Genomic DNA, 57671 nt, shown 5'->3' with positions numbered 1-57671 from the left:
TCGCGGCCAGGTCCTTGGCAACCTTCCACTCGTCGGCAAGCACGGCGAAGATGACTTCGGTGGCCCGCTCACCCTTGTAGTGCCACTTGTCGATCTGCCGCGCTTCCTCGCGCATGCCCAGTCTGGTGCAGATGGCCGCGGACGCCGTGTTCCGGGCATCCAGGGTGGCGCTGATCCGGTGGAAGTCCAGCTCTTCAAAGCCCAGCCGCAGCACGGCGTCGGCAGCCTCCGTGGCGTAGCCCTTGCCGCGGGCTTCCGGGGACAAACTCCAGCCCACCTCGCCCTGCCCGCTGCCGGGAAGCCACTTGAGCACTACCTCGCCGAGGATTCCCGGGGAGCTGGCCGACTCGATGGCCAGCACCACCCAGTCGCCCGGCTTTTCGAAGCTGAAATTGGCGTAGCCGCCCACCCGCTCCATGCACTCCGTGTAACTCTTGGCTTCCCCGGGCAGGAACCGGGCGGTCTCGCGGAGGGAGTGGTAAGCGAAGTAGGCGTCAAGATCTGCCGCGTCGAAGCGGCGGAGGACCAGGCGCTCGGTGCGCAGCGGCAGGGAAATTTCTGGCATGGCCAGAGCTTATCCGCATTGGGCAGGCAGGGTTCACGCGACGCCCAGGAAGTCCTCCAGGAGCACCACATCCAGTCCGGCCGCCAATTGCGCCGCCCTGAAGGCTGCCAGGTCTGCGGCAAACTCGTGCCGGAAGTGCATCAGCACAATGTCACCGGGTCTGAGCGAGTTGCCCACCTGGTAGATCAGGTGACCGGAATTCACTTCGACTTCCCAGTGAATAATCGCGTCCATCCCTGCCGCCGCAACCGCTTCGCGCATGACGCCTGAATAGGAGCCTCCCGGGGGTCGGAACAGCCTCGGCCTGCGCCCGTACTCTTGGACACAGTAATCCTGCATGCCGGTCAGGTCGTTGAGCTGTTGCTGGTAGCCCCATTCATGCACCATAAAGACGTTATGGGAGACCGTGTGATTCTCCACCAGGCTTCCCTGTGCCTCGAACGCCTTGAAATATGCAGGGTCGTCCGCAATGGAATTGCGGGTCAGGAAAAGGGACGCCGGGTAGTCATATTCGGCCATAAGGCTGACCGTCTCGGGCGTCTTGACGTTGCCATCGTCGATGGTCAGAAAAACCACCGGATGTGCTGTCTCGATTTTGCTGATCACCGGCGCAAGACCATCAACGATCGGCGGCAAATGATAATCCGGGACAAAAGTCATCCGGGGCGGACGGGCTCTGGCTGACACACCGGGCTTTCGGGACGGGGTCAGAGGCGGGTCTGCGTTGGCGCTTCTCGGAGCCGCGCAGCCCGGCAGGACGCCCAGAGCGAATAGCCCGAGTACGCCCAGAATCGCTCGCCTGCTCGGATTGGATTTGTATCCTGCGCCGTGGTCTTCACACATGGCCGTCCTCATCTTCGAGGGATGACTTGGCAGCAGGCTAACAGGCAAGGAACCGGCACCTGCCGAAGCTGCCCGGCGTGGTGCATTTTCCGCCTGTTGATGCGCCGGGAAAGGTGGGGCTATTGTCAACTGGAACAGCGATGGCGGCCGAGGCCGGAAGGAGCCTGCGAATGGATTTCCGGCATGTGATTGAGGTCCTTGGCGAGTATATGGACTTCGCGGGGGTGGCGGTCATGGTCGTCGGTGCCGTCATTTCCGTTCCAATGGCTCTGGGGCGCCAGAAGGCGTCCGAGCGTCAGGGCGGGCAGGGGCGAATGTCGGTTTACCGGCAGTATCGGCAGTTGCTGGGCCGGTCGATACTTTTGGGCCTTGAGCTGCTCGTTGCGGCGGACATTATCCGCACCGTGGCCGTAACACCTACCTTCGACAGCGTTGGGGTGTTGGCCATCATCGTGTTGATCCGAACCTTTCTGAGCTTCTCCCTGGAACTGGAGATCACCGGACGGTGGCCCTGGCAGAAAGAGAAAACCGGCCAGGGAGGTCAGGGGCTCGAAGACACAGACCAGACACAACCCGCAGCCTGACTGCCGAACCCGGCTCGGCTGCCAGGGGTTACGGAAGCCGTGACGGACGCAGCACCACAGTCTCCCCCGCCAGCCCCGCGTCGAGCGGGACCGGACTCACCAGCACGGCCGGCCCGCGGAGCAGCTCACCTCCGGCCACCACCTGGCAGCGGATGCCGCCACGGCCCCGCATGGCCGCGTGGGCACCGGGCGCGAGCATCCGATCCATCCAGACGCACGGATGCGCCGGCCGTCCACCCCGCAGGACCACGGAACCGGAGCCGGTTTCCAGTGCGAATTCCTGGCCCAGCAGCGGCGCCAGCTGGGCACCACGAATCACCACATTGCGGCGCGTAAGGAGGGGGTCAAAAGCCGGAACCCCCAGCTCCACAGCAATGGCTTCCAAAGCTTCGGCGGCGATCAGGGTCACCGCAGCGTCCATGTGAGCCGCCTTGCCGAAGAACCTGTCCCCCACGATGCCCTTCCCCGCCACGAGCGTCGCCTTTTCGGCATCAACAGTAGCGACGTCCGCGGCACCATCCCGCGCACGGCCAAAGTAGGCATGCCCCGGCGAGATGAGCAGGTGCTCGATGCCGACGTCGTACCTGTGGTTTGCCGTCATCCTCCCACGCTAACCGTGGTTCCCAACGCCCGCCAGCGATGGCAGGATGGCGGCATGGCAATCGAAGTCCGGCAGGCCACCCACTTTCCTGATGTCCAGGCGGTCCTGGGGCCCAAGAACCCCGGCTCCAACGTCTGCTGGTGCCTGAGTTACCGAATCCCGTCCAAAGAAAACCTGTCCTTGCGCGGGCCGGAGCGGGGTGAGCGGGTGAAGGAACTGGTCTCCCAGGATCCTCCTCCAGGGGTTTTAGCGTACGACGGCGGCACGCCTGTGGGGTGGGCAGCAGTCCACCCGCGGGCGGACACCAGCTTTGCCCGGAACCGGAAGATCCCGCACGTGGACGAGGTGGATACCTGGTCCGTCTGGTGCTTCCGGGTGCGGCCAGGACACCGCGGGAAAGGCATCGCGCACCACCTGCTGGCCGGCGCCGTGGAGATGGCCAGCAGCTACAACGCACCCGTAATCGAGGGCTACCCGGTGGACAACCAGGGCAGCAAAGTGGATCTGACCATGGCTTATGTAGGGACCCGGAAGCTCTTTGAGCAGGGCGGCTTCACCAAGGCCGCGGACACGGAATCCGTGCTCAATGGCTTCCCGCGGGTGTTGATGCGCCTAAACTTGCGCTGAGCCGTTGGCCCGTTCCGGCCGGAAATCCCCCTCTTGTGGAGAAGACCCCGGCGCGTACACGGATGAATTCTCTAAAGAAGGGTGATTTGTGCCCGGGCCCGAACTTCGGGATCGTTGCCAGCCCATACGGCGCGGGAGTACCGTAACGCCCACGCACAAACTCGCCTACCGACTCGGGAGTGACTATGCCCAGGATCATCGCCAGCAAAAAGAAGGTAATTCGTCGATTGACTGCCGCAACGGCGGTCCTGGCATTGGGCGGGGCGAGTGGCGCCGTCGTCAGTCCTGCCTTCGCGGACCCCCGCGCGACGGAAAAGACGGCGACGGCCACCGGCTATGGCGGGGCAGTGAGTACCGTGGATCCGGAAGCGTCGGCAGCCGCGATCGAGGTGCTACGCAAAGGCGGGAATGCCGCTGATGCAGCGGTGGCCGCGGCGGCCACCCTGGGCGTGACCGAACCGTACAGCGCGGGGATCGGTGGCGGTGGCTACTTCGTGTTCTACGACGCCGCCAACGGTGAGGTCAGCACCATCGATGGCCGTGAAACCGCCCCGGCGGCGATGCCCAACGATGCCTTTGTCAACCCGGAGACCGGCACAACCTATCCTTTCAGCGACCTGGTCAGCAGCGGCGTCTCAGTCGGCGTGCCCGGAACGCCGGCCACCTGGGAACGGGCCTTGGAACGCTGGGGAACGCTGGACCTTGGCCAGGCCCTGAAGCCGGCCATCAAGGTGGCGGACCGCGGCTTTGTGGTGGATGAGACCTTCCGCCAGCAGACCCTGGACAACAAGGGCCGCTTCGAAGCCTTCACCTCCACCACCGAGCTGTTCCTTCCCGGTGGCGACGCTCCCGCCGTCGGAAGTGTCTTCAAGAACCACGGGCTCGCGGCCACGTACCGGCTCCTGGCCAAGCAGGGCACCGACGGTTTCTACTCCGGCCCGCTGGCTGAGGAAATCGCGGCAACGGTGCAGGCTCCGCCCACCACCGACGCCACCACCCTCCCGGTCCCGCCCGGGTACATGACCACCGAAGACCTGGCCAACTACACCGCGGTGGACCAGGACCCCACCCACGTGGAGTACCGCGGTTACGACGTCTACGGCATGGCGCCCTCCAGCAGCGGCGGCACCACGGTGGGCGAGGCGCTGAACATCCTGGAGCCCTTCAACCTTGGCGAAATGTCCACCGGTTCCGCCCTGCACCATTACCTTGAGGCAAGCGCTTTGGCCTTCGCAGACCGCGGCAGGTACGTGGGTGATCCGGCCTTTGTGGACGTTCCCACCGCCGAACTCACGGACCCGCTGTTCGGCAAGGAGCGCGCGTGCGAGATTGATCCGCTGCAGGCGGCACCCAAGCCCGTCGCCCCGGGTGACGTGGAAGCGTACGACGGCGCGTGCCCGGCCGGGGTGGCACCGTTCGCCGAGGAAACGGATACAGAAAACATCTCGACAACGAACCTGACTGTTGCGGACAAGTGGGGCAACGTGGTGGAGTACACGCTCACCATCGAGCAGACCGGCGGATCGGGCATTGTGGTCCCGGGCCGCGGCTTCCTGCTGAACAACGAGCTGACGGACTTCTCCACGGTGTACAACGAGTCGGACCCCAACCGGATCCAGCCCGGGAAGCGGCCGCGTTCTTCAATGTCGCCGACGATTGTCCTCAAGGACGGCGAGCCCGCCTTCGCACTCGGCTCGCCCGGCGGTTCCACGATCATCACCACCGTGCTGCAGACCATCCTGAACCGGGTGGACCTGGGAATGAGCATCTCGGAGGCCCTCGCGGCTCCGCGGGCATCGCAGCGGAACACAGCGGCGGTCACAGCCGAGCCCGGCTTCATTGACGCCTACGCGGACGATCTGGCGCCGTTCGGGCACACCCTGAGGCCTGCGGGCGACGCCTTCACCTCCGCTGCGGAAATCGGAGCGGCAACGGCCATTGAGTTTATGCCGGACGGCAGCATGGTGGCCGCGGCTGAGCCGTTCCGCCGTGGTGGCGGCTCTGCCATGGTGGTGAAAGCGGCGCCGTAGGCCCCTACTTGAGCCGCCTTCAGGAGGCGGTTGGGCTTACCTGAGCCGATTCCGTCACTGTCTGCTCCGGTGACGGCGACTGGGTCGGCGACGGAGACTCGGTGGGTGACTCCGTGCTGCTACGGGTACCGGTCGTCGACGGTGACGTGGGGCTGGATGTGGCGGTGCCGCCGTCGTCGGTCTTCGCCAGAACTTCGTTGACCAGGTCTTCGAGCTCCTTCTGGTCCTTATCGCCCAGATTGGCACCGCTCTTCGTGGCCACCACCAGGAGCCGGCCTTCTGCGCCGGAAACCTGCATAAGCATCTCGTGCTCGGCGCCGGCGCGGGTGCTGACGGTCCCGAAGGTTTCCTCGGCGTCAGTATCGGCCTGCACTTCCTCGGTGCTGACTTCGTAGGTTTGTCCCAGTACTTCGACTGTGAAGGTGGCGCACTGGTCCAGCTTGCCGCTCACCTCGTTGAGGAGTTCGACCGCGTCAGGTCCGTCACTGCCCGACTGGGCGGACAGGGTGCGGGGCTGGTCACTCTCCGACACCGCAACCGCCACCGCACCGTTGTCCACAGTGTCCTGGAGTCCGGCCGTGGCGATTTCCTTGCACTCCTCCGGCTCCACCGTGGCATTGCCCATGATGATATCGGCCACGTTCTGGCCCTGGTCCACCTGGTCCTTGGAATAAAGCTTGAGCTCGTTGCCGTCCCCGTCCTCCATACCGGCAATGAGGTCGCGGAGTTCATCCTCGGTGTACACCTTGTGACCGCTGGTTTCGGTGGCCGTTTCCGTGGGGCTCGTTGTGGATCCTCCCCCACCACCTCCTGTGCATCCGGCCAAGGCCATCATGGTTGCCGTCGCCACCCCGAGGGCTGAAATTTTGCGCATGGGAAACACTCCTCAAATTAGCAAGCATGCTTAGTGTTTTCAGTTTAAGGCTCCATCAAAGGGGCGGAAATACCCTGCAGGTAACCATTCGGCATCGCGGTTAATCCAATCGAAGTAGTATTTGGGAAATGAGCCACGCCGTTCCCCATCAGACCCGTCCCGGGCGGGACGCCTTCCGGGCCGTACTCCTCGGGATTTCCGCCGGACTGCTTGGCCTGGCGCCATGGCTGGTCACGGGCGCCCAGCTTCCATTGCAGAACCTCTGGGCCACCGAAACCATGCCGGACCAGATGCCACTGTCCCTCCTGCCCCTCAGTCAGTACGAACTGACGACGCTGGTAGGGCTGCTCACCATGGGTGGCGCAGTCGCCGGATTCGCGGTGCGCCTGTGGGCACCAGCACGACGGCGGCTGGCCACCTGGTGTGCTGCGGCCGGGGTTCTGGTGGTGCAGGTTACGGCCGTGGTGCAGTCGTTCTCGGTGGTGGGCTCCGGCCTGGCGTTGGGGACTGAGTCGAGGATTTATGTGGTGGGTTTGCTGGCCGGCGTTATTGCCTCCGTTGCCGCCAGCCTGGTGGCACTGCTGCTCCTGGCTTCCAGATCCCCCACCCGAGTGGCCCTTGGCATTGGCTTGATGGCCGTGCCATTTGCGGGGTGGATGGGGGACTGGCTGTTCAGCATGCTCGGCGGTGCCGCCAACGCGCCCCCCGTGGTGCCACTGCTGCTGCGCTGGCTGCCGGGCGTCGTCGTGGGCGTGGCACTGGCCTGGTGCGGCTTCCGCCCCGTCTTCCGCAGCTGGGTATGGGCCGTGGACCTGCTGTTGCTGTGGGTGGTTCCTGCGCTGTTCATCTCGGTCCGGTATGTCTTCGGCACCAGGGTGACGCTGGGCGATTTCCAGGAGATGCTCGCGATGGGCCGGGACATCCTGGCGGCCACTCTGGGGCCAGACGGCGGTGCCGGCCCCCTCGCGCTTGTGGCGCTGTCGATCGGACTTGCAGGAGCGGGCACGCTGATGGTGATGCGTCGCCGTCGAACGTTCACCAATGCCTGACCTGGTTCCTCCAACATGTTCCGGCCCGGAATTACGTCAATGTTTTGGGTCTTTTTGATCCGTCCCCGGAGGACTACCGTGTGAACACGGAGCGGCTGATCCTGCCGCCGATTGAAAGGACCGCACAATGACCTCGCACGTCGCAGATTGCAGCGTCACCAACTGTTCCTTCAACGACCACACGAACTGCAACGCAGCCGCGATCACCGTCAGCGGCGCCGAAAACCACGCACATTGTGCAACCTTCATTGACACCGGTAGCCATGGCGGCTTGCCCAAGGTGCTGGCTGACGTCGGAGCCTGCCAACGCACCGAGTGCGTTCACAATGACCACCTGATGTGCCAGGCCGCAGAAGTGCATGTGGGCCCCGGCAAGGACAATGCGGACTGCCTGACCTACGACCACCGCTAAGACCTGCCAAAGAGCTTTCCGCTGATGATGCGGCGTGCTTTCTTTCCACAGTAAAGATCACCATACTGGGACTGGTAAGCATGCTTATCTTCAGAGGGAGCTTTGATTCATGAAGGCACTTACCTGGCAGGGAAAGCGATCAGTGAGCGTTGAAGAGGTGCCGGATCCTGTCATCCAGGAGCCCACGGACGCGATCATCAAAATCACCTCTTCCGCCATCTGCGGCTCGGACCTGCACCTTTACGAGGTACTGGGCCCTTACATGCACAAGGGCGATGTCCTGGGGCATGAACCCATGGGAATCGTCCAGGAGGTGGGCAGCGCGGTGCGAAACCTCTCGGTGGGTGACCGGGTGGTCATTCCTTTCAACATCGCCTGCGGAAAGTGCCTCATGTGCAGCATGAACCTGCAGTCCCAGTGTGAAACCACCCAGGTGCGGGAGAAGGGAACCGGGGCCAGCATCTACGGGTACTCGGAGCTCTACGGGTCCGTCCCTGGCGGACAGGCAGAATACCTGCGGGTGCCCTTCGCGGACTATGGCCCCATCAAGGCCGGTTCCGACATGCCAGACGTGCGTTATCTGTACCTCTCAGACATCTTGCCCACGGCCTGGCAGGGAGTGAAATACGCAGACGTTCCCGACGGCGGTACGCTGGCCGTTTTTGGGCTGGGTCCGGTAGGACAGTTCGCGGCCCGCGCAGGCATCCACCTCGGGTATCGCGTCATCGGGATCGAGCCCGTTCCGGAACGGCGTGCCATGGCGGCGCGGTACGGCGTCGAAACCATGGACTACAGCGACACCGTTGGCGATGAGCTCCGCGAAATGACCGGTGGCCGAGGACCTGACTCCGTCCTGGACGCCGTCGGCATGGAAGCACACGGATCACCCGTAGGTTCTTTCGCCCAGCAGGCGGCGGGGCTCCTGCCTGATTCCCTCGCGCAAAAGGTTATTGAGAAGGCGGGCGTGGACCGCCTGAACGTTCTGCATTCCAGCATCGACGCTGTCCGCCGCGGCGGCACTGTTTCGATCAGCGGCGTCTACGGCGGGATGGCCGATCCGATGCCGATGCTGACCCTGTTCGACAAGCAGATCCAGATGCGCATGGGCCAGTGCAACGTCAAGCGATGGATCGATGATCTACTGCCACTGGTGGAGGATCCTTCTGACCCGCTTGGCGTCACCGACCTGGCTACCCACGAGATCCCACTGGATGATGCGCCCGCCGCCTACGAGGTATTCCAAAAGAAGCAGGACAACTGCATCAAGGTGATACTCAAACCTTGATGACGCCGGCTACACGCCGCTTAAGGACAAGTGCGATGCAAGATCCCTCGAAAGCCGGGCAGTTTTCCGACGGAGCCGTCGTCGTGATTACCGGGGCCTCCAGCGGCATCGGCCGCGCCACCGCCCACGCTTTTGCCAAGGACGGCGCGCGGCTGGTCCTGGCTGCCCGAAGCACTGAAACGCTGGACGAAGTTGCCGCCGAGTGCGCGGGCCACGGCGCCGAGGTAATCACGGTGCCAACGGACATCGGCCGGGAGCCTGAAGTGATGGCCCTGATGGATGCGGCAGTCCAGGCCTTCGGGCGGATCGACGTTTGCCTGGCCAATGCCTCGGTCTTCAGTTACGGAACTTTCGAATCAACGCCGTCGGAAGTGTTCCGCCAGGTCATCGAGGTAACCCTGTTTGGCACGATCAACACCGCCCGGGCAGCCCTGCCGCACTTCCGCAAGCAGGGCCGGGGGACGCTGATAGTCATCGGTTCCGTGTACTCAAAGGCTACCTCGCCCTACGTTTCGCCCTACATAACCAGCAAGTTTGGCCTGCGCGGCTTCACTGAAGTGCTGCGTCAGGAACTGCACCAGGCCAGGGATATCCATGTCTGCCTGGTGCTGCCTGCTACCATCGACACTCCCATTTACCAGCATGCCGCAAATTACACCGGCAAGCCTGTGCGTCCGGTACCGCCCGTGGTGTCCCCGGAACGGGTGGCCAGGGCAATATTGCAAAACGCGAAGCGGCCGCGGCGGGTGACGGTGGTGGGGCAGGTCCAGCGGACCCTCATCCCCTTCCACAGTCTCTTTCCGAAACTCTACGACCGATGCATCACTGCGGTCATGGACCGGGTGGCCCTACGTCCGGGTGCTGAGACCCCGTCAACGGGGACCATATTCGCCCCGAATCCATCCAGTAACCAGGTGGCGGGCGGCTGGCGGGCCGGCAGCAGTAGCCCCACCACCGGCCGCCGCGTTCCTGCACTCCGGTCGATTGCCCGGAACCTTCTTCCCAAGCGGGCTTCGTGACGCTTTCCGGTTCACGGCAGCCCCAGGCCTGATTACGCCAGCCGGCTGCGGACGATCTCGCTGACGGCTTTGCCATCAAAACGGCCGGCTACCTTGACGGTGACCGGCTTCATCACCGCGCCGATGGATCGCATGGAGAGCTCGTGGCCTTCGGCTTTCAGTGCCGCGACTTCAGCGTCCACGATTGCCTCCACCTCTTCACGTGTGAGTGCCTTGGGCAGGTAGGCCTCGATGATCTCGGCCTCCTCGATTTCCGCGCCGGCCCGGTCCGGCTCCCCGGCTTCGGTATAGATGCGCGCGGTGTCGCGCCGCTTGGCCGCTTCTTTCTGCAGCAGGGACGTTACCTGGGCGTCGTCCAGCTCTACCGGGGTTTTCCCGGACTTCTCGCGGGTGCTGATCTCGCCCAGGACGTTCCGGACCGTGTTCAACGCGGTTTTGTTTCCCGCCTTCATGTGGGCGACAACGTCTTCTTTGAGGCGTTCCTTGAGGCTCATGGGTTTTCTCGTTTCCTTATGGGTTCCTGTAACCCATTCTGCCCTCCCCTAGGGGCAGGAGGCTGTGTGCAGCTGGGAATGCAGGGCGTGCCCCGATGGCAAGGTGGCCAACCGGACGACGCCATCCAGTGGTCCGCCCATTGGCGGGAGGATCCGGGCGTTGGGCCACGCTTTTATCAGCTTCCGGTGCAGGGGCGCCGTCATTCGGGGGCTGGACAGGATTTTTCCTACCCAGCTGATGGCGGGGCTGGATGAACTCGTCCAGCCCGTGCTGCGCAGGCTCGCTCCGACCGATAGGGCAAGTTCGTCCGTCGCATGGTCCACGATCCGTGCCGAGACGCTGTCATATTCGGAAAGGTCAATGATCTTGCGGGCGTAGGAGGCCACGAACGAGATGCGCTCGGGGTCGGACTGGATTTCAATATAGGCTGCTTCGACATCCGGAAAGTCCTGTTGAAGGACATCCAGGATCGCTGTCTGCGCCCCTCGTCCGTCGTAGGCGCGCATAGCCGCATCGAGGCCCGCGCGACCGATCCAGTAACCGCTCCCTGCATCCCCCATGATGTTCCCCCAGCCGTCCACCCGCGAAGATCCTCCTGGACCGGTTGCGAGAGTGACCACTCCCGTTCCTGCGGCTATTGCTGACCCCGCATGGTCACCGAGGCACCCCAAATACCCTGAAACCGAGTCGTGTGCGATCCGAATGGACCGGGCACCAAGACCCCGGCAGGCAGCCAAGACTCCCTCGGCGTCAACATTGGGTGACGTGAGGCCCGACAGTGCCGCCGCCACCCGAACCTGTTCCACAGGCCGCTCCGCCAGGACTGCCCTGATTACCGCTGCCAGCTGCGGCATAAGTGGAACATTTGTCAGGAGTGCCGGGAATTCCCGTTCGAACGGGGTTCCCGTTCTGGGCACCAGCCTGGTTCGGATTGACGACTGACCGCCGTCAATGGCGAGAACGGGCACATGGGAAATCACAGTGGGGGCTTTCTGCAGGAGTAATCGGGGCCGGTTGGGTGTATCAGGCGTTCAGGACCGGCACCTCCCCATGGAGCTGAGTTGGCACGGAACGCAGATCGTTGGCTGTCCTCAAGACGGCAGGAGACAGGAGTTCAGCCGGATCAAACCTGCTCCCCGTGATGGCCACCGAGAAGGTCCACTCCATGCCAGCGGGCAGCGTCACCAGGCCATGGTCCACCCGTGCATCTGCCTCCACTTTGTCGACGTGCAGCGTGATGTCGCGGGCCAGGGACTTAGCCCGGACCGTAACTTCGTAGCCGCCGCTGACCTGCTTTGCCGATGCTTCCAGCGGGTTCGGGTCCAGGTTCAGGTCGATATCCTCCACAAAAGTGTGGACGGCAACTTCCCTGCCAAACCGGGCCACCAGGGCCTCGTCTGCAGCATCCACCGGAACCGACAGCTCCGCCGGTACCGGGAGGATCACAACGGACCGGGCGGCAACGTCAGCGTTTTCTTCACGTTCGCCAAGCACCACGCCGTCCAGGGTCTGCAGGCTCAACGCGAACGCGCCGCGCCAGGACTCGGCTGTGTCGTTGACCAGGGACACAACCAGCTTCCCTTCGCGGTGGCCAAACGAGATGATCCGGGGTGCGTTGGCCTGGCGCAGGCCGTGCCATAGCGGCTTGGGCCGTTCCTGTGAATCCACGGCCGCCCAGGACGTGACGGGCCAGCAGTCATTCAGCTGCCACACAATGGCACCGGCGGTACGGGGCCACCAGGACCGGTAGTGCTCAATCGCGTAGCGTACCGCCCTCGCCTGATTGAGCTGCGTGGCCCAATGCCAGTCCTCGAAGCCGGCCGGAATGCCCAGGTGCGGTGCCAGGCCGCGGTCCAGCTTGCCGTTTCCGTCGTCCGCCTTCTGGTGGATGAGGAACGCTGGATCCTCCTTGGGGTTCTCCGCGTCGGCCAGCGGGCCTCCGCTGCTGGCATGGACAAAGTCAGTCAGGGTACGCCAGGCCGGCGGGCCCTGGAAACCAAACTCGGAGCAGAACCGCGGGATGTCGTTCCGGTAGGCGGAGTAGTCGATCCGGTTCCAGACCTCCCACTGGTGGTGGGTTCCGTGGTTCGGGTCGTTCGGATGGATGTCCTCGGGGTTCGCGCCGGGTGTGTACGGGCTGTTGTCGCAGTACGGCCGAGTGGGATCAAGCTCCGCCACTATTCCGCCCAGGAGTTCGTGGGCGTAGCGCCCGCCCCAGCTGCGGCCTTCGAGCTCTTCCTTCCAGCCCCAGTCCTCGAAGCCCCAGACGTTCTCGTTGCCGCCGTTCCAGATGACAAGCGAGGCATGCGGAGCCAGCCGGACCACGTTCTCCCGGGCTTCGGCTTCCAGTTCATCCCAGATCGGAGCCTCTTCCGGGTAGGCGGCGCAGGCCAGCAGGAAGTCCTGCCATACCAGGATTCCGCGCTCGTCGCAGGCGGTGTAGAAGTCCTCGGATTCGTAGACGCCGCCGCCCCAGATGCGCAGGAGGTTAAGGTTGGCCCCCAGCGCCTGATCCAGCCGGCGGTCTATCCGAGCCCGGGTGATCCTGGTCAGCAGGTGATCATCCGGGATCCAGTTGGCCCCCTTGACGAACACGGGCTGCCCGTTGATCTTGAGCTTAAAGGCCGTTCCAAACTCGTCCCGGGAGGTATCAACCTCAACCGTCCGGAAGCCGATTCTGCGTTCCCAGGTATCAAGCTCGGCGCCCGCAGAATCCACCAGGGACAGCTGGAGCGCTGACAGCGGCTGCTCACCGTATCCGACAGGCCACCACAGGGCTGCGTTGGGAACGTCAAGATTTACGACGGCGGCAGTTGACGAAGCGTCCACGGAAACCGTCGCTTCGATCCCGTCTACACCGGCTTTGATCGTCAGTTCAGCAGCTTCTTCCAGACCGGAGCGCTCCAGCGTCACGTGCAGTTCGACCTTGCCCGTGCCGTCGGCGTCCACGGTGACCAGTGGCCGCACCTGCGCCAGCCGCGCTGTGCTCCAGCGTTCGATTCGCACTTCTTTCCACAGGCCCGCGGTGCGCAGGTCCGGTCCCCAGTCCCAGCCGAAGCTGCAGGCCATCTTCCGCACAAAGTTGAACGGAACAGGGTGGTAGGCGCTGGGCCGGTCCCCCAGTCGCGCCCGGAGCTCCTCCGCGTAAGCAGTGGCAGAGCGCAGATCAACTTCCAGGGAGCGTTCCTGCCCGTCCGCTTCGGCCCGGACATCAAACCTGTAGGAACGGTGCATGTTGGCCGTGGATCCCAGCTCCCGCCCGCCAAGCCGAATGGCACCCACTGTATCGACGCCGTCGAACACCAGGTCGACGCGTTCCCTGAAACTGGCGGCACCCAAGGTGAGGGGAGCTTCATAGCGCCAGTCGACGTCGTGCATCCACCGCAGTTCCGCCTCGTTCGAGTCCAGGTACGGGTCCCGGATCAGACCCGAATCCATGAGGTCGGTATGCACCGTTCCCGGAACCCGGGCCGGGACCTTCGCGGGAATGGTCGACGGCGTGTGGCCGGCGATGGCCGTTACGGTCCATCCGTCGTTCAATGGGGAGGCAATCATGTTCACGTCCTAGTGGTTTTTGTGGCTCAGGGCGGGGGTGTTCATCTTGTCGATGTGCTCCCACTCCCTGGTGTTGTGGTTGTAGCAGACGGAGTTATCAATGGCGTTCCGGTCCACCGGCTTATCGCTGAGCGCCACCCTGCCGATCCGTTCCGGGTCCGGAGCAGCCTCGGCCAGCAGCCGGGTGTAGGGATGCTGCGGGTTGAGGATGACGTCGTCCGAAGGACCGCGTTCCACCACCCTGCCCCGGTAGAGGACCAGGATCTCGTCAGAGAAGTGCCGGGCCGTTGCCAGGTCGTGGGTGATGTAAAGGACTGCGAGGTTGTCCTCCCGCTGTAGCCGGCCCAGGAGGTTCAGGACACCCAGCCGGATGGAGACATCCAGCATGGAGACGGGCTCGTCCGCGATCAGCACCTGCGCCCCCGGCGCCAAGGCACGGGCAATCGCCACGCGCTGGCGCTGACCGCCGGACAATTCGTGCGGACGCTTGGCGGCGACCACATCGGACGGGGTCAGGTTGACGCGGTCCAGCATCTCCAGCACCCGGTTGTGGGTTTCCGAGGCGGTGCGGGTCCGGCCGTGGATCTTCAGCGGACGCGCAATGTGGTGTTCGATCGAGTGGAACGGGTTGAGCGAGGCAAAAGGATCCTGGAACACCATCTGCACGTGGCGCCGGTAGATCGAACCCACTACCGGGGTTTTGTCATCCAGCTCCACGGAAATTTTGCCCGACGTCGGTTTTTCCATCCGGGTCAACAGCTTGGCAATGGTGGATTTACCCGAGCCGGACTCCCCCACCAGCGCGACGGTCCTGCCCGGAAGCAGGTCGAAACTGACACGGTCAACGGCCGTCAGCTTGCTCCGGTGCAGGCCGTTCCTAAGGGAATATTCCTTGGTCAGGTTGGTAACGGAAACGGAGGTCATGGCTGCTCCTTGAAGTCTTCAGTTTCCCCGGACCGGATAAAGGCCCCCCGGTCACCGCTCAGGCTGGGGAAGGAGGCAAGCAGTTTCCGGGTGTAGGGGTGGGAAGCGGAGCTGTACAGCTTGTCGGCGCTGTCCAGCTCCACAATTTCGCCGCGGAGCATTACCGCGATCCGGTCGCTTATTTCCAGCAGCAGCGGAAGATCGTGGGTGATGAAAATGACGGCGAAGTTAAGTTCTTCCTTCAACCGCACGATTTCGCGCAGGATGTCCCGCTGCACCACAACGTCCAACGCGGTGGTGGGCTCATCCATGATCATGACCTGCGGCTCCAGGAGCATGGCCATGGCGATCATCACGCGCTGGCGCATACCGCCGGACAACTCGTGGGGATAGGAACGCAGCCTGCCCGGATCAACACCCACCCGCGTCAGTACATCGGCACACCTGGCCGCCCGCTCAGCCTTGGACAGGGCCGGCCTGTGGGCCCGGAGCGTGTCATCAAGCTGGCTGCCGATGTTACGGACCGGGTTCAGCGCGTTCATGGCCCCTTGAAACACCATGGACAGTTTGGTCCATCGGAAGCGCCGGAGAGCCTCATCTTCCAGGTCAAGCAGCTCGATGTCCGCGCCATCCTGGTCGTGAAAGACCACCTGGCCGGAGGCGATGCGCGCCGGGGCTTGGTGGAGGCGGTTGATCGCGTAAGCCAGGGTGGTTTTGCCACAGCCTGATTCGCCTGCCAGGCCAAGAATTTCTCCCCTGCCCAGCTCAAACGACGCATTCTTCACGGCCTCCACAGCGTGGTGTTCGGTTTCGTAGACCACGCTAAGGTCCCGCACGGTGAGAACCGGTCCGGAACGCCGGAGGTCCTGTTCGCGGGTGGTTGCCAGATCTGCGCTCATGACACCGCTGCTTTCTTTGACACTGCTGCTTTCTTCTCCGCCTGGGCCGTCCGCCGTGCACGGCGTCGCACCATGCGGGCGTTCTTAAGCTTGGGGTTGATGATCTCGTCAATGGAGAAGTTGATCAGTGACAGGCCCATGCCGAACAGGGCGATGATCAGGCCCGGCGGGAGGAACCACCACCAGGCGCCCAGCGGCAGTGCGAAGCCGTTCTGCGCGTAGAACAGCATGGTGCCCAGGGTGGAGGAATTGGAGGCGCCCAGGCCCAGGAAGGAGAGCCCGGCCTCGCCCAGGATCGCGGCGATGACCGAGAAGACGAACTGGGAGGCCAGAACAGGAAGCAGGTTGGGCAGGATTTCTACGGCGATCACGCGCCACGGCTTTTCACCGGACACCCTCGATGCCGCGACGTAGTCCCGGTTCCGCACGGACAGCGTCTGGGCACGAAGTACCCGGGCCGAGGCTGCCCAGCTGGTCAGGGCCAGCACCAGGGCAATGGTCCACAACCCGCGGCTTTCCCGGGGAACAAATCCGGAGATGACAATCACCAGCGGAAGGCCGGGAATCACCAGGAACACGTTGGAGAGCAGCGAGAAAACCTCATCAGCGAAGCCGCCCAGGTAGGCACCGTAAATGCCGAAGAAAGCGGAGAGGATGGTGGCCAGGATGCCCACCAGGAAGCCGATCTGCAGCGAACCAAGGGTGGCGTGGGCCAGCTGGGCCAGGACGTCCTGGCCGGTCTGGGTGGTACCCAGCAGGTGGTCCCCGCTTGGACCACTCAGGCCGATGTTGCTGATGGCCGAAGGGTCTCCCACCAGCAGCGGGCCAAGGATCCCGAAGGCAGTGATGCCGCCGATCAGGCTCAGCCCGGTGATCAGCCAGGGAGTGGGGGTGGGAAGCATCAGCCGCCAGGCAGCCTTGGGACGCTTTCCGCTTTCCTTGGCGAGGGTGGCCAGTTCCTCCGTTGGGCTGGCGGGTGCCTGTTCTGACAGGGGTTGGATGTTAGTCATGAGTGAATCCGTCCTTAGCCTCTGGCCCGGGTCCTGGGGTCAACCAGGCTGTACAGGAGGTCCACCAGGAGGTTTGCTGCCAGCACTGCGATGGTGATGTACAGGAAGACGCCCTGCATCAGTGCGTAGTCGTTGTTGGTGACGGCGGCCAGCAGCCTGGAGCCGATGCCCGGGTAGGAGAAGACCTGTTCGGTCACCACGGAACCGGAGACAACAAAACCCAAGGAGATTGCGAAGCCCGCCACGGAGGGCAGGACTGCGTTGCGGGCCGCGTAGTTCAGCATGATCCAGCGTTCCGGAAGACCCTTGGCACGCGCGGTCAGGACGTAGTCCTCGGACAGCGTGGACACCATCATGTTCCGCATTCCCAGCAGCCATCCACCCACGGACGCAATGACAATCGTCAGCGCCGGAAGGACCGCATATTCAATCGCCGAGAAGATAAACGGCATGTTCCAGCCGGGATCAAGCACGACGTCGTAACCTCCTTGGGCGGGGAACCAGCCGAGTCCACGGGACAGGAGGTAGACCAGGACCAGTGCAAGCCAGAAATAGGGAACGGCAGCAAGCAGTGTGGTGGCGGGCACCAGGGAGTCCATCCAGGTTCCGGGCCGCCAGCCCACCAGTGCACCGAGGATGATTCCCAGAAGCGCCGCCAGGATGGTGGAGACGCCCACCAGGATGACCGTCCACGGCATCGAGGCACCAATGACGTCCGTGACCTTGGCCGGGAAGTAGCTGATCGAAACCCCCAAATCGCCGCGCGCAATGTTGGCCAGGTAGGTCCAGTACTGCGACAGTATGGGCTCGGTGTCATCTCCTCCGAGGAGAATGGAATACGCCTTTCGGGTCTCCGGAGTGATGCTGCCGCCACGCTGCTGGAGTTTTGCCAGCAGGATGTCTACCGGATTGCCCGGAAGCATTCGGGGAATGATGAAGTTCAGGGTCAGCGCTGCCCAGAGGGCCGCGGCATAAAAACCGAGCTTTCGGATTACGTAATTCACTGTTGCACCTGTCGCACCTGGTCTTGGTTGGGGGAATGGGTGTGCCGGACGGTTGCCCGCCCGGCACACCGCGGATTACCCGTTTGCGGGCTTGAGCGTCTTGAAGATCTGGGCAGCGTCGAGGCGGGACCACACGGCCGGGAAGGCGTACACGTCCTCCTCGGTGGGCCAACCGGTGAACTTTGCCTTGTTCCAGGTGCTGGTGGTGCCGCCGGTCAGGACCGGAATGTAGGGCATCTCCTCAACCAGGGCTTGCTGGATTACGTTGAAGTGTTCCTGCCGCGCGGCTTTGTCCTCGAAACCGACGTTCTTCAGGCCCTCCACAGCGGCGTCCACAGCGGGGTTGGAGTACCGGGCGTAGTTGTTGCCGGCGCTCTCACCCACGGGCTTGGTGGTGGCAGAGGAAAAGAAGTAGTTGTACACGTAGTAAGGATCCGAGGCCGGTCCCTGCCACAGCGAGTCAATGGCAAGCTGGAAGTTGCCCTTGGTGCGTTTGTCGGTCCACTCGTTCCAGGAGGACTGGGAGGCCTGGATGTCGATGCCGGCTGCCTTGGCCTGCTCTGCGATGGTCTGGATGGCCGTAATGTAATCGGTCCAGCCGGAGACCACCTCGATGGTCAGGGTCAACTTTTGGCCGTCCTTGGCGTAGATGCCGTCGGTGCCCTTGGCCCAGCCTGCGGATTCGAGGGTCTGCTGTGCACCGGCGACATCCGGGCCAGCAGGTGCCGTAACGGGTTTGACGGACGGCGAAATCCATTCTGCCTGCGTGTCCACCAGGGCAAACGACGGCGAAATCGGCGCCGCGGTGTCCTCATAGGCGAGTTTGTTCAGCTGGGTCCGGTCGAGGGCCAGGTAGAGGGCCTTGCGGACAGCGGCATCGGTCTGCGGGCCGGTGCAGCCAAGCTGCACACTGGCACAGGAAGCAAGTACCTGCTGACTCTGGGCAACAGTGAGCTTCTCATAGTTGGGGAAGTTCTTGGATACGTTCTGGATATCCGGAACAGGGCCCGTCTGCCAATCGATAGTCCCTGCTGCAATAGCGTCGGCGCCGGCGGTGTTGCCGGACAGAGCGATGTAGCGGACGTTCTTTACTGCAGGCTCGCCGCCCCAGTAGGTGGGGTTGGCCTTGAGGGTAAACGCCTGTGGTTTGAAGTCGGCCAGCTGGTATGCGCCGGTCCCCACGGGCTTTTCCACCACATCGGTCTCCGGGTCCATGGAGGACCACAGATGTTCCGGGACAATGACTGCCTGGGTGAGGATGTCCGGCCCGGAAACGAACGCCGGAGCATCCCAGGCAAAGGTGACATGGGTGGCATCCGTGGCCGAGACCGATCCCGTGAACCCGATGCTGTTCAGCGCGGGGTGCTCCTTGAGCAGGTTGAACGTGAAGGCAACATCGTTGGCCGTGAATTCTTTGCCGTCGCTCCATTTGACGCCATCACGCAGAGTCACGGAGAGCTCGGTTCCGGCCTCGTTCCACGTGTACTCCGTCCCCAGAAGGGGTTCCGGCTTGGAGTCCCCGACGGCCTTGTTCAGGTAGAAGAGCGGTTCGAAGATGGCTCCGGGGCCGGCGATCTGGGACGGGGAGAAGGGGTTGAAGTTGATCTGGTAATCGCCGGCTTGGCCGGTGTAGGCAACCAGAGTCTCGTTGGCGTTCCCGGCATTGCCGCCAGCACCGCCGGAGCAACCGCTCAGCAACAGGCCCAAGGCTGTTGCGCCAGCAGCAACGGCCAGAACGGCTCGACGCGGGCGGGTACCGCGGGTTCGGGTAGGGAGGAGCATCTCTGGTCCTTTCAGTCAGCCGGTCCGCAGTGTCCGGCTTGCTTTGATGTGCCGTACATCACGGCCTATGAAAAAGTTAGGTGATTAAATTAAGTCAGTCAAGTTATTATGGATAAGAATTTGGTTCACACCGCCCGGCAGTACCCGGCACCACCGGGCAATGAGACGCGGTATCTAAAGAACGGAGGCATGGGTTGGCATCTGCGGTACTGACCCCGCCAGTTCTGCCTTCGACGCGGTCGCGGCTTCTGGACATCATGCGCACGCGCGGCACGATCAGCCGTGTCGAGCTGGTGGGTGCCACCGGCCTGACGCCAGGGACAATCACCAACGTGGTCCGTGAACTCCTGGATGAGGAGCTGGTCCGGGAGGTGGGGCAGGCCCGCTCCAGGGGCGGCCAGCCCCGCAGGCTCCTGCAGCTGCAGTCGGACGCGCATTTTGCGATCGGCGTGCAGATGGACAGGTGTACCAGTTCGGTAGTGCTCACCGACTTCGCAGGGCGGCTCGCTGCCCGGCGGACCCTTCAGGGGTCCGGGAGCAACAGCCCCGAGGACATGCTGGCGTTGCTGGCCGCAAACATCCTGGATCTCCTGGAAACTGAACAGGTGCAGCTGAACCGCGTCCTGGGCATCAGCCTGGTGACGCATGGCCCGCAGGACCGACTGACGGGAAAGCTGTTGGCGCCGCGCCCCACTCCGGCCTGGTACGGGCACCCCCTTGCCCCTGCACTCTCCCGGCTCACCGGCCTTCCGGTGCTCCTGGAAAACGACGCAACTGCTGCTGCACTGGGCGAGCAGTGGTTGGGTGACGTCGCCGCGGACACGTTCGGGGTCATTTACATGGCCAGCGGCCTGGGAGGCGGCGTGATTGTGGACCGGGAGGTTTACCGGGGAGGCAGCTCAAACAGCGTGGAAATCGGCCATATCTCGCTGGATTCCTCAGGTCCGCTGTGCGAGTGCGGCAACAGGGGCTGCGTGGAGGCAAGCTATGGCAGTGCAGCCGTGGTTGCCCGGGCCCTGGCAGACGCCGGCCTCAGTAACAGCCTGGGACTCATTGGCAGCCCCGGCGACACCCTGGTCAATTTCGACCGGATCGCGCAGGCCGCCGTCACCGGAAACGCACGGGCCCACATCCTGCTTGCCGAGGCAGCGCAGGGGCTGGGGCAGGCCGCCGTCACCCTGGTTAACCTCTTTGACCTGGGCACCGTGGTCCTGGCGGGACCTGCCTTCTCGATCGCCGGCCCAATGATGCGTCAAGGCATCTCCGACGTCCTGGAGACAACGGCCTTCAACCGCGAACTGAGGCCAATCGACGTCGTCCTTTCCGCCCATGGTTCCCTGGCTGCGGCAGTAGGCGGCTCCCTGCAGGTGCTCCGGATGCCCTACGCCGCCAACGCAAGGAGGCAGCCCACCTTGTGAACCTCAGCAATACATCCCGTCAGCTTCACCCATCTCACTCATTGGAGACCAGATGCCACAGTCCGCACCCCGCTTCACCGTACTGCGCCGCGATGGTGCCAGCCTTGCCCTGCAACATTTCCCCGGTGGCTTGCCGTCCGTGCTGCACTGGGGCGCCGATCTTGGCGACCTCCAGGACGCGGACCTTGAGCAGCTTGTTGCCGCAAGCGGCCGCCAGACTGCGCCGGGAACGCTCGACGCCGCGTGGCAGCTGAGCATCCTGCCCCAGGAAGGCGATGGCTGGGCCGGCCGCCCCGCACTGCTGGCCACCCGGGACACGTTGCCGCTGTTTCCCCGGTGGACGGTCCAATCCGTGGAGGAGGGCACCGACAGTGCCCAGGTCCGGGCTTCCGACGACGCCTCCGGGCTGGAGCTGCTCAGCACCTTTTCCATGGAGACCGGCGGCGTGGTCACCGTGGTGCACCAACTCACCAACCGCGGCGGCGGCTCCGTTGAGGTTCAGTGGCTGGAAAGTGTCCTGCCCGTGCCAAAGACTGCCGATCACCTGACCATGTTCACCGGCAGGTGGACCCGCGAGAAAGCCCCCTACACCACTGAGATGCCGCAGGGCGCGGTCAACCGCCAGACCCGGCGCGGCCGCGGCGGGCATGACTCTCCGCACCTGGAGATCGCCAGCATCGACAGGCCGCGTGACCGCCGCGGGGAAATGTGGGCGGTCCACCTTGGCTGGAGCGCCGACGTCACCTACCGCACAGACCGGATGACGGACGCCCCGATCCTCCTGGGCGCCGGGGAACTGGTGCGTCCGGGAGAGATCAACCTTCAGCACGGCGAAAGCTACAGCACCCCGAAGGCCTGGTTCAGTTGGTCCGACGCCGGCCTCGACGGACTCTCGGCGCGTTTCCACGGCGCCCTGCGTGCCCGCCCGCACCACCCCTCCGGACCCCGTCCGTTGGTGCTGAACACCTGGGAAGCCGTCTACTTCGACCACAACCCCGCCACCGTCCTGCGGCTTGCCGAGCGCGCTGCCGAGGTCGGCGTCGAACGTTTTGTCCTGGACGACGGCTGGTTCATGTCCCGGCGCGATGACACCACCGGCCTTGGCGACTGGGTGGTGGACAAGGCCGTGTGGCCGGATGGCCTACAGCCCCTGGCCGACAGGGTGCGCCAGCTCGGGATGGAGTTCGGGCTGTGGTTTGAACCTGAGATGGTGAACCTGGATTCGGACCTGGCCAGAGCGCATCCTGACTGGCTGTTGCACAACCCCGGCCACCTTACGGCCGCTGAAGAGGGCCTGTCCTGGCGCACGCAGTACGTGCTGGACCTTGCCAACCCTGGCGCCTTCGAACACGTCCGTGGCCAAATCTCAGCACTGGTCAAAGACCTCGGCATCGACTTCATCAAGTGGGACCATAACCGGGACCTGATTGAGCCGATGCACTCCGGGCGCCCCGGCACCCATGAGCACATGCTGGCCGTCTACCGTCTCCTGCGCGAGCTGAAGACCACACATCCGGGCCTGGAAATCGAGTCCTGCTCCAGCGGCGGGGCCAGGACGGATCTTGGCATCCTGGAGTTCACGGACCGCGTCTGGGCCTCAGATTCCAACGATGCGATCGAGCGCCAGGACATCCAGCGCTGGACCCAGCTGCTGTTGCCGCCCGAGAAGGTGGGCGGCCATGTTGGCCCTACGAATTCGCACAGTTCCGGGCGCGTCCTGGACTTTTCCTACCGTGCGGCAACGAGCCTGATGGGATCTGCCGGGTTCGAGTGGAACCTGCTGGAGTGCACCGAGGAAGAGCTGGTGACCGTCCGGGCCTTCGCTGCGCTGTACAAGGAACTGCGGCACATCCTGCACACGGGCACCGCGGTACATGCCGACGTCGCCGATCCTGCACTCAGGGTGACCGGCGCAGTCCTGCCGAACCTCAGCGAAGGCGTATGGACTGTCGCTTCCGTGGCCACACTGAGGGATGCGCTGCCGGAAAAGGTACGGCTCTACGGCCTGGATCCGGGCAAAAGATACCGCGTCCGGGTCCGCAATGAACTGGGCACTGCCCGGCATGGCTGGATCACACCGCCCTGGTTCTCAGCGGGTGAAGTGATCCTTCCTGGCAGGGTCCTGGCCACTGAAGGCCTGCAGATTCCAGTGCTGTGGCCAGCACAGGCCATGGTCCTGCATGCAGTGGAGGCTTAAAAAAGTCCTGCTGGTGCGGGCCCGTACCCCCGCGGATCAGGGCCCGCACCGTCTAGCGGCGCCGTGCTGCCGCGAACAACCACGCGGCCGGTAGGCACATGGACAACCGTCTGGATCGAGCCGGAGAAGGTTCCCATCAGCAGTCCGGCCGTGATCCTGCCCAGCTCATAGACGTCCAGACTAACCACCGACAAGGGAGGATCCGCCAGCCTGCAATGCGGTCCATCGTCCCAGGCCAGCAGGGATACATCTCCCGGAACCGTCAGGCCGAGTTCCTTGACAGCGTCCAGGGCGGCTGCCGCCATCACGCCGTTGTCGTAGACGATGGCAGTGGGCCGTTCGGCTCCTGCCAGAAGCTCTTTGGTTCTGGCGACCCCTGAGACGTCGGTGTAATCCCCTTCCACGGAAATGCCCCGCAGACTCTTCCGTGCCAACGCCCCGTCAAAGGCCGCGCTCCTGGCCTTGGTGTGGTGCAGGTATGTGGGTCCGGACACTCGGCCCACGAAGTTGTGCCCCAGGTCCGCCAGGAAATCCACCGCCATTTCCATTGCCCCGGAGTTGTCCACGTCCACCAATGACACCCCGGGTGTTTGCGGACCGCCCAGGACCACCACTGGCAATCCGGCCGTCCAACAGACCTCCGCCCGCTTGTCCGCGTCAGTGGAATCCGCGAGCACGACGGCGTCCACAGCACCTGACTTCGCCCATAGCGGGTAGGCACGCAGTTCGTCGTCAAAAGAGGTGAATTGTCTCAAGAACACTGTGGCGCCGTGCCGGTCCAGCTCCTCTTCCATACCCGCCAGCAGTTCCTCGAAGAACGGATCTGAGGCGTGCGGCCCGTTCCTGCTTTGCACGGCGATGCCGAATCGCGGCGGGCGGTCAGTTGTCGACGCGTCGATCTCCATGTGCTAAGTATGGCGCCCACCGGCCATACTTAGCACATGAGCCGAGCCGCAATCCGCCCATGACCATCGTCCACACGCCTACTTCAGCAGCACCTAACAGCAGGGCACTGGTCCTTGACCGGGTCCGCGCCGAGGGGCCTGTCAGCCGCGTGGCGCTGGCTGAGCGCACAGGACTGACGCAGGCATCCATCTCCAATTTGGTCCGTGGATTGCTGGACGAAGGTCTCCTGGTGGAAACCGGCGAAAAGACCTTCACCGGAAGCAAGGGCAAGCCGCGCGTCCTGCTTGACCTGAACCCGCTGGCCCGGTGCAGTGTGGGCGTCCAGATCGGCGCGGACTGGATCGTGGTGGTGCTCACCGATGCCGTCGGGTCCGTCCTGGCCAGGACCCGGATCCGGGGAGCCCGGTTGAGGCCGCCGGAGGACGTGTTGGGTCAGTTGGCCGAAGAAGTGGGCATCCTGCTGGAGCTTGCCGACGTCCGGCCGGAAGTGGTTGCCGGCATTGGCGTTGTGGCGCCCGGAGTACTGGATGTGGAGGCCGGTTCCATCCTCGCTTCCCCCACCATGGCGCTGTGGGAGGACTTTCCGGTCCGGGACACATTGCAGGAAGCGTCCGGGCTGCCCGCACTCCTGGACAATGTAGCGACCGCCGCGGCCATGGGCGATTTCTGGAGCGGTGCGATTCCCGAGGCGACCGCTCATTGCACCATTTATATGGGAGCGAGCATCAGCGCCGGGTTGCTCTTTTCCGGGTCCATCTACCGGGGTGCCAGCTCCAACACCGGCTCCTTGGGAAGTGTGAGATTCCAGGCCGACCGCAACAGCCCCGGGAAGACGCTGGTGGAGGTCGCCGGACCGCGAGCGGTGGCGGAACGTGCCAGGGCCGCCGTCGGGTCCGGCAGGAGAACTTCCGCCGTCCTGTCCAGTGATTTCGACACCTTTGGTGACTTCGCAGCGATTGCCACCGCCGCCGTCCACGGCGACCGTCTCTCCGTGGAGCTCATTGAAGAGTCAGCGGATTTCATCGCAGATGCGGTCATAGCACTGGTCAATATCCTGGACCTGGACTCCGTGACCCTGGCAGGTCCCTCGTTCGCCACTGCCGGATCGATCTACTTGTCTCTCATCCGGGAACGACTCCGCGATGAAGCCTTGGCTGCAGCCAAGCACGGCGTCTCAGTGAGGCTGTCCGCGCAGGTATCAGATGCGGCATCCGTGGGAGCGGCGGCGCTGATGTTGCAGCACAGCCTGTCGCATCCTTCCTGACCACAGCAGCCCTCGTGAGACGCCGCCCTTCTTAGCTGGCCCTCAGGTCATCCAGGTAAATGGTTCCGGTGGTTGAGCTCCCGCCGGGCACCTGGTTGATGAAGATGTTGAACTGCGAGAGGTCTTTCAGGTCCTCTGCTGTGATGCGCCGGTCGGCGTTTGCGGTGTCCCAGGGAGCGGGCCGGAAGTCAGCGAACGGGATGGTGACGTTCTGAGCAGAAGTTCCGCTGAGGGAAGGGTAGGCCTCGTAAGCCACTCCGCCGCAGACCAGCTGAAGTACCAGCTTCTGCCTCGATCCATCCGGCTGGAGCCACAGCGAAAAGTTACTGAAGGCGGACCAGTCGCCGTCCACGCGCCGGGTGATCCCGGTGTAGTTCTGCAGGGTGAAATCGTAGTCGAACCGGAGGGCACTTGCCCCGCTGCCAACCGGATCCGCGGACAGGGAGATCTTGTTGGCGCCGACCGCGCTATAGGCGCCCCCGAGCTCGGCGTCATTAGCGTAGTCTTCAAAATCATCCACTACCCCCGCTACCGGGGCCGGCTTCTCGCCCAACACCACATGCTGTACGGACGTCAGGCTGGCCTTGCTGGCCAGTTCGGCGGTGACGCTGATGGTGGTCCGGACATTGGCCAGCGCCTCGGGGAGAAGCGACAAGGTCCCCGTGTAGTAGCCGGAGGCGGTGTCCAGGGCCAAGGCATGCCGCGCCGGGTCCTCCCCTACCGTAAACCATGCTTTCTTGGCCTTGGCGTCGGTCACGCGAACCCGGACGGTCGTTTCCGTTTCGGTGATCCGGGATCCGTCCACCGGGGCCAACACATGCATAGCCGGCTGGTGCTGGACGGTCTTCACCTTGCGCTGCCACACATCGGCCTGGGACAGGTCAGAGCGGAACACCGTAAAATCATCCGCTGCGAAGGCGCGGAAATCCGGCAGCATTTCGTGATCCGGCAGGTCCCCGGTGGCCGGGTAGGGCACAAAAAACTGTCCGGTCCCGTAGTTGGTCCAGGTCAGCATCCAGGCCATGCGGCGGGGTTCGGATCTGCCTTCAGGGCCCCGAGTACTTTGGTGTACCAGTCCAGTGTGGGATTTTGGCCATTTTCCTTCAGGGCTCCGGTGATGCCGAACTCGGTCAGCGCCGCTACTTTGCCACGTTCCTCCGCCAGGCGGGAAAGCATGGCCAGATCGGCAACCAACCCATCCAGCCACTGCTGTGACCCGTTGGAGCTGTCGTAGTTGTCGTAACCCAGGACATCAACAAAATCGTCGCCGGGGTACGTGCGAAGGAAGACATCGCTGATTCCGCTGAATCCGCCGCCGGGTGAGTATGAGTACAGGAAGTTGTGGACGTCCTTTACGTCACGGAGGTACTCCACGGTGTAGCGGAAAAGCTCGATGTACTCTGCGGCGGACGCGTGGGCTGCGCCCCACCAGAACCACGATCCTGCGTTTTCATGGAAAGGCCGGAAAACCATGGGGATTGGAGCGCCGTTGTCATCCACGGCGGCATGCGCAATACGCGCCACCCTGTCCAGGTAGTCCGTGAACTGCTGGTTGTGATCGCCCCCGGGCATGATCCTGCCTACAACCGCGCCGTCAGTGTCATTGAACGGACCACCGGTGACGAAGTTGTCCATATGGGCGGAGAAGGTCTGTATGGTGCCCAGCCTGTCCGCGGCCTTGACCAGGCCTACCGTGTGCTCAAAGTTCTCCTCCGGAGTGGGGCTGCCCGGCGCCGAACCGTAACCGTGGTGGCCAAAATCCCAACCCACGACGGCGGGATGGTCGCCGATGCCGGCCTGCACGTCCGAGAGCATACCGTCCGCGTTCTCCGCAGCGAAGGTGACACCGAATTCCGTGTCCTGCTGGTGTCCGAACAGAATCCCCTTCCCCTGCTGCGAGCGCAGGTATGAGAAGAGCGAGGCGGTCCGGGGCGTCGCTTCGGGATCCACCAGGGAGACACTTTCCGCCTTGCCCGAACCCTGCGGGAACGTTGGTGGAGCCGCCACAGCCGTGGCGGAAGTGGACGCTGCCAGCGCAGCGACAAGCAGGGTTACACCGCTTTTTCGAAAACGGCGAAGAAGTTCAGCTGAAGGTTTCATTGTGGTCCTGTCTTCTTCCGGACCACGCCGCGTTGCCTGGTCCGGGCATCAGCGTAGGCAATTAACTTAATTTAGTAAAGTAATTGCCTCAGCCTGCTCGTAGCCAGCACGCCCACCACGTCTAACGCAGGGGCGAGCCCAGCACCCGGAACTGGGAGCCACCCATTTCGCCGGTCAGCAGCGGCATTGCTTCTGCGATGGACGCCCGGACACTGTCCAGCTGAAGCGATGCCAGGTGCGCTTCGGGTGACTCCCACAGTTCCGAAACGAACACGGTGTCCGGAGACTCGTCATTGACGCCCACCTCATACAGCAGGCAACCGGCGTCTTTCAGCCCCGGCATAGGGCGGAGCAGGATGGACACCACGGCATCGCGCTGCCCTGGTTTGGCTACTAGGCTTCCCACGTTTGCAAAGGTCATAGGGATAGTGTGCCGCACCGCACTGACAACGGCTGGGGTGCAGCCAAGTATTCGCGAAGTGGACACTGTGGCGTCACCAGCGCTCTGCGATACTTGGCGCCATGGGTGGAAACGGTGGCACAGTAAACAATCGGCAGGACCTACGCTTCTACGGTGATCAGGCTGCGCAAGACGCACTCTTGACGTGCCTGCAGCGTTCCACGCCGTGGTCAAAGCCTGGCGCCTCGGCCTTCGCGAGGGTGCAGGACGGGATATTGACGACGGCGAGCGTCAACGCTCCGCTAGGCTCCGACTACGAAATCGGCTCCATTTCAAAGGGCTTGACCGGACTGCTCTACGCGGATGCACTCGAACGGGGTGAGCTGCAAGCCAGCACCACTTTGGGTGAGCTCTTGCCGTTGGCGGACTCCCCCGTTGCTGGGGTCACCGTGGAATCCGTCAGCAGGCATTCGTCCGGCCTGCCTCGGCTGGCCGAGTCCGGCAGCACCCTCAAGCGGACGGTGGCGCTGTTGCTGCGGGGCGAGAACCCGTATGGCGAGTCCCTTGATGAGTTGCTGGCCCAGGCGAGAAACACAAAGTTGTCATCGCCAACAGCCCGCTACTCCAACCTGGGATTCGAGCTGTTGGGCCATGGCATTGCCGCCAAAGCTGGCACCGGCTACCGGGACCTCGTGGCCCGGCGCCTCACCGAACGCCTCGGCCTGACCTCCTTTTACGCCGCGTACTCTCCCGATGATCTGGGGGTCAACGCGCTGACGGGTACCAGCAGATCCGGAAGGCCCATGCAACCCTGGACCGGCGAAGCCCTAGCTCCGGCGGGCGGGTGGCGGAGCAACATCGCGGATATGGGCGAACTACTCCTCGCGCTGCTGAATGGCTCGGCTCCAGGGATGGCGGCGTTGGATCCTGCGACTAACTTTGCAGGCCCGGCCGCCCGTATCGGCGCCGCCTGGATGACCCTCGACGTCAAGGGACGGGCCATCACCTGGCACAACGGAGCAACCGGTGGCTTCCGTTCGTGGATGGGCATGGACCGGGAGGCCGGGACCGGCGTCGTGCTTCTATCCGCGGCGTCCGCATCGGTAGACCGGCACGGATTTAGGCTGCTGCAGGACCTGCGACCATAGGCAATTTTGATGTGTGATCCAGTACAAAAACCTGTAGGGCGTCAACTCCTCAATTCCGGTTGCGTGGTGCTTTGCACGGCCCGAACTGGAACGGGCACAAAGGATTTGAGTGCTCAGGCTGCGAGTGCTCGAAGAGTAAGCGGCAGTGGTTGCCTCATAAAGGCAGAAAGGACCTTTGCCACGGCAGCCGATAACCATCGTCTCTAGAGGGAAGGAAGTCGCCCGGGCGAGACAAGTTGGCAATCGCACTCGAGGTGTAAGCCTTGCAAGTAGGTGCGGGATACCTCCACGACTACCTCTTGGTTGAGGTCCGTGCACACACTCCGACCGGCGAGGATCCTGCTGACCAGTTCAGCACACCGATCGAATATGCCGAGCAACACTCAGCAGCACGCCCGACGAGGAAACACCGGACAGATCCCGTTTTGCGCCGGGGAACGCAGCTCCCTGCACCGGCCTTAGAGGGGCCACCGTCACCCTGAACGCTGAGGTGACTGGAAGGCTAAACGGGGTGTCATCGACTAACTGCGCACGGCTCCGTCGATTGCCCGATGGACACCGTAGACGCCGAGTTCCAGCAACCGATCGAGAATATCGAGCAGGGCCTTGATGCGGGCGCGGTCGCGAGTCTGCGCCAACCCACGAACCACCAGATCGGAGATGTAGTGAGCATCTCCGGCAACACCGGTCCTCATATCGGACACGTCGTTGCCATTGATGTCTAGGAAGCGGTGTGCAGCGAGGTCAACAAGATCGTCGACCTTGTCCGGCGCTTCTTGCAGTGTGATGAGCAGTTGCGGGGTCGCGTGTACGTAACTCGGTGATTCGATCAAGTCAGCCAAGAATCCGGCGTAGGGGCGCAGGTCGTCCCCGCGGAGATGACCGGCCAGGCTTCCAACTTCCTTCCGAACCTCATCGTCCTCGTCATGCATTAGCCGGCGCAGAGTCGTTAGCACGAGTGCTGAATCAGCGGACCGATCAACCCTAGCGGCGCAGAGTCCAGCCAAGCCACGTCGAACTTCTACATCACCAGCGAGGGCTCGATCCATGATCGCCGGACGCTCCCATTGCAACGCGCCGAACGCAGCCACGACGCCGCCTACCCTCCGGACTTCTGCAGCTGTCGAGCTGAGCATGCGATCGATTACCGGATCGATGACTTGCGGGTCGGCGTTGCCGATGTAGATCATCAGGTCGTCCAACATGTCCGAGGCAAGGAGGAGATCGTCGGCCTCGATGAGGCGTTCAAACGCCTCGTACGCCGTTGCCCGTGCATACCGTAGGCATGCAGCGATTGTGTGCGCAACACAGGCTCGGACACTCAAAACTGGGTCGTTTGCAAGCTCCAGGAGATGGGGGGCTACAAGTTCCGTGCGCGTGCCATCCGGATCATGGACCAGGAGGTCTCCGAGCGATTCAGCCAGACTCCCGCGCGACGTGTTGAAGCCGTTTTGGAACAGGTCACGTCCAGCGTGTTCATCGTCTTCACGTACGAAGGCAGGCGAGTTGTCGACAGGGTCAGGAGCATGCAGCGCCCGGTCGAGGACCATCGCCACGATATCTAGGGGTGTCTCGTTAAGGACGTGACGGACGGCCCAGCCAAGCCAGCGGTCGCTATCATCGAGGCCGAGGCTCATGACGTGCCGTATCGCGTCGAAGACAGCGCGCTGCGCGTCCTCCGAAATGGATGCTTCTCCGAAGCCCCTCAGGATGGCACCGGGGTAAGCCTCGTTGGTCGCGGAGGTCAACTGCATGGCTAATCCAGCGAATCGATGTGGATCCTCTGCCGTTCGCGCCTTCAGTTGCTCGGCCAGCTCGCGGGCGCCGCCGACCTCGCTGCCGAAGTCCCGATCATCGCTGTCGTGCTTTGACATGGCCTTCAACCACTGCGCGTTGCTCATTCTCTGTGTGGCTGCCGCGGCGATGGGTGACCCGACCGTGTAAGTGATGATGCCGGTTGGGGACTCGGGCACATCCGAGGCGAACTTGCGCTGGTACTCCTGCAGTCTTCGAAGTCCTACTGAAGTTAACCGCTCGCGGTCGAGCGCGGACAGGAACTTGAATGCGGTGTGGCCAAACGATCGAAGCCTGCGACGGGGGTCGGGAGATTTATATGTGGCGGGAAGGTCGCGGAGCTGTAGTTCAAGCTGCAGGTGGACCTCGTCGCTGACGATCGGCGCGATGGCCTCAACAACTTCACGTGAGAGCCAATGCACATCGGAAAGGTATCCCGCTTCGAGGCGGGTGCCTCCTTGGAGAATCAGCTCAGCTGCCCATGAGGCGAAGGTGTCGGCCCCAGCAATCAGAGCGCGATATAACAAGGCCTGCGCCGCGTCGTGTTCGTTGGCGGCCAGGGATTGCAGCATCGACTCGATGGTCTCCGGCGACGTCTGTGCCCATTGTCCGAGCGCGTCCGCCGCGCCGTTATACAACGCGTCATCGACATTGCCGTAGCTCCGCTCCGTCCGGAACCTCAGGCTGAAGCGCCGGTCGCGAACCAGATCTCGCTCGTAGCGGTCGTAGTGGGTGGCCTCCATGACTGCCAGCAGATGCGGCACGAATGCCTCCGCGAACGCTTGCGGCTCGGCTTTGCATGCTGCTTTGATCATTTGAGTGGCGCCATACTCATGTACGCCAAGGAGGGCTACTTTGCCGTCGCTACCAAGGGCCAGCGCAGACGGACTCTCTACAAAGCAGGCTTTGAGCATCTCGACTGCCCAGAGTGGCTTGTGTTCCGCAAGTTCGTGTGCCGAAAGCCAGAGGTTGTGGTCGGCCGCGTTGATCTCGCCGGCACTGACTGCGTCCAGCAGCAGTTCGAACAGCCGCCGGTGTTGGTGCAGGTTAGCGCGCTGTGTCACCGAACGGAGCCATTTCACGTAGTCGGGTGACGGGTACCGCGTCTTCAAGAGGTCAACCACCTCGGCTTCATATTCGGCGCAGGCGTTGCCCATCCAGTCGATGCTCCTTTCTCGCAGTGTGCTGTCGCCACTGTCGAGCCACTCTTCGATGTGGCCGAGGGTGTAGAACCGTTCGAACCAGCTAGGACGTGCGAGCTGCCGCCAAAGCTGTCTTATGAGCGTGGATTCCTTCTCGGCAAGGCGAAGCACAAGTTCGACATCCTCGAACGTCGGAGCGCTCACGTTCGCGAAGACGGCGACCACCGTCTCCTTGATGTGGAAGCGAACATCTGCGCTGTTAAGGACTGCCTCGACCTCGGTCCGGAACCGATCCGGATCTCGCTCACTGAGGAGCTCAAGAATCTGCCGTACCTGAGCGCGCCGGAACAGCTCTTGCTCCTGGGCGCAAAGGAAATCGACCATCGTCTGTTGCCGGGATAGCCATTGGCGGGCGAACGTGAAGTCAAAAAAGGTCTCGTGAAAGAAGGACACGCGGTCGTCCTCAATCGCGATGACCTGCTCGGAGGCGAGGACCCGCGCATGTCTGATGAAGTCACCAGGACGGAGGATCTCGACCGAGACGGACAACGTCTGCTGGTCGCTCGCGGTGTTGGCGATCCGGGTCAGGACGTCGTTGAACAGCGTTCCAGGACGCCGCTGCTCAGAGGTTTGTTCCTTGCGCTGCCAGAAGGCTTCGAAGAGCGAGCCTCGGGAGGTGAAGTTAAGGGCGACTGGCTGGTCGGCAAGCGTTTCCAGTAGGACGAGGTTGAGCGGTGACCTGAGGAGTGCACGTTGCGAAGCCGTCAGCAAGGCTGGATTGAGACCCATGGCCGAGACACTGTCCATCACCGCTTCGTCGGACAACGACTCAATGGTCAGGCGTTCGACATCGTTCCGAGCATCTAGTTTGCGGATGCGATGATCGTTCTCGACGTCGAATAGTCGGCAGGCCAAGATGACGCGCACGCCGTCGACCGCCGCAGCTTCTTGGATGAGATCGGCAATGACGTCGTAGCGCTCCGAGAGGCGCCCGGAAGCTAGCGACACGGCGTCAAGTTGGTCGATGATCAAAATGGCATCTCGGCCGTCTGCCGCCGTTCGCAGCGCCGTGACCGGCGATGTCGAGAGACCCAACTGAGTGCCCAATTCGGTGGTCGAACCGAAAGCGCCGCGGCGGTCAAGCCGGAACGCCAGTACCTCGGCATTCTGCGCCTCGAACTCGCCCGCCGCCTGATAAAGAACAGAGCTCTTTCCGCAACCGCCAGCGCCGACGACAAGAGCGAGGCGCTTTGTAACCATAAGGTCGACAAGAGTTGCAGCTTCCTGCCTCTCAATCGGCGGCGAGAGCAGTTCGCGCTCAATCGTGCCGCGCCAGCTCTGGGTCGTCGCCACTACTCGCTCGTGGGACGTTCGACGTGCGTCGGAGCCGCGTGGTGTGATGCCATCGCGAGCAAGTGCGTTAAGCAGTTCACGGCGTGTCATCCGCTTGCGCAGGTTGTCTAGCAGCACCGCACCTATGGCAACTGCCATGAGGTTGCCGGTCGCCCCCTCCAAGCTCACCTGAGCGAGCATGGCATTGGTCGTGACCAGCTGCTCTTCGACTTCAACCTCAATCCACATTCCTCGGAGGATCTCCCATGCCGCCTCAGTAGTTCCGAAGACATTCGCCGCGGTCAACTCATCAAAGGTTGGTCTCAAGCCCGTTGTGAGCTGATGCGCTACGAACTGCTGTGCGTCCGCCGATTGCCGCGCCAGGCCAGCCATTACGCGAAGCGCCCCGCTCGGAGTCATAGAACTGAAGTGGAACTCACGCCCCGCCGCAACGTGACGAGCAGCTGCTGCCAAGACCCCGCGACCTCTGAGCGCTGCAATCGTCCAGTGATCGGTAATGTTGTTTTGGCGCTTCACCTGGGTCGCCGAGACGTCACCGTGCTCGTTGATGTAGGTGAACTCCGAACCATCTGCAAGCTCAGGGTCGATCTCTTCGAGTGTGAGACTGCGGCGCTCGTCCATGATGCAGAGCAGAGCGTGACGAATGGCCCAGGCCAGCTCGTACTTGTTGCCCAGTTTGTCAGCGACCCCACCGCCGGCACCGGCCATTCGGGACGCCGGATCTCGTGGCATGGGATTTGTCGCGCTGTTCGGACGTTCGGCTTTCTCGCTCTCTCCTTCAACTGGATAGGAAGGAGGGACGCCGGTCACAAGTAACATACTACTTCCGCCGGGCGACAAACACCGCCATGAACGGGTAACGTCGCGGCACTTTGGTCGTGACAAAGCTCGACCGGCCGGCACGCTCAGCAATCGATGCCCGTGACATCGCCGATAAGCTCACTCGTAAAGGTGTCACGCTGAGTCTGGGCAGCAGTATTTATGATCCGACAGACCCGATTGGCCGGCTCTTGTTCAACATTCTAGGCATCGTGGCCGAGTTCGATTCCGACCTGATTCGCGCCTGAACCCGCAGGGGCATGTCTGTCGCCAAAGCCAAAGGTCGGCTCCGCAGCAAGCAGCCTAAGCTCTCGGAGCACCAGCGCAAGCCTCTGCTTGGCCTCGTCGACGCCGGCGAATACACGCGAGGCGAGATCGCCGAACGCATGGGCGTCTCCCGGACCACCGTGTACCGGGAAATCCAACGAACAGCCGGACCTACGACTTCATGACCGCTTTAGCGGTGCCTCGTAAACCTAAAGGTTCTAAGACATGCGATCGGGTCGAGTACCGCGCCGCCACTCCCCCGAAATCACGGCCCTCAGTTTGTCTTGATAAGTTGTGTTGCCGAGTTTCGTCTCAAAACTGCTTGCGTTCGAGGTTTCTGATTCAGGATGGCTGGATGAGGCATCTCGGACCCACCCGGTCTGTTAATCCTCGTCGTGGTCTGGGCCTGCTCCGGGAACCTCGTTGAACACCGTGCGTAGATCCTTCTCCGTGAGATGCCACCGCGTTCCGCTCTTCACGGTTTGGCTCCAGATCGGCTTGAAGACGCTGAGCATCGACCGGTATGTGGGGATCATCTGCCTATGCGAGTTCCCCCTTTCACGGCCTTTCAGGAAGTCTGCCTGCTCTTCCCACCGGCCGTTCTTGACCAGGAACCTGGTGTAGCTCAGCAACCTGTGCTCCACCGCATGGTTGGCGTCGAATCCGCGGAAGGACCCGTACCGTTGGTGAACGCCGAGCTTCCGCCATCCATCTCCCTCTTCCCCGCTGCCAAGGGCGTCAACGCTTGCATTGAGGATGCGGAACATGTCGAGAATGTCCCACACCAACTCGCACTGTGCACGGGACATAGGCGGATTGATGCCGGCGAACTCATCGGAGTAGTCCCCCTCGAACCCATGCTCAAGGATCTGGATCTGTCGACCCTCCTCCTCACGGTCGTACTCATCTGAAAGATGTCCCTGAGCGGCCATAACTGCCCTGTGCAGCTGGACCAACACTCTGCGCTGGAATGGCGAGAGATCGATGCCATCAGCATCAGGAGGACGTGGGCTCTCGAGCTCGGCCGTTTGAGCGAACATCAGATGGTTCTCCAATGCACCCCGGACATAGGTGCTGACAGTAATCCCCTTCTTATCCGCTTCTTCAGAAATACGATCCCGAAGATTCTCATCCAACCGAATAGTTACCGTAGCCATTCATGCACCTCTTCAATCGACCGTCTGCGTGTACGTGTAAGACAGTATGCGCTTGCGCGACTACATATGCAAGCCCTAGAGTGGGACAGCATCATGCGGGGTGCTCGAAGACTTACGGAGATAGGGGTGGTTGGGATGCGGGTTGGGGTCTACGTCGATGCGTTCAATCTGTACTACGGCGGCAAGGGCCACTGTGGTGCTTCCACTCAGGGGTGGAGGTGGCTGGACGTTCGGGCGTTCTCACAGGCTGTCATCAACACCTACCTACACCAGGCCACTGCCAAGGGCTGGAACGGCGCATCTACTTGGAGCAACGCCACCATCGACCGCCTGGTGTACTGCACCGCACCTATCAGCGCTGCGTCTGATCCGATCGGCTTCCAGCACCAAGATGCATACATCAGAGCCCTACTGAACAGCGGCTCGGCAGACAGGGTGGAACGCGGTTACTACCAGCAGAAGGTCAAGTACGCCCCCCTGGCCACTCGTGGCAAGAACAACACACCTCAACTCGTCAGCTCGGCCTGGCCCCTAATGGTCAAGGACGCGACCGGCGCCGACGTACCAGACGCCAACTTCCTGGTGTCCTACCTACACACCGAGGAAAAGGGCAGCGACGTCAACGTGGCATCGCACCTACTCATCGACGCCCTCACCACACAGGTCGACGCAGTCATGGTCATCTCCAACGATAGTGACCTCCGCTTCCCTGTCGAACACGTCCGAACACTCATGCCCACGGCAGTCATCAACCCAAGCACTGGCTTCACAGCAGGAGCACTCAAGATTCCGAAGCAGGACATCCCCACCTCAACCCACTGGAACTGGCAGGTGGTACCTACCCACTTCACCTCCAACCAACTGCCGGCCACCATCGGAACCATCACCCGCCCCAACGGTTGGTAGATCCTTCGGTAGACCACTGAGTAAGCCGCCGTTCATGCGCCTGTACTACAGCTTCAACTTGCAGCGTCTTACAGTATGCAATAAGCTAAGTGCATAACTCACCCGGTCCCTCGTTGGGCCGGGTTTTTTTCTGCCTAGACCTTCGCCTGTAAGATAGCTAGAGCTGCAATCGCCCCTCTCTCAGTCCAAAACGCCATCATTTCCTGCGAGGTTGAGGTAGCGGTACACCGTCGCCCGGCTGGCACCGATGATTTTCCCGATGTCGGCAGGAGCGAGACCTTGCGCCTTGAGGTCCCTGACGCGCCTGACCCTTCACATGATCGGCAGTCACTTCCCGCCGGCCGGCCTTCCGCCCATGCTCTGCAGCCGCGGCCATGCCAGCCTTGGTCCTCTCCGCAAGCCGGTCACGCTCCAGCTGAGCGAATGCGGACATCACGGTGAGCATCGCTCGCCCCATGGGGCCTGTCATCTGAAAATTTTTTTTATTCGGTCAAACCTTTGAGGCTTTGCCGGACGGCTATCGTCGCCCTGAGTTTCATTGCCGGTGGGGCGGCAGCATGGGCTTTCGGCTTCAACTGGAATTTTGTGATCGCTGAGAACCCAGCCGCAGAAAGCGCGGAAGATTCGTATGCGGAGGGCGCATGTCTTGCGCTTGGGTTGTTTCTCGTGCCCTTCATTGCCATGGCATGGGTGTACTTCAAACCGTGGGGGAGCATCAAAACATTCATCGCCGGTTCATTTGGTCGTTGAGAAGATCAGCGCCGGCAAAGCCTTTCGAGGGTGGTGATGAGGACGCACAAAGGGCCGGCACGTATAGAACCGCTAGCTGACTCTTACTCTTTCCCCGGATTCGTCCAGCTGCTCCCAGCTGCGTGGGCACGGATAAACGTACGACAGCCACCCCCTTGACTCGCATCCCCGCGTTCCCTAAACTTTTCATAAAGCAGAATCTAAATTCCACACAGCGGAAATGGCGAAGAGGCCAGGAAGCTAGGAATCTAGATCAAAGCCCCTCCCCGGAAGGACCTACGATGACGTACACAGTGAACTGCTCCATCCTCTTGACGGAGTTGCCCCTGCTCGAGCGGCCCGCAGCCGCAAAGGCCGCCGGGTTTGACGCCGTCGAGTTCTGGTGGCCCTTCGACACCTCCGTCCCCACCGACACCCAGGTAGACGAATTTGAAACCGCCATCAAGGACGCCGGCGTTCAGCTCACCGGCCTGAACTTCAACGCCGGCAACATGCCCGGCGGCGACCGCGGCCTGGTTTCCTGGCCGGAACGCTCCAGCGAATTCAAGGACAACATCGACGTCGTCACAGGCATCGGCGAACGCCTGGGGTGCAAGGCCTTCAACGCCCTCTACGGCAACCGCATCGAAGGCGAGTCCGCCGAAAAGCAGGACGAGATCGGTGCCCGGAACCTCGCCGCAGCCGCGGCAGGAGTAGCCCGCATCGGCGGCACCGTCCTCCTCGAACCGGTCAGTGGCGCACCCAAGTACCCGCTGCTCACCGCTGAAGACGCACTCAAGGTCATCGCCCGCGTCAAAGCTGAATCCGGCGCCACCAACGTCAAATTACTCGCGGACTTCTATCACCTGGCAGTCAACGGCGACGACGTCGAATCCGTCATCCAGAACCACGCCAAGGACTTCGGCCACATCCAGATCGCCGACAACCCCGGCCGCGGCGCCCCCGGCACCGGCACCCTCCCCCTCGGCGAATGGATCGCCCGCAGCCGCGAGCTCGGCTACGACGGCTACATCGGCCTCGAATACAAGGAACCTCAGGAAACAGCCTTCAGCTGGGCCATCCGCCAGCCCGTTTCCCAGTAGTCCCCACCCGCGCCCCAACCTCGCAAGCTCGGCCGGGGACCCCGGCGGGCGTGGGCCCATCACAAACTTCCGCCACCACAGACTTTAGAGAAACGAGAACCACCATGAGCAACGTCGCAGTGATCGGACTCGGAATCATGGGCCTGCCCATGGCCGTCAACCTGGTCAAGGCCGGCCACACCGTCACCGGCTTCAACCGCAGCCAGGACAAGATCGACAAGCTCGTCAGCGAAGGCGGCAAGGGTGCCACCAGCATCGCCGACGCCGTCAAAGACGCCGACGTCGTCATCACCATGGTGCCGGACTCCCCCGACGTTGAGGGCGTCGTCAGCGGCGAAGACGGCGTCTTCGCCAACGCAAAGAAGGGCACCTTGTGGATTGATGCATCCAGCATCCGCCCCGACGTCGCCAAGCGGCTTTCGGAGGACGCAGTGCAGGCTGGCATCCGCCCCTTGGACGCCCCGGTTTCCGGTGGCGAGACGGGTGCCATCGACGCCGCCCTTTCCATCATGGTCGGCGGCGAGACGGCTGACTTCGACGCCGCACAGGACGTCCTGAACGCAGTGGGCAAGACCATCGTCCACGTCGGCCCCTCCGGCTCCGGCCAGACCGTCAAGGCTGCCAACCAGCTGATCGTCGCCGTCAACATTCAGGTCCTCGGCGAGGCCATCGCCTTCCTCGAGGCCTACGGCGTAGACACCGACGCCGCCCTCAAGGTCCTTGGCGGCGGGCTCGCCGGCTCCAAGGTCCTGGAGCAGAAGGGCCAGAAAATGCTGGACCGCAACTTCGACCCCGGCTTCCGCCTGGCCCTGCACCACAAGGACCTTGGCATCGTCACCTCCGCAGCCCGCGAAGCCAACGTCGCCGTCCCCCTCGGCGCCGTCGTCGCACAGCTCGTCGCCGCCACCGTCAACCAGGGCGACGGCGCACTGGACCACTCAGGACTCTTCAAGCAGATCCTCCAGCTCAGCGGCCGCGAGTAACCGGTGATTGAGCTTGTCGAAATCCCGGTTTCGACAAGCTCAACCGCCAGGCCACCACCAGGTCTCGACAGGCTCGACCACCAAAACTTTTTAGGAGTACACCATGAGTAAGATGCGCACCGTTGACGCGGCAGTTGCCATCCTGGAAAAGGAAGGCGCCACCGAGGCGTTCGGCCTGCCCGGCGCCGCCATCAACCCCTTCTACTCCGCCATGCGCAAGCACGGCGGCATCCGCCACACGCTGGCCCGCCACGTTGAAGGCGCCAGCCACATGGCTGACGGCTACAGCCGCGCCAAGGACGGCAACATCGGCATCTGCATCGGCACGTCCGGCCCCGCCGGAACCGACATGATCACCGGTCTGTACGCAGCCTGGGCAGATTCCATCCCGATGCTCTGCATCACCGGCCAGGCTCCGGTTGCCAAGCTGCACAAGGAAGATTTTCAGGCAGTGGACATCGAATCCATCGCCAAGCCGGTCACCAAGATGGCCATGACCATCCGCGAACCCGGCCAGATGCCGGGCGCCTTCCAGAAGGCCTTCGCGCTGATGCGCTCCGGCCGTCCAGGCCCGGTGCTGCTGGACCTGCCGTTTGACGTGCAGATGGCGGAAATCGAATTCGACATCGACGCCTACGAGCCGCTGGTTGTGGAAAAGCCCAAGGCCAGCCGCAAGCAGCTGGAGAAGGCACTGGACATGCTGACTGCCGCCAGCAAGCCGCTGATCGTGGCAGGCGGCGGCATCATCAACGCCGGCGCCTCCGCGCAGCTGGTTGAACTGGCCGAACTGCTCAACGTCCCGGTCATCCCCACCCTGATGGGCTGGGGCGCCATCCCGGACGACCACCAGCTGATGGCCGGCATGGTTGGCTTGCAGACCAGCCACCGCTACGGCAACGAGACGCTCCTGCAGAGTGATTTTGTGATCGGCATCGGCAACCGCTGGGCAAACCGCCACACCGGCGGCCTGGACACCTACACGGCCGGTCGCAAGTTCGTGCACGTCGACATTGAGCCCACCCAGATCGGCCGCGTGTTCTCGCCGGACCTGGGCATCACCTCCGACGCCGGTGCAGCCCTGGACGGCCTGATCGAACTGGCCCGCGAGCGCAAAGAGAGTCTGCCGGACTACTCGGGGTGGGTTGCCGAGTGCAGCAACCGCAAGGGCTCACTGCAGCGCAAGACCCACTTCGACAACGTGCCGATCAAGCCGCAGCGCGTGTACGAAGAGATGAACAAGGCGTTCGGGCCGGAGACCACCTACGTTTCCACGATCGGCCTGTCCCAGATCGCCGGCGCGCAGCTGCTGCACGTTTTCGGTCCCCGCAAGTGGATCAACGCCGGCCAGGCCGGTCCCTTGGGCTGGACCGCTCCGGCCGCCCTGGGCGTAGTTCGCGGCAAGCCGGACGAGACCGTTGTTGCCCTGTCCGGTGATTACGACTTCCAGTTCATGATTGAGGAACTGGCCGTGGGCGCACAGTTCAACCTGCCCTACATCCACGTGGTGGTGAACAACTCCTACCTGGGCCTGATCCGCCAGTCCCAGCGCGGCTTCGAGATGGAACAGAACGTATCCCTGGCGTTCGAGAACATCAACAGCACCGATCTCTCTGCAACCGCGGCTGGCTACGGCGTGGACCACGTCAAGGTAACCGAAGGCCTGGGCTGCAAGGCCCTGCGCGTCGAGAACCCGGCGGACCTGCCGGCCGCCTTCGACAAGGCCAAGGCGCTCATGGCCGAGTTCAAGGTTCCCGTGGTGGTCGAAGTGATCCTGGAAAAGGTCACCAACATCTCCATGGGCCTTGAAATCAGCGCCGTGAACGAGTTCGAAGACCTGGCCGCCAACGGCGAGGACGCCCCCACGGCGCTCATCGCCCTGCTGGACTAGTACAGGAAAACCAAGGAGGTACGTCGAATGCGGATAGTCATAGCTCCGGACAAGTTCAAGGGCTCGCTCTCCGCCCCGGACGTGGCCCGGCACCTCGAAGACGGGCTGCAGGCCGCCTGCGGCGGTTCCCTGGAAATAACAGTGATACCAGTGGCCGACGGCGGCGAGGGCACCATCGATGCCGCCGTCGGCTCAGGATTCACCCGCCGCAGCACCATGGCGGCCGGCCCGGACGGCAGCCCTGTCCGGGCCGAGTACGCGGTCCGCGGTCACGAGGCCGTCATCGAAATGGCGGCCGCTTCCGGACTGGACCGCCTCTCCCCTGACGTTCTGGTCAACGGAAAACCAGGTTCGACGGCGGCACTGACTTCCACGAGCCTGGGCACCGGGCAGCTGATCCGTTCAGCCCTGGACGCCGGCCGCCGGCACATCATCCTGGGCGTCGGCGGCAGTGCCAGCACCGACGGTGGTGCCGGACTCCTGCAGGGGCTTGGCGCCAGGTTCCTTGACGCCGACGGGAGCGAGCTTCCGCTGGGCGGCGCGGCCCTGGCCCGCCTGGACAGCATAGATTTCAGCGGACTGGACGTCCGCCTGGACGAGGCCCGCTTTGTGCTGGCTTCGGACGTAGATAATTCCCTTCTGGGGGCAGAAGGCGCCGCTGCGGTGTTTGGCCCCCAGAAGGGTGCCAACCCTGAGGACGTCGCTGTCCTCGACGCCGCACTGGCCCGCTTTGTGGAAGTCCTCGCCGCCGAGTTCGGCGCGGCAGGCCCGGAAAACCGCGCCTTTCGCGCCGCCAACGCCCCGGGAGCCGGGGCAGCGGGTGGTGTGGGCTTTGCCGCCATCGCCATGCTGGCTGCGGCCCGCAAACCCGGGATCGACGTCGTGCTCCAGTTCACGAAGCTGGCAGATCGGCTGGCGGGAGCGGACCTGGTGATTACCGGCGAAGGCAGCCTGGACGAACAGAGCCTGCTGGGTAAGACCCCCATGGGTGTGGCCCGCGCCGCACGGGCGGCGGGTGTTCCCGTCATCGCGGTGTGCGGGCGGACCACGCTCAGCCGCGAACAGCTCGAAGTTTCCGGTTTCCAAAGCGTCCATGCGCTCACGGACCGGGAAAGCAATATAGAGATATGCATAGCTGAAGCAGGCAGGTTGCTTGAAGAATTAGGTCAACACATCGGCGTGAACCTGGTTGCGGCTGATCCGAAGGAGTCCCTTAATGTCTAACGAAGTATTCGATCTTGTCATCCGTGGCCAGCGCATCCTCACCACCGCCGGCATCGCCCCGCGCGAAGTGGGCGTCCGCAACGGACGGATCGTGGCCCTGGAGCCTCTGGGCAATGGCCTGGCCGGCACCGAAATCGTTGAGCTCGCGGACGACGAAACCCTGATCCCCGGCCTGGTGGATACCCACGTCCACGTCAACGAGCCCGGCCGTACTGAATGGGAAGGCTTCGCTTCGGCCACCCGGGCCGCGGCCGCCGGCGGCGTGACCACCATCATCGACATGCCGCTGAACTCCATTCCGCCCACCACCACCGTGGACGGGCTCAAGCTCAAGCGCGAAGTGGCGGAGGATCAGGCGTTCGTGGACGTCGGATTCTGGGGTGGTGCCGTCCCCGGCAACAAGGCGGACCTGCGCCCCCTGCATGACGAAGGCGTTTTCGGCTTCAAGTGCTTCCTGCTGCACTCCGGCGTGGACGAGTTCCCGCACCTGGACGCGGACGAGATGGAAGAGGACATGCGTGAGCTGAAGTCCTTCGACTCCCTCATGATCGTCCACGCTGAAGACTCCCACGCGATTGACCGCGCCCCGCACCCGGGCGGTGACCAGTACGCCACCTTCCTTGCCTCCCGGCCCCGCGGTGCGGAGAACAAGGCAATCGCCGAGGTCATTGAACGGGCCCGCTGGACCGGTGCCCGCGCGCACATCCTGCACCTGTCGTCCTCGGACGCTCTGCCCATGATTGCCACGGCCAAGAACGACGGCGTGAACCTCACCGTGGAGACGTGCCCGCACTACCTCACCCTGATGGCCGAGGAGATTCCGGACGGTGCAACGGCCTACAAGTGCTGCCCGCCCATCCGCGAAGCATCAAACCGGGAACTGCTGTGGAAGGGCCTCGAAGACGGCACCATCGACTGCATCGTCTCGGACCACTCCCCCTCCACGCTTGACCTCAAGGACCTGGAGAACGGCGACTTCGCCGTGGCGTGGGGCGGGGTTTCCTCGCTGCAGCTGGGCCTGTCGCTGATCTGGACTGAAGCCAGGCACCGCGAGATTTCCCTGGAACAGGTGGTTGCCTGGATGTCCGCGAAGCCTGCAGCCTTGGCCCGTCTCACCAACAAGGGCCAGCTGGCCCTGGGCTACGACGCCGACTTCGCAGTGTTCGCTGCGGACGACGCCTTTGTGGTGGATGTTTCCAAGCTCAAGCACAAGAACCCCATCACGCCCTATGACGGCAAGGCGCTCTCCGGCGTCGTTCGCCGCACCTACCTGCGCGGAGCCGTGGTGGACGGACAAACCGCCACCGGCAAGCTCCTTCGGCGCGGCGGAGTGTAGGGACGAATCATGCAACACGCGTTCTCGTATCGTGAGCAGGCAGCACGGCCTGCGCCGCCCGTCCTGGCAGCTGTTCCCACACCGGAACCAGCGGCGCCACGGCTTGAAACCGAACGCCTGGAGCACGCCAGCACGGTGGCCGTCGACCTGTCCCGGGATGAGGTTTTGCTGGACGGCAAGCGGGTGCCGCTGACGGACGTTGAAACCGTCATTGTGCGCTACCTGGTGCAGAATTGTTCGCGTATGGTGGAAAGGGAGGAGTTGCGCGCACACTTGGAGTCGCTGCACTTCCCTGGCACCACCGTCCGGTCCATCGACGTGTACGTGGGCCGGATCCGCCGGAAGATCGGCAATGCCCGGCACGCAATCGCCACTGTTCGAGGGGTCGGCTACCAGTTTGTCCCCGGGCCCCGGGCCACCGTCCGCGGACCTGCGGAATACTCCATCTGAACCGATGCTTGTGCCTAGTGGCTGGCCCACGCCGGTACTACCTGCTTAGACCCCCAAGGAGCAATCATGACCCCGTCTTCAAACGCCGGACTTACCGGTTCGGCCCTGAACTCACGGCTTCAGACCGGCGCTACCGCACCGGATTTCACTCTGCCGGATGCCTCCGGCAAGCCCGTCTCGCTGTCCTCCTACCGGGGCAGGAACGTGATTGTGTACTTCTACCCGAAGGCCGCCACACCTGGCTGCACCACCGAGGCCTGCGATTTCCGCGACAATCTGGCCTCGCTGCAGGGCAAGGGCTACGAGGTGCTGGGCATCTCCCCCGACGCTCCTGAGGCCCTTGCCGGGTTTACTGGGGACAACGCGCTGAATTTCCCGTTGCTCTCGGACCAGGACCACGCCGTCGCTCTGGCATATGGCGCGTGGGGCGAAAAGCTGGTCAAGGGCGAGATCCGCGAGGGAGTTATCCGTTCCACCGTGGTGCTCGACGGCGACGGCACGGTCAAGCTCGCCCAGTACCAGGTGAGCGCCGAGGGCCACGTGGCTGCGCTCCGGCAGGAACTGGGCCTCTAGTTTCCCAAGTAGGTAGCACTTGTTGCCCTTATAGCGGTTCATAAGGGCAACAAGTGCTACCTGCTTTCGTTTGACGGCGCGGAAGGTCACAAGGTGAGGCCCGGCGTCGGTCTCCCGTAGACTGGTCAGTGGAAATTGGTGAGCCGGGAAGTCTGGTCGGCACAGTCCTTGTCGACCCAAAGAGTCAGGATTCCTTGATGACCAAGACCCCTACCCCCGGCCGCTCCACCGTTCTAGGCCGCGGCAGCTACTCAGAAGCACTGCGCATCAGCGCCATCCTCCGCAAGGAAACTGTGGGCGGAGCCCTGCTGGTTGTTGCCGCCGTCGTCGCCATCATCTGGGCCAACTCGCCGTGGGCAGAGAACTACTTCGCCCTCCGCGACTTCAAAATCGGCTACGAACCGTGGCATTTGAACCTGAGCCTGGGAACCTGGGCGGCTGATGGCCTGCTGGCCATCTTCTTCTTCCTGGTGGGACTGGAGCTCAAGCGCGAGTTTGTGGCCGGCGACCTGCGGCAGTTCAGCAAGTCTGTGGTGCCCATTACGGCTGCGGTGGGCGGTGTGATTATTCCGGCGCTGATTTACACGGTTATCAATCTGTCACACCCGGAGGCCATTCGTGGCTGGGCCATTCCCACCGCCACGGACATCGCCTTCGCGGTGGCGGTACTGGCCATCATCGGTTCGCACCTGCCCAGCGCGTTGCGGATCTTCCTGCTGACCCTGGCCGTAGTGGACGATCTGATCGCCATCCTCATTATCGCCATCTTCTACACGGACCACATCGAGCCCGTCCCTTTGCTGCTGGCCCTCATTCCGCTCGGTATCTACGCGTTGCTGGCCCAGAAGCACCGCCACTTCTTCGGCACCAAGGCGGCTGCCGCCTGGTTGATCCTGCTCCCCCTCGGTATGGTCACATGGGCCCTTGTCCACGCTTCCGGCATCCACGCCACCGTTGCCGGTGTCCTGCTGGGCTTCGCCATCCCGGTCCTACGGTCCCAGGCCGGCGGCGGACCGGCCGCCGGTCCGGGCCTGGCCGAAATCTTCGAGCACCGTTTCCGCCCCATCTCCGCCGGCGTTGCAGTACCGCTGTTCGCCTTCTTCTCCGCAGGCGTAGCCGTCGGTGGAGGAGCCGGGCTGCTCGAAGCATTGACCGACCCCGTGGCACTGGGCATCATTATTGCTTTGGTGGCCGGTAAGCCGATCGGAATCCTGGGAACCACCTGGCTGCTGACCAAGATCACCCGCGCGCAACTGGACTCATCGTTGCGATGGATCGACATCTTCGGCGTGGCGCTGCTGGCCGGCATCGGATTCACTGTCTCCCTGCTGGTGGCCGAACTCAGTTTCGGACATGGCACCATCCAGGACGACCACGCCAAGGTGGGCATCCTGGGGGCGTCGCTGATTGCCGCGCTGCTGGCCGCCGTGGTGCTCTCGGCCAGGAACCGGATCTACCGGTTGGCCGAGGCCGAAGAGCGGGTGGACGCTGACCAGGACGGTATCCCGGACGTGTACCAGAGAGATTCGCACAACCACTGATCCGTCTTCCCGCCGGCAACGCGCAGTTCAGCCGGCGGGATTTTGCGGAACAAGTGACACATCCAGCGCCCCGCCTATCACTACTGAGTAAGGGCCAGAACGTTCCATCAGGACGTAGGCTGCGATGGCTTGGGCGATCTTCTGCCCGCCATGGGATGAGGGCTCAATCGGGTTCGCGTAGTCCGCGTCTTCATTACAGATCAGCCGAAGGTCGATCAGCGATGTTCCACGCGAGAACGCTGCCCGGGTAATGGAATCGTTGAAAAGGGACAGCGCAGCCTTGATGACCTTCTGGCCTGGTTCTGAGGGCGGGGTGTCGTAGATGGTGCACACGGCCGTCGGCAGGTTCCGTGCCAGTACGCCGGCCAGCATGCTCCGGTAGTCGGGGTCGAACCTGTCCCTCGCCTTGCCCAGCAAAAGCAGGGCCTCGGCTACGGCTCCCGAGTGCTCCTGCAGTAAGGGCGCATAGCCGAGGGCGTCGTTTCCGCCCGCGCTCACCACCAGATGGGTCGCGTCAACGGGGAGGCTTTTGAGCTGGCCGGCAACGCCGGCGATAACGTCGCCGTCCACAGCCAAAAGCGAGCATTTCCAGCCTGGCAGCGCCTGCCGCAGCTGTTGGATAACGTCCGGGCCGCCGTCAACGTAGGCGCCGTTGTCGAAGATCGAATCGCCCAGCAGGACCACGTGGCCCGGTTCCTGGCGCTTCTGTGGTGGAACTTTCATGAGGACATGGTGCACCCTTGGGGTCGGTCACGCTACCGGGGACGGTTACGCCTCCCGACTTCCTCATGGCTGAACAACACCCGCAACTATACACTCAGTGTATAGTCCCAGTTGTGAACAATTCACTCGCCCTCTTGGGCCTCCTTCAGCGGCAACCCAGTTACGGCTACGACCTTAAGCACTCTTATGACCGATACTTCGGCACAGAAAAGGCGCTGGCGTTCGGGCAGGTCTACGCCACACTCGCGCGGATGGCTAGGGATGAGTTCATCCTGGCCCTGGGCGATGAAACGGGCGGCGGACCGGACCGGAAGAAGTACCAGATCACCCCCACGGGGCAGGAACGGGTCCGGAACTGGCTGTTTACCCCTGACGTTCCCTCCGAGACCCTGCAGAGCAACCTTTTCGCCAAGACAGTCATTGCCCTCCTGATCGATGACGACGCCGCCAGGCTTCTGGACGTCCAGCGGGCCGAACACATGTCCCGAATGCGCGCCCTGACCAAACTCAAGCAGGGCGCGGACCTTCTGCAGGTCCTCATCTGCGACCACGGGCTGTTCCACATCGAAGCGGACCTCCGCTGGATCGATCTCACCGGCGCAAGGCTGGCCCAACTCAAGAAGGAGCTGCACGACGCATGAGCGCACACCCGGAAACCGCACCCATCCTCACGGCCCGCGGACTGCAGCACAGCTTCGGCGCCACAGAGGCCCTGCGGGGCATCGACATCGATGTGCGCCGGGGCGAGGTCCTGGCAGTGATGGGCCCGTCAGGTTCCGGAAAGTCCACCTTGCTGCACTGCCTCGCGGGCGTCATAACCCCCGACGGCGGCACCGTCACCTACCAACCGGATCCCGCCGTCGGGCAGGCCGTCACCATCAGCGCGCTGAACGAGGCCGCACGCGCCCGCCTCCGCCTCACCGATTTCGGTTTTGTCTTCCAGTTCGGGCAGCTGCTCCCCGAACTCACCGCCCTGGATAACGTCAGCATCCCGCTGCTGCTGAATGGAATCAGGCGGCGGGAGGCGCTGAACCGTTCAGCAGAAGTCCTGGCGCGGCTGGGCCTGCAGGACAACGGATCCAAGCATCCGGCCGAGCTCTCCGGCGGACAGGCGCAGCGGGTGGCCGTGGCCCGCGCCCTGGTTGCTGCCCCTAAGGTGCTGTTCGCCGACGAACCCACCGGGTCCCTCGATTCGCTGGCCGCGGAGAATGTGCTGACCCAGATGCTGGCGCTGGTGCGCGAGGCTGGGACCACTTTGGTGATGATCACCCACGATCCCCGCACCGCGGCGTACGCGGACCGCGAAATTTTAGTGCGCGACGGCGCAGTGGCCGCCGGCTACCAGGTGGCCCCATGAACATCGCGGTCCTCAGGCTGGCACTGGCCGGAACCCGCTCGGCAGTGGGCCGGCTGGCGGGGATCATGGCCGGAGTCGCCGTCGGAGTCTGCCTTCTCCTCCTGCTGTGGGGAGCCGCCGACGGCCTCGCCCAGCGCGACGCCCGCGGTGCCTGGCTTCGCGAAACTGGCGGCTCCGCCTACCAGCCTCCCGCACACGGAGACCCGCACAGTGTCGTCGCACCCATCCCGCTGGGCCCGGACACCATCCTGGTCGCGAAGCCAAGCGAGCACTTCCGGGACAATGTCGTTAACCGGCTGGATGTGGCGTCCCTCCCGGACACCTCTGTGCGAATCCCAGGGGTTCCGACTGCGCCGAAGCCGGGTGAATATTACGCGTCCCCTGCCCTGTGGGAGCTCATTGAACAGTCGCCGGCCGACCAGTTGGCGGACCGCTTCGGTTCCTTTGCCGGGACCATCGGCAACGAGGCATTGCCCGGGCCGGACTCCTTGATCGTTGTCACGGGGGCCACTGAGTCGGCCGTCAGAAACAGTTCCAGCGGTGTAAGCCTGGTCTCCGAATTCACCACCAACCCCTACGGCGACAATGCCCTCGCCTACCGCACCGCGTTCCTCCTCGGCGGACTGGCTGTTCTCTTTCCGATCCTGCTGCTGATCAGCATCGTCAGCAACTTAGGCGCGGCGCAGCGTCGGGAGCGCTTTGCCACCCTGCGGCTGATAGGCGCGACACCGGGAACTGTGGCCCGCATTTCGGCCGCGGAAGCGGCCGTCCCCAGCCTGGCCGGCGCACTGCTCGGCATTGCCCTGTCAGTTCTGGTGCGGCCACTGGCGGCGCAGATCCCGGTCAACGGCACCCGCGTTTTTGTGGATGATCTGGCCACCGGCTGGACAGCCGCTGCCGTGGTGGCTGCCGGCGTCGTACTCGGTTCTATGCTGGCGGCCGGGCACCGGACGCTGACCTCTGGAACGGGACCGCTTGGGGTCACAAGAACCATGCCCGAGCAGGTGCCGACGGCGCGGCGCGCGCTTCCGCTGCTGGCGGGATTCCTGTGCCTGGGCACCCTGGCGGCTGCCGCCGGGGTCCCGGAACTGCGGTCGCCGTGGTGGGAGATCCCCATAATGTTCGGCGGTTTTGTGTTGATCATGGCCGGGCTGGTGGTCATTGGTCCCTGGCTCACGCTGCTGGTCAGCCGGGTAGGCCTGCGGTTCGCCCGGGGCGCCTCCGCAGTCATCGCCGCCAGCCGCATCATGGCCACTCCGACGGCAACATTCCGGTCCGTAGCCGGGCTGGTGATTGCTGTTTTTCTGGTGTCCATTTTCGCCGGTGGTTCCAGCGCAATCCGTACTGCAGGAGCCCCCGCCGCCGCACCTGGGGTGCTTCAGCCCGCCAGCGTGCGCGCCTTCGTTGATCCTTCTGCCGATTCCGTGGCCGTGAATGCCTTCACCGCAAAGGTGGACGCCACGCCGGGACTCCATGCCACCCTTGCCTACGCGAGCGGCGGTTACGGCACCGGTGAAAGCGGGGAACAGATCTATGTTGACGCCGCCGAGGCAACGTGGCTGGGAGTTGGGGAAGTGCCCGACGGCGGAACTGCCGTTCTTGATGGCCGTTTCCTGAACGACTGGAACCGGGAGCCCGTGGTTGCCTCCGCCTCGCCGGTTGTGTTGGCGGGGAAGACGCCGTTCGCGGTCATTGTGCATACCGACGGCGCCCCGGACTCCGTGGACCGGGCAAGGACCCTGCTCGCGATTTCCGGAGTGACGGCCTCGCCGGCCATGTCTCCCCTGGACGATTCGGCGACCGGCAGTACCCGCCTGGTGGCGGGCCTGTCAGCCCTGGCCTATCTGGGAATGTTCGTGGCCGTTTCGATTTCCGCGATCTCGCTGGCTGTGGCAACGGCATCGGCCATGCTGGACCGCAAACGGATTCTCGGCCTGATGCGCCTGATGGGCATGCCCGCTTCGAGCCTCCGCCGGATCGTTACCCGCGAGGCAGCGGTCCCGCTGCTGACCGTGCTGCTCCTTGCCGTCGGGCTTGGTTTCCTGGTGGCCTGGATCATGGTGTCCTCGCTGGGGCCTGCCTACAAGATGGACTGGCCGGGAGCGGAGTACTTCATTGCCCTGGGGCTAAGCCTGGGTATCGGGTTCACTGCGCTGGTAAGCACCTTTGGGCTGTTGAGGACCAGTACCGGAATGGCCGTCACCCGTTTCGAGTAGCCCAAACCGGGCAGCAGCGGCTTCCGGACTACAGCAGCCAGTCGAAGAGCTGGAGCTCCACGGCGGCCGACCGGGCCAGCAGGAAGCCCAGGATACCGACGATCCAGGCGCTGGTTTCCGCGGCATTGCGTTCCATCCAGCCGCTGATCCTGGCCAAACCCCGCTCAATCCAGCTCCTCATCAGGGACCGGGCAAGGAGCAGTACCAGCGCCGGCAGAACCATCACAACGCAGTAGCCCACCAGCACCAGAAGTCCGGGTCCGCCCGTGAATTCCGACGTGGACAGCAACCCGATCGCCACCAGGTACGGCAGCATGGAGGCGGCCTCCACGCCGGCCGCGGTGACTCCCAGGGCCATCAGGGACCCGAGGCCACCCTGTCCGTCTGCGGATTCGGCGTCGCTGACTGCGCGTTGCCGCCACCGGGCAAGGCGGCCCGGTCCGCGTCCCCGTGCACGTTTTCCGCCAATAAAGAATGAACCGATCAACAGCCCTGCCCCAACGATGAGCTGTGCCCAGAGGAACGGCGTGGTGGAAGCAAAAGCCGCGATTTCCGGCAGCCAGGCGGTGGCTACGGTGAGCAGGGCAGCTCCCAGCAGCAGGTAGAAAACCGCCACGGTCAGCAGGTAGATAAGGACCCGGCTGTACCTCAGCCTGCCCGGCACCAGCATGAGCCAGACCGGGATGAGCAAGGTACCAAAGCTCGTCGAGTCGATGAGCGCCAGCACAGCCAGTACTCCCAGCAACACAAAACCGGCCAGCGGTTCCGTTCCCATCAAATCCAAATTCACGAACCCACCCTGTCACACCACCACAGCGCCGGCCTCGTTCTTTAGGCGTATTTCGGGCCGCTTCAGGCAGGATGAGTAGGTACATAAGGCATCGATGCATGGGGGAAACTTGAGGGACCAGCACAATTTCAACCAGCCAGGGTGGCAAACTCTTGGTGATAACAGTCCAATGGCCGGCCGGGACGTAAACATTACCTACGCCCAGACCGGCGACGGTCAGCGTGTACCGGTGGAATTGCGGGAGGAGAAGCGCAGCTGGGTGACTTCGACCAAAGCCCAGATAATCGCCTTTGCCTCCACGGTTCTTAGCTTTGTCACCACGCTGTGGACTGTCTTTGGCTCCAGTATCAACTGGGGATTGTGGCGGGAAATTTCGAACGTTTCCGGGTTCCTTAATGCAATCTCGGCCACCGCGTCTGCCGGATTGCCGTTCTTCCTCGCAGTATTAGCAAGCCTGGCCATAACAATCCTGGCGTGGCAGAACTACCGGGCCAGGAAACGCAACTGGCCCAGCTACCCGGGCAGATTTTCTCCCCGGCGCGCATTGATCCCTTCCCGTTCGAAACCCGGAACGTTCAGCCGCACGAAGGTCTATGCGGAGTGTCCGGAATGCCGGGCAGACAACAGGCCCGACGTCTATGCCCGGCTCTTCAGTTACGACAGGAACGTGGCGGGAGAGGTCCGATATAAATGCCCGAATGGCCATCTGGGACAGTTCAGGGGAAGGTCCGTCTTTTCCGGCTGACCCGCATGTCCAACCAGGCAAGGTAGCTGGCGCGGCATTCGCGTACGCGTACTGCGGGGACCCCTATCAGGCAAGTACATGCCTGATAGGGGCCATAATTGCCCCATGCCATCCACTAGCGTCCCTGAATTCCCGCCCACCGCCGTCGTCAGTGTCCGCATGATGGTTCCGGAGGACTGGGAACGGGTTCGGGAGATCTTCACTGAAGGGATCGAAACCGGCCAGGCAACGTTCGAGACCGCTGCCCCGGACTGGGAGCGCTTCGACGCCACCCGCCTGCCGGAGCACCGACTGGTTGCGGAAGTGTCAGGCCGGATTATGGGCTGGGCCGCAGTTACTCCCGTGTCTTCGCGTCCCGTGTACGCCGGGGTGGTGGAGCACTCGATTTACGTGGCCGGTGAATCCCGCGGCCAGGGCATCGGCGGGCGCCTCCTGGCGGCACTCACCCAATCCACGGAGAAAGCGGGTATCTGGACCATTCAATCCAGCATTTTTCCGGAGAACGTGGGAAGCCTGCGACTCCACGAGGCACACGGATTTGTAGTGGTAGGCCGGCGTGAACGCATCGCACGGATGAGCCACGGCCCGAGCGCCGGCAAATGGCAGGACACGCTCCTGGTCGAGCGCCGCTCGAAGGTCGTTTAAGCGCCGCCAAGCCAAGTAACTTGCCTAGCTGGGCGGGGCGACGGCGTTCAGTTCCGCGCGGCTCGGCGGGTTAGCCCCGGGCCGCGAGACGGTGACGGCTGCGGCTCTGGCGGCATGGCCCAGCAGTGCGGCCAGAACCTCCGCCGGCACGGCACGCAACTCCTCGCGATTCTGCGCACCGTCCAGTTCGCGGTCCACCACGCCGGACAACAGAGCGGCCATGAAGGAGTCTCCGGCGCCAACAGTGTCCGCGACCTGCACGGACGGAGCCGGCACCTGAGCCTCCCCGGCAGCACAGATCCCCCACGGGCCGGAGGCGCCACGGGTCACCACCACCATCGCAGGGCCGGCAGACCCACCCAATGCCAGCCAGCGCCGAGCCGAATCCAGCGGGTCAACGCCGGGATAGAGCCACTCAAGATCCTCATCGGAGGCCTTCACGACGTCGGACAGCGCTACAAACTTTTCCGCCTGTTCCCGCGCATAAGCCACATCGGTGATGATGCTGGGGCGGCAGTTGGGGTCGAAACCGATCGTGGCAGAAGGATGGGCATATTCGACGGCGGCAAGCACGTTTGCGGCTCCCGGCGCCAGCATCGTGGCGATCGATCCGGTGTGCAGCAGGGTGGTGCCCTGCAGCAGGACCGGCAGCCGCTGCACGAGTCCGGGCAGTTCCCAGGCGAGGTCGAACGTGTAGGTGGCGGCGCCGTCGTCGTCCAATACGGCGGTGGCCGCGCTGGTAGGCAGTTCATCCGGTGCCAACGGAACCATCACAGAACTGCTGCGCAGGTGTGCCACTACGGCGTCGCCGTATGCGTCCCGTCCGTAGCGGCCCAGGAACTGCACCGGGTGGTCCAGCCGGGCCAGCCCGACGGCCACGTTAAGGGGACTTCCCCCGACATGCGCTTCCGTTCCGGAGGCACTCCGGACCACGTCCACCAGGCCTTCGCCAATAACAGTCAGCATGGCAATACTCTGCCAGAAAGCGGGGCCAGGCAGTTCGTCACCAACCGAACTATGGCGCTCTATTGACTTCAGGGAGTGATCGCTGTCATATTGCGAGTACGCGCTATGTGCGTCTTGTTGTGTAATACGCAATTGGACAAGATTGCGTATTGTCAGTTGGACGCACGTCTCTACCCGCGCCGCTGTCCGCTGCCCGCGGGCCCAGGAAAGGAACTTCACCCAAATGGTCCATAAAGTCAAAGCAGTCGTCGTCAAGGAGAAGAACGCTCCGGTGACGGTGGAAACCATCCTGGTTCCGGATCCGGGCCCGGGCGAGGCGCTGGTGGACATCCTCACCTGCGGGGTCTGCCACACTGACCTGCATTACAAGCAGGGCGGGATCACGGATGACTTCCCAATTCTTTTGGGCCATGAGGCTACGGGTGTGGTCAGCGCGGTGGGTGAGGGCGTGACGGAGGTTGCTCCGGGTGACCGGGTCATCCTGAACTGGCGTGCCGTCTGCGGCCAGTGCCGGGCGTGCGCCAAGGGCCAGCCGCAGTACTGCTTCAACACCCACAACGCCACGCAAAAGATGACGCTTGAGGACGGCACGGAGCTCACCGCCGCGCTGGGCATCGGCGCGTTTGCCGAGAAGACCCTGGTGGCTGCAGGGCAGTGCACCAAGGTGGACGAGGATGTTGATCCGGCTGCCGTGGGCCTGCTGGGTTGTGGCGTGATGGCCGGCCTTGGCGCGGCCATCAACACCGGCGAGGTCAAGCGCGGTGAGTCCGTGGCCGTGATCGGTTGCGGCGGCGTGGGTATTGCCGCGATCGCCGGTGCCAAACTGGCCGGCGCCACCACAATCATCGCGGTGGACATTGATGAGAACAAGATCCAGATGGCCCAGTCCCTGGGTGCCACGCACGGGGTGAACTCCAGCAAGGAAGACCCCATCGAGGCTATCTGCGGCTTCACCGCCGGCAACGGCGCCGACGTGGTGATCGACGCCGTCGGCCGCCCCGAAACGTACAAGCAGGCCTTCTACGCCCGCGATCTTGCCGGCCGCGTGGTGCTGGTGGGCGTTCCCAACCCGGAAATGAAAATTGAACTGCCGCTCCTGGACGTCTTTGGCCGCGGCGGATCGCTCAAGTCCTCCTGGTACGGGGACTGCCTGCCCTCCCGCGACTTCCCCATGCTGGTACAGCTGTACAAACAGGGCAGCCTGGACCTGGACGCCTTCGTGACCGAACGGATCACCATCGACCAGGTTGAAGAGGCCTTTGACCGCATGCACGAAGGCAAGGTCCTGCGCTCGGTCGTGGAACTTCCCGTGGCGGTGGCTTCCTGATGGGCGTCACTATCGAGAACCTGGTCACCTCGGGCACGTTCTCGCTCGACGGCGGCACCTGGGATGTGGACAACAACGTCTGGATCGTCGGCAACGATGAAGAATGCGTCATCATCGACTCCCCGCACGACGCCGCAGCGATCATCAACCAGGTCCGCGGCCGGAAAGTCCTGGCGATCCTGCTCACCCACGCCCACAACGACCACATCGGGGCGGCCCGCGAGGTGGCCGCAGCGGTTGACGCGCCCATTTGCCTCAATGAAGAGGACCTGATCCTCTGGGAGCAGGTCTACCCGGACACCCGCCCGGACCGGTACCACCGCGACGGCGACGAGTTCCAGGTAGGCGGGGCGTCCCTGAAGGCCATCCACACCCCGGGGCACTCCCCCGGCTCCACCTGCTTCTACCTTGAGAGCGAAGGAACGGTCTTCACCGGGGACACCCTCTTCAACGGCGGCCCCGGTGCCACCGGCCGGTCCTACAGCGACTACCCCACCATCTTGGCCTCCATCCGGGAACGGCTCCTTCCCCTTCCGGCCGAGACAGTGGTCCGCACCGGGCATGGCGACAACACCACTATTGGGGCCGAACAGGAAACACTGGCAAAGGTTTCGCAGTAGCAACGGATTTACAAAGGGTGCCCGAGTGGCGGGCCGGGAAGCCCGGCGTGCCTTCGTGGCGCTACTGCCAACAGGCACTAACTCGAGCAGGACAACAAACCAGCAGGACATGCGCCGGTAAGGAATGGCAACCGTGAAGTTCGGTAAGCAGCCCGCCCCCGTGGCGGACATCAATGAAGATGACCTCGAAGTCCACGCCCCCAAGACCAAGGCCGCCGGTGTAAAAGCCGTCATGGTCGCCCTTGAGCGCGCGGTTGCCCAAGCCGGCGTGCCCCGTACTGCCCAGTCCTTGCTGCGGCTGAACCAGCGCGGCGGGTTCGACTGCCCGGGCTGTGCCTGGCCGGAATCGGACAAGAAGCGCAAGGCTGCGGAGTTCTGCGAGAACGGGGCCAAGGCGGTGGCTGAAGAGGCCACCCTGCGGACCGTCGGAGCCGAGTTCTGGGCCCGGCATTCCATCAAGGAGCTGTCGGAAAAGACCGAGTACTGGCTGGGCAACCAGGGCCGGCTCAGCGAGCCGGTGGTGATCCGCGAGGGTGACACCCACTACTCGCCGATTACCTGGGCGGACGCTTTTGAGCTGATCGGCGAACATGTCCGGGCCAGCACCGCAGACCGCTGCGTCTTCTACACCTCCGGCCGCACGGCCAATGAGACGGCGTTCATGTACCAGCTGTACGCCCGGGCGCTGGGGACGAACAACCTTCCTGACTGCTCCAACATGTGCCACGAGTCCTCGGGCTCGGCATTGAATCCGACCATCGGCATCGGCAAGGGAACGGTGTCGCTGGACGACATCCACGACTCCGAGCTGATCTTCGTGGTGGGGCAGAACCCAGGCACCAACCATCCCCGCATGCTGTCCGCGCTGAAGGAGTGCAAAGACAAGGGCGGCAAGGTGGTGGCAGTCAACCCGCTCCCAGAGGCCGGCCTGTTCAACTTCAAGGACCCGCAGACCGTGTCCGGCGTGGTGGGCGGCGGCACCCCCCTCGCGGACGAGTACCTGCAGATCAAGGTCGGCGGAGACCTGGCGCTGTTCCAGGCCCTGGGCCACCTGCTGCTGGCGGAGGAAGAGCGTAACCCGGGTACCGTCGTCGACCATTCCTTCATCGGCGCCCAGACGGACGGGTTCGACGCGTACGCCCAGGCCCGCCAGGAGCTGGACTGGGACGAAACCGAGAAGGCCACCGGGCTGTCCCGGGAACAGATCGAAAAGGTAGCGTCCATGCTGGTCGCTTCCAAGGCCACCATTTTCTGCTGGGCCCTGGGCGTCACGCAGCAGCCGCACTCCGTGGACACCATCAAGGAAATGGTCAACGTCCTGCTCCTGCAGGGAAACTTCGGCAAGCCCGGCGCCGGAGCCTGCCCCGTGCGCGGGCATTCCAACGTCCAAGGCGACCGGACCATGGGCATCTGGGAGAAGCCGAAGGAATGGCTGCTGGATGCCCTGGACGGCGAGTTCGGCATCACCTCCCCTCGGCACCACGGCTACGACGCCGTAGAGGCCATGGAGGCTTTCGAACGGGACGAGGTGGATGTTTTCGTGTCCATGGGCGGCAACTTCTCCCTCGCCTGCTCCGACACCGAGACCCTCGAGGCGGGGATGCAGCGCATCGGCCTGACCGTGCATATCTCCACCAAGCCCAACCGGTCCCACATTGTGCACGGCCGGACCTCCCTGATCCTTCCCACGCTGGGCCGGACGGACAAGGACGACAAGCACCCCAAGGGCGCCCAGTTCCTGTCCGTGGAAGACTCGATGTCCGTGGTCCACTCCACCCAGGGCAGGTTGGAACCGGTTTCCGAGCACCTGCTGGCCGAGCCGGTGATCGTTGCCCGGATGGCCGAGGCGACCTTCGGCCCGGAGCATTCCGTGGACTGGAAGGGTATGGCCGAGGACTACGACGTAATCCGGGACCACATCGCCCGGGTCCTGCCCGGATTTGAAGACTTCAACGCCCGCGTCCGGACCAAAAACGGCTTCGTGCTGCCCAACCCGCCCAGGGACACACGCTCCTTCGCCACCGAT

49 protein-coding genes and 2 pseudogenes (2 of these 51 only partly in view) are annotated in these 57671 nt (G+C 63.5%); 29 read left to right on the top strand and 22 right to left on the bottom strand.

The features are described from left to right. On the bottom strand, positions 1 to 565 hold the 5' portion of the coding sequence (locus ACWA13_RS00800; RefSeq protein WP_463936094.1) for a GNAT family N-acetyltransferase. Its footprint begins 20 nt before the window's first position; the window shows 565 of its 585 coding nt (coding positions 1–565); its start codon is at positions 563 to 565; its stop codon lies off the left edge, out of view. Positions 566 to 598: 33 nt separating this feature from the next. Continuing rightward, on the bottom strand, positions 599 to 1225 hold the full coding sequence (locus ACWA13_RS00795) for a polysaccharide deacetylase family protein (protein WP_463936093.1): 627 nt from the start codon (positions 1223 to 1225) through the stop codon (positions 599 to 601). A 353-nt stretch (positions 1226 to 1578) separates the two neighbouring features. Between ACWA13_RS00795 and ACWA13_RS00790 the strand changes: the two genes are divergently transcribed. Then, positions 1579 to 1992 (top strand): DUF1622 domain-containing protein, encoded by a 414-nt coding sequence (locus ACWA13_RS00790; protein WP_463936092.1) that lies wholly within the window; start codon positions 1579 to 1581, stop codon positions 1990 to 1992. 28 nt (positions 1993 to 2020) lie between these two features. Here ACWA13_RS00790 and ACWA13_RS00785 read toward each other — a convergent pair whose 3' ends face one another. Beyond that, positions 2021 to 2593 carry an MOSC domain-containing protein gene (locus tag ACWA13_RS00785; protein ID WP_463936090.1) on the bottom strand — a complete coding sequence of 191 codons (573 nt, stop codon included), beginning with the start codon at positions 2591 to 2593 and terminating at the stop codon, positions 2021 to 2023. Positions 2594 to 2647: 54 nt separating this feature from the next. On the opposite strand from ACWA13_RS00785, the gene ACWA13_RS00780 reads away from it, so the two are divergent. Then, on the top strand, positions 2648 to 3220 hold the full coding sequence (locus ACWA13_RS00780) for a GNAT family N-acetyltransferase (protein WP_463936088.1): 573 nt from the start codon (positions 2648 to 2650) through the stop codon (positions 3218 to 3220). A gap of 185 nt (positions 3221 to 3405) precedes the next feature. Next, positions 3406 to 5250, top strand: a complete 1845-nt coding sequence (ggt, locus tag ACWA13_RS00775) for a gamma-glutamyltransferase (protein ID WP_463936086.1) — start codon at positions 3406 to 3408, stop codon at positions 5248 to 5250. Between the two features lie 19 nt (positions 5251 to 5269). Here the strand turns inward: ggt and ACWA13_RS00770 are convergent, their stop codons facing one another. Beyond that, on the bottom strand, positions 5270 to 6124 hold the full coding sequence (locus ACWA13_RS00770; RefSeq protein ID WP_463936084.1) for a hypothetical protein: 855 nt from the start codon (positions 6122 to 6124) through the stop codon (positions 5270 to 5272). A gap of 128 nt (positions 6125 to 6252) precedes the next feature. On the opposite strand from ACWA13_RS00770, the gene ACWA13_RS00765 reads away from it, so the two are divergent. From ACWA13_RS00765 to ACWA13_RS00750, 4 genes are all read left to right on the top strand, one after another. Next, positions 6253 to 7173 carry a hypothetical protein gene (locus ACWA13_RS00765; RefSeq protein WP_463936082.1) on the top strand — a complete coding sequence of 307 codons (921 nt, stop codon included), beginning with the start codon at positions 6253 to 6255 and terminating at the stop codon, positions 7171 to 7173. 127 nt (positions 7174 to 7300) lie between these two features. After that, positions 7301 to 7585 carry a DUF1540 domain-containing protein gene (locus tag ACWA13_RS00760; protein WP_463936080.1) on the top strand — a complete coding sequence of 95 codons (285 nt, stop codon included), beginning with the start codon at positions 7301 to 7303 and terminating at the stop codon, positions 7583 to 7585. 109 nt (positions 7586 to 7694) lie between these two features. After that, the gene (locus ACWA13_RS00755; protein ID WP_463936079.1) at positions 7695 to 8870 is read left to right on the top strand and encodes a zinc-dependent alcohol dehydrogenase; all 1176 of its coding nucleotides are present in this window, start codon (positions 7695 to 7697) and stop codon (positions 8868 to 8870) included. A gap of 35 nt (positions 8871 to 8905) precedes the next feature. After that, the gene (locus ACWA13_RS00750; RefSeq protein WP_463936077.1) at positions 8906 to 9889 is read left to right on the top strand and encodes an SDR family oxidoreductase; all 984 of its coding nucleotides are present in this window, start codon (positions 8906 to 8908) and stop codon (positions 9887 to 9889) included. Positions 9890 to 9921: 32 nt separating this feature from the next. Here ACWA13_RS00750 and ACWA13_RS00745 read toward each other — a convergent pair whose 3' ends face one another. The 8 genes from ACWA13_RS00745 to ACWA13_RS00710 form a co-directional block, all read right to left on the bottom strand. After that, positions 9922 to 10383 (bottom strand): GatB/YqeY domain-containing protein, encoded by a 462-nt coding sequence (locus ACWA13_RS00745; protein WP_463936076.1) that lies wholly within the window; start codon positions 10381 to 10383, stop codon positions 9922 to 9924. Positions 10384 to 10431: 48 nt separating this feature from the next. After that, a complete protein-coding gene (locus tag ACWA13_RS00740; protein WP_463937981.1) occupies positions 10432 to 11352 on the bottom strand; it encodes an N-acetylglucosamine kinase in 921 nt (306 codons plus the stop codon). A 55-nt stretch (positions 11353 to 11407) separates the two neighbouring features. Beyond that, positions 11408 to 13939 carry a glycoside hydrolase family 2 protein gene (locus ACWA13_RS00735; protein ID WP_463936075.1) on the bottom strand — a complete coding sequence of 844 codons (2532 nt, stop codon included), beginning with the start codon at positions 13937 to 13939 and terminating at the stop codon, positions 11408 to 11410. 9 nt (positions 13940 to 13948) lie between these two features. Continuing rightward, positions 13949 to 14863, bottom strand: a complete 915-nt coding sequence (locus tag ACWA13_RS00730; RefSeq protein WP_463936073.1) for an ABC transporter ATP-binding protein — start codon at positions 14861 to 14863, stop codon at positions 13949 to 13951. Beyond that, complete coding sequence (locus ACWA13_RS00725) at positions 14860 to 15762, bottom strand: ABC transporter ATP-binding protein (RefSeq protein WP_463936071.1); 903 nt, start codon at positions 15760 to 15762, stop codon at positions 14860 to 14862. The genes ACWA13_RS00730 and ACWA13_RS00725 overlap by 4 nt, the downstream gene beginning before the upstream one ends. Further along, positions 15759 to 16772 carry an ABC transporter permease gene (locus ACWA13_RS00720; RefSeq protein ID WP_463936070.1) on the bottom strand — a complete coding sequence of 338 codons (1014 nt, stop codon included), beginning with the start codon at positions 16770 to 16772 and terminating at the stop codon, positions 15759 to 15761. The genes ACWA13_RS00725 and ACWA13_RS00720 overlap by 4 nt, the downstream gene beginning before the upstream one ends. Before the next feature lie 14 nt (positions 16773 to 16786). After that, positions 16787 to 17776, bottom strand: a complete 990-nt coding sequence (locus ACWA13_RS00715) for an ABC transporter permease (protein WP_463936068.1) — start codon at positions 17774 to 17776, stop codon at positions 16787 to 16789. Positions 17777 to 17851: 75 nt separating this feature from the next. Continuing rightward, positions 17852 to 19558, bottom strand: a complete 1707-nt coding sequence (locus tag ACWA13_RS00710) for an ABC transporter substrate-binding protein (RefSeq protein ID WP_463936066.1) — start codon at positions 19556 to 19558, stop codon at positions 17852 to 17854. Positions 19559 to 19752: 194 nt separating this feature from the next. Between ACWA13_RS00710 and ACWA13_RS00705 the strand changes: the two genes are divergently transcribed. Together ACWA13_RS00705 and ACWA13_RS00700 are read left to right on the top strand one after the other, a co-directional pair. Continuing rightward, entirely contained in the window at positions 19753 to 20976 is a 1224-nt protein-coding gene (locus ACWA13_RS00705; RefSeq protein WP_463936065.1) for an ROK family transcriptional regulator, read from the top strand. Between the two features lie 52 nt (positions 20977 to 21028). Continuing rightward, on the top strand, positions 21029 to 23173 hold the full coding sequence (locus tag ACWA13_RS00700; protein WP_463936063.1) for an alpha-galactosidase: 2145 nt from the start codon (positions 21029 to 21031) through the stop codon (positions 23171 to 23173). On the opposite strand, the gene ACWA13_RS00695 is transcribed toward ACWA13_RS00700, so the two are convergent. After that, complete coding sequence (locus ACWA13_RS00695) at positions 23170 to 24078, bottom strand: LacI family DNA-binding transcriptional regulator (RefSeq protein ID WP_463936061.1); 909 nt, start codon at positions 24076 to 24078, stop codon at positions 23170 to 23172. The genes ACWA13_RS00700 and ACWA13_RS00695 overlap by 4 nt on opposite strands. Positions 24079 to 24137: 59 nt before the next feature. Here ACWA13_RS00695 and ACWA13_RS00690 point away from each other — a divergent pair, with 59 nt between their 5' ends. Then, on the top strand, positions 24138 to 25343 hold the full coding sequence (locus ACWA13_RS00690; RefSeq protein ID WP_463936059.1) for an ROK family transcriptional regulator: 1206 nt from the start codon (positions 24138 to 24140) through the stop codon (positions 25341 to 25343). Positions 25344 to 25374: 31 nt separating this feature from the next. On the opposite strand, the gene ACWA13_RS00685 is transcribed toward ACWA13_RS00690, so the two are convergent. The 3 genes from ACWA13_RS00685 to ACWA13_RS00675 form a co-directional block, all read right to left on the bottom strand. Beyond that, the gene (locus tag ACWA13_RS00685) at positions 25375 to 26367 is read right to left on the bottom strand and encodes a carbohydrate binding domain-containing protein (protein WP_463936057.1); all 993 of its coding nucleotides are present in this window, start codon (positions 26365 to 26367) and stop codon (positions 25375 to 25377) included. Further along, on the bottom strand, positions 26352 to 27443 hold the full coding sequence (locus tag ACWA13_RS00680; protein ID WP_463936056.1) for a glycoside hydrolase family 26 protein: 1092 nt from the start codon (positions 27441 to 27443) through the stop codon (positions 26352 to 26354). The genes ACWA13_RS00685 and ACWA13_RS00680 overlap by 16 nt, the downstream gene beginning before the upstream one ends. A gap of 121 nt (positions 27444 to 27564) precedes the next feature. Continuing rightward, positions 27565 to 27864 (bottom strand): putative quinol monooxygenase, encoded by a 300-nt coding sequence (locus ACWA13_RS00675; RefSeq protein WP_463936055.1) that lies wholly within the window; start codon positions 27862 to 27864, stop codon positions 27565 to 27567. 254 nt (positions 27865 to 28118) lie between these two features. Between ACWA13_RS00675 and ACWA13_RS00670 the strand changes: the two genes are divergently transcribed. After that, positions 28119 to 28991, top strand: coding sequence for a serine hydrolase domain-containing protein (locus tag ACWA13_RS00670; RefSeq protein WP_463936053.1), 873 nt, complete (start codon positions 28119 to 28121; stop codon positions 28989 to 28991). 521 nt (positions 28992 to 29512) lie between these two features. Here the strand turns inward: ACWA13_RS00670 and ACWA13_RS00665 are convergent. After that, positions 29513 to 34090 (bottom strand): NACHT domain-containing protein, encoded by a 4578-nt coding sequence (locus tag ACWA13_RS00665; RefSeq protein ID WP_463936051.1) that lies wholly within the window; start codon positions 34088 to 34090, stop codon positions 29513 to 29515. A gap of 59 nt (positions 34091 to 34149) precedes the next feature. Here ACWA13_RS00665 and ACWA13_RS00660 point away from each other — a divergent pair. Then, positions 34150 to 34551 (top strand): annotated as a pseudogene (locus ACWA13_RS00660) (recombinase family protein); the annotation flags it as partial. A 198-nt stretch (positions 34552 to 34749) separates the two neighbouring features. Here ACWA13_RS00660 and ACWA13_RS00655 read toward each other — a convergent pair. After that, the gene (locus tag ACWA13_RS00655; RefSeq protein WP_463936050.1) at positions 34750 to 35523 is read right to left on the bottom strand and encodes a YfbU family protein; all 774 of its coding nucleotides are present in this window, start codon (positions 35521 to 35523) and stop codon (positions 34750 to 34752) included. 135 nt (positions 35524 to 35658) lie between these two features. Between ACWA13_RS00655 and ACWA13_RS00650 the strand changes: the two genes are divergently transcribed. Next, positions 35659 to 36429 (top strand): PIN domain-containing protein, encoded by a 771-nt coding sequence (locus ACWA13_RS00650; RefSeq protein WP_463936048.1) that lies wholly within the window; start codon positions 35659 to 35661, stop codon positions 36427 to 36429. Positions 36430 to 36609: 180 nt separating this feature from the next. On the opposite strand, the gene ACWA13_RS00645 is transcribed toward ACWA13_RS00650, so the two are convergent. After that, a complete protein-coding gene (locus ACWA13_RS00645) occupies positions 36610 to 36690 on the bottom strand; it encodes a hypothetical protein (RefSeq protein WP_463937980.1) in 81 nt (26 codons plus the stop codon). Positions 36691 to 37460: 770 nt separating this feature from the next. Between ACWA13_RS00645 and ACWA13_RS00640 the strand changes: the two genes are divergently transcribed. The 8 genes and pseudogenes from ACWA13_RS00640 to nhaA all read left to right on the top strand — a co-directional run bounded on the left by ACWA13_RS00640 (position 37461) and on the right by nhaA (position 46256). Then, positions 37461 to 38261: a hydroxypyruvate isomerase family protein gene (locus ACWA13_RS00640; protein WP_463936047.1), complete on the top strand. Its 801-nt coding sequence runs from the start codon at positions 37461 to 37463 to the stop codon at positions 38259 to 38261. Then, positions 38150 to 39244, top strand: a complete 1095-nt coding sequence (locus tag ACWA13_RS00635; RefSeq protein WP_463936045.1) for a 2-hydroxy-3-oxopropionate reductase — start codon at positions 38150 to 38152, stop codon at positions 39242 to 39244. The genes ACWA13_RS00640 and ACWA13_RS00635 overlap by 112 nt, the downstream gene beginning before the upstream one ends. A gap of 103 nt (positions 39245 to 39347) precedes the next feature. Next, the gene (gene gcl / locus ACWA13_RS00630; RefSeq protein ID WP_463936043.1) at positions 39348 to 41132 is read left to right on the top strand and encodes a glyoxylate carboligase; all 1785 of its coding nucleotides are present in this window, start codon (positions 39348 to 39350) and stop codon (positions 41130 to 41132) included. A gap of 27 nt (positions 41133 to 41159) precedes the next feature. Beyond that, positions 41160 to 42356 carry a glycerate kinase gene (locus ACWA13_RS00625; RefSeq protein ID WP_463936041.1) on the top strand — a complete coding sequence of 399 codons (1197 nt, stop codon included), beginning with the start codon at positions 41160 to 41162 and terminating at the stop codon, positions 42354 to 42356. Continuing rightward, a complete protein-coding gene (gene allB / locus ACWA13_RS00620) occupies positions 42349 to 43692 on the top strand; it encodes an allantoinase AllB (protein WP_463936040.1) in 1344 nt (447 codons plus the stop codon). Before ACWA13_RS00625 ends, allB begins: the two co-directional genes overlap by 8 nt. 129 nt (positions 43693 to 43821) lie before the next feature. Continuing rightward, positions 43822 to 44142, top strand: a pseudogene (locus ACWA13_RS00615) (winged helix-turn-helix domain-containing protein); the annotation flags it as partial. 66 nt (positions 44143 to 44208) lie between these two features. Beyond that, positions 44209 to 44715, top strand: a complete 507-nt coding sequence (gene bcp, locus ACWA13_RS00610) for a thioredoxin-dependent thiol peroxidase (protein WP_463936038.1) — start codon at positions 44209 to 44211, stop codon at positions 44713 to 44715. A 197-nt stretch (positions 44716 to 44912) separates the two neighbouring features. Continuing rightward, positions 44913 to 46256, top strand: a complete 1344-nt coding sequence (gene nhaA / locus ACWA13_RS00605) for a Na+/H+ antiporter NhaA (protein WP_463936037.1) — start codon at positions 44913 to 44915, stop codon at positions 46254 to 46256. Between the two features lie 27 nt (positions 46257 to 46283). Here the strand turns inward: nhaA and ACWA13_RS00600 are convergent, their stop codons facing one another. Next, on the bottom strand, positions 46284 to 46979 hold the full coding sequence (locus ACWA13_RS00600) for an SGNH/GDSL hydrolase family protein (RefSeq protein ID WP_463936036.1): 696 nt from the start codon (positions 46977 to 46979) through the stop codon (positions 46284 to 46286). Positions 46980 to 47092: 113 nt separating this feature from the next. On the opposite strand from ACWA13_RS00600, the gene ACWA13_RS00595 reads away from it, so the two are divergent. The 3 genes from ACWA13_RS00595 to ACWA13_RS00585 are packed head-to-tail and all read left to right on the top strand — an operon-like array spanning position 47093 to position 50552. Continuing rightward, complete coding sequence (locus ACWA13_RS00595) at positions 47093 to 47620, top strand: PadR family transcriptional regulator (protein ID WP_463936035.1); 528 nt, start codon at positions 47093 to 47095, stop codon at positions 47618 to 47620. Further along, the gene (locus ACWA13_RS00590) at positions 47617 to 48336 is read left to right on the top strand and encodes an ABC transporter ATP-binding protein (RefSeq protein ID WP_463936034.1); all 720 of its coding nucleotides are present in this window, start codon (positions 47617 to 47619) and stop codon (positions 48334 to 48336) included. Before ACWA13_RS00595 ends, ACWA13_RS00590 begins: the two co-directional genes overlap by 4 nt. Next, a complete protein-coding gene (locus ACWA13_RS00585; protein WP_463936033.1) occupies positions 48333 to 50552 on the top strand; it encodes an FtsX-like permease family protein in 2220 nt (739 codons plus the stop codon). Before ACWA13_RS00590 ends, ACWA13_RS00585 begins: the two co-directional genes overlap by 4 nt. Positions 50553 to 50580: 28 nt before the next feature. On the opposite strand, the gene ACWA13_RS00580 is transcribed toward ACWA13_RS00585, so the two are convergent. Further along, the gene (locus ACWA13_RS00580; RefSeq protein ID WP_463936032.1) at positions 50581 to 51342 is read right to left on the bottom strand and encodes a GAP family protein; all 762 of its coding nucleotides are present in this window, start codon (positions 51340 to 51342) and stop codon (positions 50581 to 50583) included. Positions 51343 to 51511: 169 nt separating this feature from the next. Here ACWA13_RS00580 and ACWA13_RS00575 point away from each other — a divergent pair, with 169 nt between their 5' ends. Further along, on the top strand, positions 51512 to 52087 hold the full coding sequence (locus ACWA13_RS00575; protein WP_463936031.1) for a hypothetical protein: 576 nt from the start codon (positions 51512 to 51514) through the stop codon (positions 52085 to 52087). Positions 52088 to 52192: 105 nt separating this feature from the next. Beyond that, on the top strand, positions 52193 to 52732 hold the full coding sequence (locus ACWA13_RS00570; protein WP_463936029.1) for an N-acetyltransferase family protein: 540 nt from the start codon (positions 52193 to 52195) through the stop codon (positions 52730 to 52732). Positions 52733 to 52756: 24 nt separating this feature from the next. Here ACWA13_RS00570 and ACWA13_RS00565 read toward each other — a convergent pair whose 3' ends face one another. Beyond that, positions 52757 to 53698, bottom strand: coding sequence for a carbohydrate kinase family protein (locus ACWA13_RS00565; protein ID WP_463936028.1), 942 nt, complete (start codon positions 53696 to 53698; stop codon positions 52757 to 52759). A gap of 223 nt (positions 53699 to 53921) precedes the next feature. Between ACWA13_RS00565 and ACWA13_RS00560 the strand changes: the two genes are divergently transcribed. From ACWA13_RS00560 to ACWA13_RS00550, 3 genes are all read left to right on the top strand, one after another. Further along, positions 53922 to 55025 (top strand): S-(hydroxymethyl)mycothiol dehydrogenase, encoded by a 1104-nt coding sequence (locus ACWA13_RS00560; RefSeq protein ID WP_463936027.1) that lies wholly within the window; start codon positions 53922 to 53924, stop codon positions 55023 to 55025. Beyond that, on the top strand, positions 55025 to 55645 hold the full coding sequence (locus ACWA13_RS00555; protein ID WP_463936025.1) for an MBL fold metallo-hydrolase: 621 nt from the start codon (positions 55025 to 55027) through the stop codon (positions 55643 to 55645). The genes ACWA13_RS00560 and ACWA13_RS00555 overlap by 1 nt, the downstream gene beginning before the upstream one ends. Positions 55646 to 55778: 133 nt before the next feature. Further along, positions 55779 to 57671, top strand: the 5' portion of a protein-coding gene (locus tag ACWA13_RS00550) for an FdhF/YdeP family oxidoreductase (protein ID WP_463936024.1). 462 nt of this gene lie beyond the right edge of the window; 1893 of the gene's 2355 nt are visible here — the first part of the coding sequence; it begins with the start codon at positions 55779 to 55781; its stop codon lies beyond the right edge, outside the window.

The organism is Pseudarthrobacter sp. TRD_SC_9, from assembly GCF_055361265.1.
This window is presented reverse-complemented; position numbering and strand designations above follow the sequence as displayed.

Bases quoted from the DNA above. Each gene is read 5' to 3' on its own strand.
- ACWA13_RS00795 (WP_463936093.1), bottom strand. From the start codon at position 1,225: ATGACTTTTGTCCCGGATTATCATTTGCCGCCGATCGTTGATGGTCTT.
- ACWA13_RS00790 (WP_463936092.1), top strand. From the start codon at position 1,579: ATGGATTTCCGGCATGTGATTGAGGTCCTTGGCGAGTATATGGACTTC.
- ACWA13_RS00785 (WP_463936090.1), bottom strand. From the start codon at position 2,593: ATGACGGCAAACCACAGGTACGACGTCGGCATCGAGCACCTGCTCATC.
- ACWA13_RS00780 (WP_463936088.1), top strand. From the start codon at position 2,648: ATGGCAATCGAAGTCCGGCAGGCCACCCACTTTCCTGATGTCCAGGCG.
- ggt (WP_463936086.1), top strand. From the start codon at position 3,406: ATGCCCAGGATCATCGCCAGCAAAAAGAAGGTAATTCGTCGATTGACT.
- ACWA13_RS00770 (WP_463936084.1), bottom strand. From the start codon at position 6,124: ATGCGCAAAATTTCAGCCCTCGGGGTGGCGACGGCAACCATGATGGCC.
- ACWA13_RS00765 (WP_463936082.1), top strand. From the start codon at position 6,253: ATGAGCCACGCCGTTCCCCATCAGACCCGTCCCGGGCGGGACGCCTTC.
- ACWA13_RS00760 (WP_463936080.1), top strand. From the start codon at position 7,301: ATGACCTCGCACGTCGCAGATTGCAGCGTCACCAACTGTTCCTTCAAC.
- ACWA13_RS00755 (WP_463936079.1), top strand. From the start codon at position 7,695: ATGAAGGCACTTACCTGGCAGGGAAAGCGATCAGTGAGCGTTGAAGAG.
- ACWA13_RS00750 (WP_463936077.1), top strand. From the start codon at position 8,906: ATGCAAGATCCCTCGAAAGCCGGGCAGTTTTCCGACGGAGCCGTCGTC.
- ACWA13_RS00745 (WP_463936076.1), bottom strand. From the start codon at position 10,383: ATGAGCCTCAAGGAACGCCTCAAAGAAGACGTTGTCGCCCACATGAAG.
- ACWA13_RS00735 (WP_463936075.1), bottom strand. From the start codon at position 13,939: ATGATTGCCTCCCCATTGAACGACGGATGGACCGTAACGGCCATCGCC.
- ACWA13_RS00730 (WP_463936073.1), bottom strand. From the start codon at position 14,863: ATGACCTCCGTTTCCGTTACCAACCTGACCAAGGAATATTCCCTTAGG.
- ACWA13_RS00725 (WP_463936071.1), bottom strand. From the start codon at position 15,762: ATGAGCGCAGATCTGGCAACCACCCGCGAACAGGACCTCCGGCGTTCC.
- ACWA13_RS00720 (WP_463936070.1), bottom strand. From the start codon at position 16,772: ATGACTAACATCCAACCCCTGTCAGAACAGGCACCCGCCAGCCCAACG.
- ACWA13_RS00710 (WP_463936066.1), bottom strand. From the start codon at position 19,558: ATGCTCCTCCCTACCCGAACCCGCGGTACCCGCCCGCGTCGAGCCGTT.
- ACWA13_RS00700 (WP_463936063.1), top strand. From the start codon at position 21,029: ATGCCACAGTCCGCACCCCGCTTCACCGTACTGCGCCGCGATGGTGCC.
- ACWA13_RS00695 (WP_463936061.1), bottom strand. From the start codon at position 24,078: ATGGAGATCGACGCGTCGACAACTGACCGCCCGCCGCGATTCGGCATC.
- ACWA13_RS00690 (WP_463936059.1), top strand. From the start codon at position 24,138: ATGACCATCGTCCACACGCCTACTTCAGCAGCACCTAACAGCAGGGCA.
- ACWA13_RS00685 (WP_463936057.1), bottom strand. From the start codon at position 26,367: ATGGCCTGGATGCTGACCTGGACCAACTACGGGACCGGACAGTTTTTT.
- ACWA13_RS00680 (WP_463936056.1), bottom strand. From the start codon at position 27,443: ATGAAACCTTCAGCTGAACTTCTTCGCCGTTTTCGAAAAAGCGGTGTA.
- ACWA13_RS00675 (WP_463936055.1), bottom strand. From the start codon at position 27,864: ATGACCTTTGCAAACGTGGGAAGCCTAGTAGCCAAACCAGGGCAGCGC.
- ACWA13_RS00655 (WP_463936050.1), bottom strand. From the start codon at position 35,523: ATGGCTACGGTAACTATTCGGTTGGATGAGAATCTTCGGGATCGTATT.
- ACWA13_RS00650 (WP_463936048.1), top strand. From the start codon at position 35,659: ATGCGGGTTGGGGTCTACGTCGATGCGTTCAATCTGTACTACGGCGGC.
- ACWA13_RS00640 (WP_463936047.1), top strand. From the start codon at position 37,461: ATGACGTACACAGTGAACTGCTCCATCCTCTTGACGGAGTTGCCCCTG.
- ACWA13_RS00635 (WP_463936045.1), top strand. From the start codon at position 38,150: ATGGATCGCCCGCAGCCGCGAGCTCGGCTACGACGGCTACATCGGCCT.
- gcl (WP_463936043.1), top strand. From the start codon at position 39,348: ATGAGTAAGATGCGCACCGTTGACGCGGCAGTTGCCATCCTGGAAAAG.
- ACWA13_RS00625 (WP_463936041.1), top strand. From the start codon at position 41,160: ATGCGGATAGTCATAGCTCCGGACAAGTTCAAGGGCTCGCTCTCCGCC.
- allB (WP_463936040.1), top strand. From the start codon at position 42,349: ATGTCTAACGAAGTATTCGATCTTGTCATCCGTGGCCAGCGCATCCTC.
- bcp (WP_463936038.1), top strand. From the start codon at position 44,209: ATGACCCCGTCTTCAAACGCCGGACTTACCGGTTCGGCCCTGAACTCA.
- nhaA (WP_463936037.1), top strand. From the start codon at position 44,913: ATGACCAAGACCCCTACCCCCGGCCGCTCCACCGTTCTAGGCCGCGGC.
- ACWA13_RS00600 (WP_463936036.1), bottom strand. From the start codon at position 46,979: ATGAAAGTTCCACCACAGAAGCGCCAGGAACCGGGCCACGTGGTCCTG.
- ACWA13_RS00590 (WP_463936034.1), top strand. From the start codon at position 47,617: ATGAGCGCACACCCGGAAACCGCACCCATCCTCACGGCCCGCGGACTG.
- ACWA13_RS00585 (WP_463936033.1), top strand. From the start codon at position 48,333: ATGAACATCGCGGTCCTCAGGCTGGCACTGGCCGGAACCCGCTCGGCA.
- ACWA13_RS00575 (WP_463936031.1), top strand. From the start codon at position 51,512: ATGGCCGGCCGGGACGTAAACATTACCTACGCCCAGACCGGCGACGGT.
- ACWA13_RS00570 (WP_463936029.1), top strand. From the start codon at position 52,193: ATGCCATCCACTAGCGTCCCTGAATTCCCGCCCACCGCCGTCGTCAGT.
- ACWA13_RS00565 (WP_463936028.1), bottom strand. From the start codon at position 53,698: ATGCTGACTGTTATTGGCGAAGGCCTGGTGGACGTGGTCCGGAGTGCC.
- ACWA13_RS00560 (WP_463936027.1), top strand. From the start codon at position 53,922: ATGGTCCATAAAGTCAAAGCAGTCGTCGTCAAGGAGAAGAACGCTCCG.
- ACWA13_RS00555 (WP_463936025.1), top strand. From the start codon at position 55,025: ATGGGCGTCACTATCGAGAACCTGGTCACCTCGGGCACGTTCTCGCTC.